This is a genomic window from Cuniculiplasma thermophilum, assembly GCF_052315355.1.
In the GTDB taxonomy this organism is placed as follows: domain Archaea; phylum Thermoplasmatota; class Thermoplasmata; order Thermoplasmatales; family Thermoplasmataceae; genus Cuniculiplasma.
In genome coordinates this window covers 1-42,194 of the sequence record NZ_JBLSDF010000014.1, presented here as the reverse complement: position 1 = coordinate 42,194, position 42,194 = coordinate 1, and the positions used below count along the sequence as shown (strand labels likewise).

At 39.4% G+C, this 42,194-nt stretch carries 39 protein-coding genes, 1 tRNA gene and 2 pseudogenes; 29 read left to right on the top strand and 13 right to left on the bottom strand.

The genetic code is table 11. From position 1 onward, the window contains the following. Positions 1–150: 150 nt before the first annotated feature. A tRNA-Val gene (locus ACNF42_RS03665) sits at positions 151–223 on the bottom strand. A gap of 245 nt (positions 224–468) precedes the next feature. Here ACNF42_RS03665 and ACNF42_RS03660 point away from each other — a divergent pair. The 20 genes from ACNF42_RS03660 (at position 469) to ACNF42_RS03565 (ending at position 18,159) form a co-directional block, all read left to right on the top strand. After that, positions 469–2,100, top strand: coding sequence for an acyl-CoA dehydrogenase family protein (locus tag ACNF42_RS03660; RefSeq protein ID WP_443339109.1), 1,632 nt, complete (start codon positions 469–471; stop codon positions 2,098–2,100). A 176-nt stretch (positions 2,101–2,276) separates the two neighbouring features. Next, entirely contained in the window at positions 2,277–3,422 is a 1,146-nt protein-coding gene (locus tag ACNF42_RS03655) for an acyl-CoA dehydrogenase (RefSeq protein ID WP_443339106.1), read from the top strand. A 2-nt stretch (positions 3,423–3,424) separates the two neighbouring features. After that, positions 3,425–4,189: a DUF72 domain-containing protein gene (locus tag ACNF42_RS03650; RefSeq protein ID WP_443339103.1), complete on the top strand. Its 765-nt coding sequence runs from the start codon at positions 3,425–3,427 to the stop codon at positions 4,187–4,189. A 44-nt stretch (positions 4,190–4,233) separates the two neighbouring features. Beyond that, positions 4,234–5,475, top strand: a complete 1,242-nt coding sequence (gatD, locus tag ACNF42_RS03645; RefSeq protein WP_443339101.1) for a Glu-tRNA(Gln) amidotransferase subunit GatD — start codon at positions 4,234–4,236, stop codon at positions 5,473–5,475. 2 nt (positions 5,476–5,477) lie between these two features. Continuing rightward, positions 5,478–7,277 carry a Glu-tRNA(Gln) amidotransferase subunit GatE gene (gene gatE, locus ACNF42_RS03640; protein WP_443339099.1) on the top strand — a complete coding sequence of 600 codons (1,800 nt, stop codon included), beginning with the start codon at positions 5,478–5,480 and terminating at the stop codon, positions 7,275–7,277. Positions 7,278–7,320: 43 nt separating this feature from the next. Continuing rightward, a complete protein-coding gene (ndhC, locus tag ACNF42_RS03635) occupies positions 7,321–7,761 on the top strand; it encodes an NADH-quinone oxidoreductase subunit A (protein WP_443339097.1) in 441 nt (146 codons plus the stop codon). Then, positions 7,758–8,222, top strand: a complete 465-nt coding sequence (locus ACNF42_RS03630) for an NADH-quinone oxidoreductase subunit B (RefSeq protein WP_443339095.1) — start codon at positions 7,758–7,760, stop codon at positions 8,220–8,222. Before ndhC ends, ACNF42_RS03630 begins: the two co-directional genes overlap by 4 nt. Before the next feature lie 5 nt (positions 8,223–8,227). Next, entirely contained in the window at positions 8,228–8,689 is a 462-nt protein-coding gene (locus ACNF42_RS03625) for an NADH-quinone oxidoreductase subunit C (RefSeq protein WP_443339093.1), read from the top strand. Positions 8,690–8,691: 2 nt separating this feature from the next. Beyond that, entirely contained in the window at positions 8,692–9,810 is a 1,119-nt protein-coding gene (locus ACNF42_RS03620; RefSeq protein WP_443339119.1) for an NADH-quinone oxidoreductase subunit D, read from the top strand. Then, positions 9,807–10,850, top strand: a complete 1,044-nt coding sequence (gene nuoH, locus ACNF42_RS03615; protein ID WP_443339091.1) for an NADH-quinone oxidoreductase subunit NuoH — start codon at positions 9,807–9,809, stop codon at positions 10,848–10,850. The genes ACNF42_RS03620 and nuoH overlap by 4 nt, the downstream gene beginning before the upstream one ends. Further along, positions 10,847–11,287 carry an NADH-quinone oxidoreductase subunit NuoI gene (gene nuoI / locus ACNF42_RS03610; RefSeq protein ID WP_443339089.1) on the top strand — a complete coding sequence of 147 codons (441 nt, stop codon included), beginning with the start codon at positions 10,847–10,849 and terminating at the stop codon, positions 11,285–11,287. Before nuoH ends, nuoI begins: the two co-directional genes overlap by 4 nt. Then, positions 11,284–11,532 carry an NADH-quinone oxidoreductase subunit J gene (locus ACNF42_RS03605; RefSeq protein WP_443339086.1) on the top strand — a complete coding sequence of 83 codons (249 nt, stop codon included), beginning with the start codon at positions 11,284–11,286 and terminating at the stop codon, positions 11,530–11,532. Before nuoI ends, ACNF42_RS03605 begins: the two co-directional genes overlap by 4 nt. After that, the gene (locus tag ACNF42_RS03600) at positions 11,525–11,743 is read left to right on the top strand and encodes a hypothetical protein (protein WP_443339084.1); all 219 of its coding nucleotides are present in this window, start codon (positions 11,525–11,527) and stop codon (positions 11,741–11,743) included. The genes ACNF42_RS03605 and ACNF42_RS03600 overlap by 8 nt, the downstream gene beginning before the upstream one ends. After that, positions 11,743–12,042 (top strand): NADH-quinone oxidoreductase subunit NuoK, encoded by a 300-nt coding sequence (gene nuoK / locus ACNF42_RS03595; RefSeq protein WP_443339082.1) that lies wholly within the window; start codon positions 11,743–11,745, stop codon positions 12,040–12,042. Before ACNF42_RS03600 ends, nuoK begins: the two co-directional genes overlap by 1 nt. After that, entirely contained in the window at positions 12,036–13,937 is a 1,902-nt protein-coding gene (nuoL, locus tag ACNF42_RS03590; protein WP_443339080.1) for an NADH-quinone oxidoreductase subunit L, read from the top strand. The genes nuoK and nuoL overlap by 7 nt, the downstream gene beginning before the upstream one ends. A 1-nt stretch (position 13,938) precedes the next feature. Beyond that, on the top strand, positions 13,939–15,423 hold the full coding sequence (locus tag ACNF42_RS03585) for a complex I subunit 4 family protein (RefSeq protein WP_443339078.1): 1,485 nt from the start codon (positions 13,939–13,941) through the stop codon (positions 15,421–15,423). Beyond that, a complete protein-coding gene (gene nuoN / locus ACNF42_RS03580; RefSeq protein WP_443339075.1) occupies positions 15,424–16,848 on the top strand; it encodes an NADH-quinone oxidoreductase subunit NuoN in 1,425 nt (474 codons plus the stop codon). Then, positions 16,845–17,195 carry a hypothetical protein gene (locus ACNF42_RS03575; RefSeq protein ID WP_443339073.1) on the top strand — a complete coding sequence of 117 codons (351 nt, stop codon included), beginning with the start codon at positions 16,845–16,847 and terminating at the stop codon, positions 17,193–17,195. Before nuoN ends, ACNF42_RS03575 begins: the two co-directional genes overlap by 4 nt. Then, positions 17,192–17,452, top strand: a complete 261-nt coding sequence (locus ACNF42_RS03570; RefSeq protein WP_443339072.1) for a hypothetical protein — start codon at positions 17,192–17,194, stop codon at positions 17,450–17,452. The genes ACNF42_RS03575 and ACNF42_RS03570 overlap by 4 nt, the downstream gene beginning before the upstream one ends. Before the next feature lie 14 nt (positions 17,453–17,466). Continuing rightward, positions 17,467–18,159 carry an enoyl-CoA hydratase-related protein gene (locus ACNF42_RS03565; protein ID WP_443339070.1) on the top strand — a complete coding sequence of 231 codons (693 nt, stop codon included), beginning with the start codon at positions 17,467–17,469 and terminating at the stop codon, positions 18,157–18,159. On the opposite strand, the gene tatC is transcribed toward ACNF42_RS03565, so the two are convergent. Genes tatC through ACNF42_RS03550 form a run of 3 tightly spaced genes read right to left on the bottom strand, consistent with a single transcriptional unit; the run spans position 18,148 to position 19,700 of the window. Next, a complete protein-coding gene (tatC, locus tag ACNF42_RS03560) occupies positions 18,148–18,975 on the bottom strand; it encodes a Sec-independent protein translocase TatC (RefSeq protein ID WP_443339068.1) in 828 nt (275 codons plus the stop codon). The genes ACNF42_RS03565 and tatC overlap by 12 nt on opposite strands. Further along, a complete protein-coding gene (locus tag ACNF42_RS03555; protein ID WP_443339065.1) occupies positions 18,975–19,283 on the bottom strand; it encodes a Sec-independent protein translocase subunit TatA/TatB in 309 nt (102 codons plus the stop codon). The genes tatC and ACNF42_RS03555 overlap by 1 nt, the downstream gene beginning before the upstream one ends. A gap of 51 nt (positions 19,284–19,334) precedes the next feature. Continuing rightward, a complete protein-coding gene (locus ACNF42_RS03550; protein WP_443339062.1) occupies positions 19,335–19,700 on the bottom strand; it encodes a heavy metal-binding domain-containing protein in 366 nt (121 codons plus the stop codon). A gap of 114 nt (positions 19,701–19,814) precedes the next feature. Between ACNF42_RS03550 and ACNF42_RS03545 the strand changes: the two genes are divergently transcribed. Then, positions 19,815–24,062, top strand: a complete 4,248-nt coding sequence (locus ACNF42_RS03545) for a S53 family peptidase (protein WP_443339059.1) — start codon at positions 19,815–19,817, stop codon at positions 24,060–24,062. Positions 24,063–24,237: 175 nt separating this feature from the next. On the opposite strand, the gene ACNF42_RS03540 is transcribed toward ACNF42_RS03545, so the two are convergent. The 9 genes from ACNF42_RS03540 to dnaG form a co-directional block, all read right to left on the bottom strand. Further along, positions 24,238–25,707 (bottom strand): dihydrolipoyl dehydrogenase, encoded by a 1,470-nt coding sequence (locus tag ACNF42_RS03540; RefSeq protein ID WP_443339057.1) that lies wholly within the window; start codon positions 25,705–25,707, stop codon positions 24,238–24,240. Between the two features lie 49 nt (positions 25,708–25,756). After that, positions 25,757–26,569: a DMT family transporter gene (locus ACNF42_RS03535; protein WP_443339116.1), complete on the bottom strand. Its 813-nt coding sequence runs from the start codon at positions 26,567–26,569 to the stop codon at positions 25,757–25,759. Positions 26,570–26,680: 111 nt separating this feature from the next. Then, positions 26,681–27,019, bottom strand: a complete 339-nt coding sequence (locus tag ACNF42_RS03530) for a TA0956 family protein (protein ID WP_443339055.1) — start codon at positions 27,017–27,019, stop codon at positions 26,681–26,683. A 4-nt stretch (positions 27,020–27,023) separates the two neighbouring features. Next, the gene (locus tag ACNF42_RS03525; protein ID WP_443339053.1) at positions 27,024–27,632 is read right to left on the bottom strand and encodes a peroxiredoxin; all 609 of its coding nucleotides are present in this window, start codon (positions 27,630–27,632) and stop codon (positions 27,024–27,026) included. Between the two features lie 85 nt (positions 27,633–27,717). Beyond that, positions 27,718–28,836, bottom strand: coding sequence for a protein kinase domain-containing protein (locus ACNF42_RS03520; protein ID WP_443339050.1), 1,119 nt, complete (start codon positions 28,834–28,836; stop codon positions 27,718–27,720). Next, a complete protein-coding gene (locus ACNF42_RS03515) occupies positions 28,836–29,573 on the bottom strand; it encodes a PP2C family serine/threonine-protein phosphatase (protein ID WP_443339048.1) in 738 nt (245 codons plus the stop codon). Before ACNF42_RS03515 ends, ACNF42_RS03520 begins: the two co-directional genes overlap by 1 nt. Continuing rightward, positions 29,570–30,283, bottom strand: a complete 714-nt coding sequence (locus ACNF42_RS03510; RefSeq protein ID WP_443339046.1) for a vWA domain-containing protein — start codon at positions 30,281–30,283, stop codon at positions 29,570–29,572. The genes ACNF42_RS03515 and ACNF42_RS03510 overlap by 4 nt, the downstream gene beginning before the upstream one ends. A 60-nt stretch (positions 30,284–30,343) precedes the next feature. After that, entirely contained in the window at positions 30,344–31,792 is a 1,449-nt protein-coding gene (locus ACNF42_RS03505) for an ATP-binding protein (protein WP_443339113.1), read from the bottom strand. A 30-nt stretch (positions 31,793–31,822) separates the two neighbouring features. After that, positions 31,823–33,238 (bottom strand): DNA primase DnaG, encoded by a 1,416-nt coding sequence (gene dnaG / locus ACNF42_RS03500; RefSeq protein WP_443339044.1) that lies wholly within the window; start codon positions 33,236–33,238, stop codon positions 31,823–31,825. 398 nt (positions 33,239–33,636) lie between these two features. Here dnaG and ACNF42_RS03495 point away from each other — a divergent pair, with 398 nt between their 5' ends. From ACNF42_RS03495 to ACNF42_RS03460, 8 genes and pseudogenes are all read left to right on the top strand, one after another. Further along, positions 33,637–34,656: a TIM barrel protein gene (locus tag ACNF42_RS03495; RefSeq protein ID WP_443339042.1), complete on the top strand. Its 1,020-nt coding sequence runs from the start codon at positions 33,637–33,639 to the stop codon at positions 34,654–34,656. Continuing rightward, on the top strand, positions 34,653–34,946 hold the full coding sequence (locus tag ACNF42_RS03490; protein ID WP_443339040.1) for a DUF5611 family protein: 294 nt from the start codon (positions 34,653–34,655) through the stop codon (positions 34,944–34,946). The genes ACNF42_RS03495 and ACNF42_RS03490 overlap by 4 nt, the downstream gene beginning before the upstream one ends. Positions 34,947–35,705: 759 nt before the next feature. Further along, entirely contained in the window at positions 35,706–36,104 is a 399-nt protein-coding gene (locus ACNF42_RS03485) for a hypothetical protein (protein ID WP_443339037.1), read from the top strand. Between the two features lie 36 nt (positions 36,105–36,140). Next, positions 36,141–36,371: a hypothetical protein gene (locus tag ACNF42_RS03480; protein ID WP_443339035.1), complete on the top strand. Its 231-nt coding sequence runs from the start codon at positions 36,141–36,143 to the stop codon at positions 36,369–36,371. 12 nt (positions 36,372–36,383) lie between these two features. Further along, the gene (locus tag ACNF42_RS03475; protein ID WP_443339033.1) at positions 36,384–37,058 is read left to right on the top strand and encodes a transposase; all 675 of its coding nucleotides are present in this window, start codon (positions 36,384–36,386) and stop codon (positions 37,056–37,058) included. 65 nt (positions 37,059–37,123) lie between these two features. Then, the gene (locus tag ACNF42_RS03470; RefSeq protein ID WP_443339111.1) at positions 37,124–37,387 is read left to right on the top strand and encodes a winged helix-turn-helix domain-containing protein; all 264 of its coding nucleotides are present in this window, start codon (positions 37,124–37,126) and stop codon (positions 37,385–37,387) included. Between the two features lie 132 nt (positions 37,388–37,519). Next, positions 37,520–38,119 (top strand): annotated as a pseudogene (locus ACNF42_RS03465) (transposase); the annotation flags it as partial. 252 nt (positions 38,120–38,371) lie between these two features. Beyond that, positions 38,372–42,194: pseudogene (locus ACNF42_RS03460) on the top strand (hypothetical protein); the annotation flags it as partial.

The window sequence follows — 42,194 nt, the reverse complement described above, 5'->3', positions numbered from 1 at the left end:
TACCTGAATCTAAAAACCAAGATTGTAAAAATACTCATAGAATTTTACAAGAATTCAAAAAAATTTTAGATAATTAATATTTTTTTATTAATATACTATCTATGAAATTCACAACTTTTTTCGGTCTTATCTATATCCCCCTACACAGTATGGGCCTGGCCGGATTCGAACCGGCGGTCTTCGCTGTGTGAGAGCGACGTCATAACCACTGGACTACAAGCCCCAAATTGTAATTTAGTTCAGGTTAAAAGTCTTTTAGATATGGTCAATATGTGAGGGAGTCTCAGCCACACGTAAAATGACCAGCATAAGAAATGATTCTGATTTCCTATTTCCATTGTTAATATTCACTCATCTCAATTGGATTACAATTAATTTACACCAATCACGATAGCCAATACTTTAATTTTGTTCTTAAAGAAATTTGAATTTGCAAATGGTATTTATCGTAATAGACAATAATTGACTATGAAAGATCAGTTTTGTAGAATATTCCGGGGAAATAACATAAATTACTTTTCGGACGATCTTCCGCTGATTTCATTTCTCAATTATCTTGGCATTGAGGAGAAAAAAGGTCTCAAGGAACTTGGGGCATTTGTGTCATCGGAACTCATAGAAATAATGGATTTTGTAGATCATAAGGGAAAACCTGAATTGATTACATGGGACTTGGATGGAAAGAGGATAGACTATGTTAGGCTCTCGCCTGAACACAGGAGGGCATTGAATAAACTGCAGGAATTAGGCGTTGTAAAGAAGAGTGCAAGCGGAGAGGATGACTGGTTATATCACTATGTAAGTGGTTATGTAATATCAGACTCAGGTATATTCTGTACATTAACATTGACAGCACAGACTGCCTATGGCCTGAGGAAATATGGAGATGATCCAAGACTGAAGGAATTCCTTTCAAAATACCTTGATGAAAAGGAACCATGGTATGGTGCAACATATTACAGCGAGACTAAGGGTGGAAGCGACCTGGGTGCAAACAATACAATTGCAGTTGAAAGAGGAGATAAGTGGTATCTGACTGGAACGGACAAATATTTTGCAAGTGATGCAGGTATTGCCGACGGTGCAATTGTAACGGCAAAATATAAGGAAGGTGGAGTAAGATCCCTTTCTCTATTTTTTGTACCCGCAATTAACTCAAAGGGGGAACTTAATTACAACATCAGAAGGTTAAAGAACAAGATGGGAACCATTGCTGTACCAAGCGGAGAGGTTGAAATGAATAATTCAGAGGCTTATCTTATAGGGGAAAAGGAGAAGGGGATATATTACGCAATGGAGATCCTGACTGTATCCAGAATAGACGATGCACTTGCAGCTGTTGGTATTGCAAGAAAAGCAATATGGGAAGCGTATCTTCATGCAGAGAGAAGATCAGCCTTTGGGAAGAGAATAATTGAGCATCCCTTAATGATAAGGGACCTTACAACCATGGAAGTTAAACTGGAAGGTGCCACTCTCCTATCCGTTTATGCAGCTAAGCTTTTCAGCGATGCATACGATTCAAAACCTCCATATGATGATAACTACAACTATGCAAGATTCATTTCCCATATTGCAAAGAATATGGCTGCCTGGACTTCCGATGAAATAACGCAATATTCTATGGAAATTTTTGGGGGTATAGGTTTCTTCGAAGAGTTCCCCATTGCAAAGTTTCACAGAGACGCCCTTGTGACATCCATATGGGAAGGAACCAGCAATATTCAGTCGCTAGATATGCTGGAGGCAATAATAAAGAAAAATGCTGCATCATTGTTTTTCGAAAAAATGGATGCTATAATGCAAAATATTAAGAGAAATATGGTCAGAGAAAATCTTGAGGTAGCATATGAAAGGACAAGGAAATATCTGGATGAGGCAATAAAGTCTGGTTACGCAGAGTGTCACTCAAAGGAGATTCTAAGAAAACTTGGGGAGTTTTGTGAAATCAGTCTTATGTACGACCTTTATGAAAAGAGTGGAAAGGAGAGAGACCTCCATGTGGCAAATCTATTATTTGCTGAAATTTACAGAAGGGATGAAGTTGTAGAAACATCTCTGTTCAAAATGGACATTGTTGACTGGATGTCCAAAAAATAAGACTTTATCTTCCTTTCAATCATATTATTCATAAGTTCATCTCCTATCAGATTAAAGATAAATGGAAGTGCAGAATGGCATAGTAATTTATCCCAATTTTATTAAAAAATTCTGTGATTTTTATCAGGGTTTAAGTAGTCTGGTGAAAAATATTAACATAGAGGATATTTAGGTATATGGAAGGTTTAAGTCAGGAGGAACTGGATGTATTACAATATGTGAAGAGATTTGCTGAGGAAGAGGTCAAACCATTGGCCAGGGAAATAGATGCAAAAGAGGAGGTCCCTGAGAAAATAATCAATAGAATGAAAGAGCTGGGTCTCTTTGCAAGTTATCTTCCCAAGGAATATGGGGGATACGGAATGAGCTTCTCTTTTCTTATGCATACAATCGAGGAGATATCAAAGGCATGTCCAAGTACATCTCTGGTACTTGATGGCGCCTTAACTCTATTTGCAGAACCAGTTCTGATGTTTGGCAGTGAGGATCTTAAGAAGAGATACCTTACAAGGGTAGTAAATGGTGAAGTAGGTGGTCTTGCCCTTACTGAGCCAGGTGCTGGAAGTGATGCAGCCGCAATTAAAACAACAGCAGTTAAGGAAGGGAATGATTACATAATCAACGGATCAAAGATATTTATATCCAACGGAAGGCTTGCAAAATTCTATGTTGTGGATGTCGTTACGGACCCATCAAAGGGGCACAAGGGCATTTCAACCTTTGTAGTTGATGCTGATACTCCCGGGTTCAGAATTTCCAGAGATATTCACAAAATGGGTATACGTGGCTCATCAACGGTGGAACTCGTTTTTGAAAATGTGAGGGTCCCTGAATCAAATATGGTTGGAAAATTAAATGAAGGCTTCAAGGTAGTCATGGAAACCCTTGATGCAGGAAGAATTGGAATAGCGTGCCAGGCCCTTGGAATTGCAAGAGCGGCCTTTGAAGAGGCAGTTGAATATATTCAACAGAGGAAACAGTTCGGGCAGGTGCTCTCAAACTTCGAGGCGATTCAATTCATGATAGCAGATATGGCAACAGAAATAGAAGCTGCCAGTCTTTTAACATACGATGCGGCCAGGAAATGGGACAAACATGAGCCCTGTGTCAAGCCATCCTCCATGGCAAAGTTGAAAGCATCGGATGTGGCTATGAAAGTAACTACTGAATGCCTGCAACTCTTCGGAGGATATGGATATACAACAGATCTGGATGCAGAAAGGCACATGAGGGATGCAAAAATAACCCAGATATATGAAGGTACAAACCAGATTCAGAGACTGATCATATCAAGGGAAGTATTCAAAGAAATACATCCATGATATTGATTGGATGTTCGGGATGGGCTTACAGTGACTGGAAGGCAAAATTTTACGGGAAGTCTAAGCCATCCCTTCAATATTATTCCCATTTCTTCAACGCTGTTGAGGTTGATTCAACCTATTATAGAATACCCTCAAGGGACGTAGTTAAAAAATGGGTTGAAAAATTCAGCCCGGGGATAAATTTTTCCGTAAAGCTGCCTGGAGACATTAGCCATGGAAAGTCAGAAATCAGTGTAAAGAAGCAGTTTTGGGATGTTTTCAATGAAAATGTAGTGAAACCAATTTCGAAGGCACAGGATTCAGTGATGATTTTGATGACAGTTCCTCCTGGAACGGTAGATATTGAAGGATACCTGAATGATATATCTGAAATAACCTCTGCCTACGCATATCTGTGTATTGAGCCAAGGGTAAAAGATCGGATACAGAATGATCACATAACAGGAATTATAGAGGATAATGGCTTTATACCTGTGAGTGCGGATAACTATTTTATCAACCTGAACAGGATAGGAGGAAACAGGGGAGTGTCCTATGTGAGAATGCATGGCAGAAATCCGGAATTTTTAAAAGCCGTTGGAATGGAAAAATTCAATTATTTTTATTCAAGCGAAGAACTCGAGGACGTGGCTCAAAGGATTAAAGATGCAGAGGGAAAATTTAAGGATATATATGTGTTTTTCAATAATCATCCAAATGGGAATGCGCCGTTAAATGCAATAAGCTTATCCAGAATTCTGGGAATTGAGAAAAAATTTCTATAATACCCATTTGGCAAATATCAAAATACCACAATTAATTATGGAATATGCCCAAAGGTAAAGATCTCCATGAAGGTTCAATAATTGACTTCACCCTTAAGGGAAAAAAACTCAGAGGGGTTGTTCTAGGGGTCAAGGAGAAATATATCAATATCAAGCTTGAAAGTGGATACAATATAATGGTTATACCCGATGAAATAAGTGAAGTTAGTGAAGGAAAGAAGATCAATAAAATAGAACGGGAATATGCAAGAGAATCGGGAGAGGGTACCAATATTTCTGTTATTAGTACCGGAGGAACCATAGTCAGCAAGGTTGATTATTCAACCGGTGCGGTGTTTCCATCACTGGACATAAGTGAAATAACTTCACGTTTCAAATATATGGAAAAATCATACCATGTAAGAAGCATACCATTTTTGAACATACTCAGTGAAAATATGGAGCCTGATCAGTGGTTGCAGCTGGCTGATAAAATAGTGGAGGAATCAAAAAGATCAGAAGGAATTGTAATATCGCACGGGACGGATACAATGACATATACTGCAAGCGCACTCTCATTTCTTCTCAAAGAATTATCAGTACCAGTTATAATGGTCGGGTCACAAAGGAGTTCTGACAGGCCAAGCACAGATTCCTATCTGAACATGGAAGCGGCTATAAATTTTGCCGCTACGGATTTTGGAGAAGTCGGAATAGCAATGCACTCATCAATTTCAGATGACAGTATCGCTCTTCTCCGCGGAGTAAGGGCAAGAAAAATGCACTCATCAAGAAGAGATGCATTCAAGTCAATCGGGGAAAATCCATTGGGATACTTCCAAAATGGTCTGGTAAATATTTCAGGCAAATATAGAAAAAGATCGGAAGAGACATCTGCCTTTAAAAGATTGGAAAAGAGAGCAGGAATACTCTACTTCCATCCTGGAATTGAAACTGATGATCTATCCCAATATCTTGAGAAAAAGCTCGGAGTGGTAATAATGGGGACAGGACTGGGGCACATCTCCACGAAATTCATAGACGTGATTAAGGAATACACAGATTCGGGAAGGCTTGCGGTTATGACGACCCAGTGCATTTATGGTACAACAGATCTTGATGTATATTCCACTGGTAGGCTCCTGGCAAGGGCAGGGGTCACATGGGCTGGAAATATGCTTCCTGAGGCGGCTCTTACAAAAATGATGGTCATAATGGGAAACTATCCTGAATTTGAATGGCAAAAGAGAATGGTAACTGATATGAGGGGAGAAATTCTGCAAAGGGAAGAAATAGGGGTGTTCTGATTATGGAGTTTCCAAAAGATACGAAAATAGGTCTCGAGGTACATCTTCAGGTAAACACGGGAAAGCTTTATTGCAGTTGCGAATCAGAGGGAAAGGAGACCGGTGAATCCTTCATCAGAAATCTACACGCATCATCTGGTGAATCGGGATTATCTGATGTTTCAACTTTGTATGAGGAATCAAGAGAAAGGATTTTCAAATATCTGGCTACCAATAATTCGTGCCTTGTGGAATGCGATGAAGAACCTCCACACAGAATAAATCAAAAAGCCTTAAATACTGCCCTCAGGATGGCATCATCCTTTGGATCTCAGATCCTGGACAGAATAGTGGTGATGAGGAAAGTTGTAATAGATGGTTCCAACACAAGTGGATTCCAGAGAACTGCCCTTATAAGTTTTGGGGGCGAAGTGAAGCGTGGAGATCACAGGTCAAAGATATCCACCATATGTCTTGAAGAGGACGCATGCAGGAAGGTTGAAGAGGATGGAAACACGGTCACATATTCACTGGATCGCCTTGGGATTCCCCTAATTGAAATTTCCACAGAGCCAGATATAACTTCTCCTGAAGGGGCAATTGAAATTGCAAGAGAAATTGGAGAAAGGCTGATATCTATAGGTTTACTGAGAAAGGGTGCAGACAGCATAAGGCAGGATGTTAATTTCTCAATGGGCTACGGAAGGGTTGAGATAAAAGGTGTATCAAAGCTAAATGCCATTGCAGAAATTCTGAGAAATGAAATGAGCAGGCAGACCAATCTATCCAAAGCAGTTGAAATATGGAAATCCAGAGGGGGCACGGAGCCAATTTCCTTTGTAGCAAACAACTCTATCTTTAACGAAACCAATTCCAGAATGATTCTCAACTCCAGAGAGAATGGAAAGGATATTCTTCTTGCAAAATTGAAGAATGGAAAAGGTCTGTTGAAAAACGGGGATTACCGCTTTGGAAAGGAAATAGCAGATGCATTAAAGCAGATTGGGATAAAGGGAATACTGCACTATGATGAACTACCTGCATACGGAATTACAAAGGAAGAGAAGGAGCGGGTATGTGAATTTCTTGATCTTGAAGAGAACGATTCATTCCTGATCCTTCTGGAGGAAGAGGCAAACGCAAAACATGTTGAAGAAGTGATAAATAGGAGGATTGAAAAACTGCTCTCAGGAGATTTTTCAGAGACAAGGGCTGCCATGGAAGACAACACTACAAGATTTATGAGGCCACTTTCAGGTTCAAGCAGAATGTATCCTGAAACGGATATACCTGTAATTGAAATCTCCACGGATATGATGGAAAATGCAAGGAAAAATGCACCACTGCCACTTGAGGATGTGATAAGGGACATGGCATCAAAATATGGAATATCGCAGCAGGATGCTTCAACTCTCATATGGAGCAATAGCAAAGACCTCTTTGAGGAGATGTCTGAAAAGGGAGAACCAAAGATGATATGTCGTATTCTGGTACAGAAATTACCTGAGCTGGAGAGAAAGAAGAATATTAGAATAGATAATGCAACTTTGAGAAAAGTATTTGATTTCTGTCTTTCAAATAATTATGGGAGATACTCAATTGAAAGAGCTCTTGAATTGATATCAGAAGGAAATGATGCTGAAAATATACTGACTCAGGATTTCCTGAAGCCGGTGGACGAAGAAGAATTAATTGATTTATTGAGGGAAATCCAGGAAAAGAAAAACATATCGGCAATAGGAAAGGAGGTAGTGGCCCGAACTGGAAGACCTGTTGACAGTTCCCTGATAGCAAAGGCATTGGAGAAATCAATTAAAAAATGAGCATCTAAACAACACTTAAATATTTTCCACAAATACCCAATCCATGTTATTATACGGATACATACCAGCCATAATCACCCTTATTTTGCTGGTCTTAGCTATGTATTTAGTATTCTCGATTCTTCCCGCCTTAAGTCAGGCTAGAACAAAATCTGACATGAATAAAATATCTCTGAAACCCTCTGAAATATTGAAGGATCTTGCCAAGGAAGCTTCTCCTGTTAAGGGTTCTTCATACACAGCACCCTACGAATCAGGTGAGGTTGCAAGAGGGTCATACAATAATTTTGTTAGAGTTCAATATTATGTTATTGTTCTTCTGTTCATTCTTTTTGACGTGGATATGGCCCTTCTTCTGCCGTGGGCATTCGATTTTAAGGCACTTGGATTCTATGACTTCATGGAAACCATTTTGTTTATCTTAATGCCGATGACAGCGGTATATTATGCGTTCAGGAAAGGTTACATGAGGTGGCTTAAATGAAGACAGGGGATGCTGGTTTTATAACTACAACACTGGAAAAGGCAATGGAATGGAGCAGGAGCAACTCAATATGGCCACTGACATTCGGTCTGGCTTGCTGTGCCATTGAAATGATGGCAGTCCAGGCATCCAGACTGGACGTTTCTAGATTTGGAAGTGAGGTTTTCAGGAATTCACCAAGGCAATCTGACCTTATGATAGTATCTGGAACGGTCACAAAGAAGATGGCACCAAGACTGAGAAGGCTTTATGACGAAATGCCCTATCCAAAATATGTCATTGCAATGGGCGTATGTGTCATACAGGGAGGACCGTACAATCAGGGGTATTCAGTTGTCCTTGGTGTGGACAGGGTTGTTCCCGTTGATGTTTATGTTCCAGGGTGCCCACCAACTCCTGAGGCTCTTACAAATGGAATTATTTTGCTTCAAAAGAAGATTAGAAATGAAGCGGACAGGTGATCAGATTGGCCTATGAAATTAAAGAAGAGACAGGAAAAGATGGAAGAAAAGTATTGAGGATTGACAGGGACCACCTTCTGGATTTAATGAAAGACCTGAAAAAAGAGGGATATGATCACCTTTCCCTTATCTCTTCGGTGGACTTCCGTGACAGAATAGAGGTAATATACCACCTGGAGAAATCCTCAGAAAACTTCTCTATGATAGTTGTTAAAACCGAGACAAGGGATACTCACATACCAAGTGTGACGTCTTTGTGGGAAAGCGCAAATTGGGATGAAAGAGAACAGTACGATATGATGGGTGTCATATTTGACGGACATCCAGACCTCAGAAGAATACTCCTTCCAGAGGGGTGGAACGGTTATCCACTGAGGAAAGACTATGATATGAGCAAGGTGCAGTTTGTTAATATGGATGAGGAAGGAAACGATTATGTTAGCTTTGATCCAGGGGATGGGTGGTAATAATGGAGTCTGGTCTTAAGAATAGGTATATTGAACTTAACATGGGTCCCCAGCATCCATCCACACACGGTGTATTAAGGTTAAAGCTGACTCTTGACGGGGAGACGGTTAAGAAAGTTGAACCGATAATAGGATATTTGCACAGAAATGCTGAAAAAATATGCGAACTTGATTTCTACTGTGACGCACTCATTTACTTTGACAGGATGGACTATGTGGGTGCAATGAATATGGAGCTTGGATATTTGGAAGCAGCTGAAAAACTCCTAAATATTGAGCCTCCTGAAAGGGTCAAATGGATTCGTGTCATAATGGCAGAATTAAACAGAATTGCCTCACATCTTGTATGGGCAGGCGCATTCGGTTTAGATCTTGGGATGCTCACACCATTTTTCTATGTTTTCGAAGAGAGGGAAAAAATACTGAACCTATTCACGGAAATCTCTGGTTCCAGACAGGAAACAAACTACATGAGTATAGGGGGAGTTTATCAGGATTTCAACGATAAGATCATTTACAGGATTAAGGAATTTCTTGATGAATTTCCAAAGAAACTGGAAGAGATCTACAATCTCTTTGTTAAAAATGATATTTTCATTTCAAGGACAAAAAACATTGGGATACTGGAACCGGAGGTTGCCTTATCCTACGGAGTGACAGGCCCAATGCTCAGGGCATCGGGGATTCCCTATGATGTAAGAAAGGATGAGCCCTATCTTGTTTACGATAAGATAAATTTCACAGTTCCAATATCAAAGAAAAAGGATGTTCTCGCAAGATTCATAGTCAGATTTGAGGAGATGCGCCAGTCTGTAAAGATTGTGAAGCAGGCTCTTGAAAAACTTCCAGACGGGCCTTATTTCAATCCAAAGGCAAAGAAGTCATTGATGATAAGATTGAGAGGAGAAGGGGACGTTTACGCAAGAACCGAATCAACAAAGGGAGAATTTGGCGTCTATATTGTAGGAGACGGGAGTGTAAAACCATACAGAGTTCACGTTAGAAGCCCTGCATTCAAGAATCTATCTGTGTTACCATACCTTTCGAAGGATGTGCTCATAGCAGATATGGTGGCCATATCTGGATCTATTGATCTTGTTTTCGGTGAGGTGGACAGATGAATCTGCTTACAAGAATTGCCACAATTTTGAGTTTTCTTGGCCATTATCCTGCATATATTCTGGCCTATATTATTGAGACTCTGATTGTTATTATATTTGCAACTGTGGTTGTCGCAGGAATGGTGTATTTCTTCAGAAAATACATGGCAAGGGTCCAGATGAGAATAGGTCCAAATAGGGTTGGAAAATTTGGGGTACTACAGGTTATGGCAGATGGATTGAAATTGATCCAAAAAGAATCAATTATGCCACAGGGGAGAGACGATCTGCCATACAAAGTGGCACCTCTGATTATATTCATCGCCCTCATAATGGGATTTATATTTATCCCTTACGGTCCTCTAGCTTGGCTGGGCACACTAACAGTGACCCACTCAGATGTGAGTCTTGTCATAATGTTTGCCTTAATTGCAATTATGCCTATAGGAGAACTCCTGTCTGGTATAGTTTCAAATAACAAATACGCAGTTCTTGGTTCATTGAGGGGCGTTGCAAAGGATATATCCTTCGAAGTCCCAATGATGCTTTCAGTGCTCGCCATTGTGATGATGGCATCTGCCACAAAAGGAATATCACCACTGGATCTGAATGGGGTTGTGCAGGCTCAAAATATACCATTTGCAATCCTTGAGCCTCTAGGCTTCTTCGTATTTTTGATCTCAATGGCTGCAAGAGCTTCATACTCACCATTTGATATGGGGGAAAGTGACAGTGAACTTGTAACTGGAAATACAACGGAATATAGTGGTCTGAGATTTGGTATGTTCTATCTGGGTCTGTTTGGTACAATATTTCTGGGTTCAATGATTTTGAGCACGCTCTATCTTGGTGGATATAATGGGCCATTTGTCAATTATGTTGGTTTTATATGGCTTCTTATCAAAACCCTTGTAATAGTTGTAATATCTCTTACCATATGGCTCTCAATGCCAAGGGTGAGGATAGACAAGTTTGTATCATTTGGTTGGAAGTACCTTCTTCCAATTTCATTCATAAATCTATTAATTACAGGGTTTTTAGTATTGGGGGGAATTTCATGATTGAAGTAAAAGAGGTTGAAGAGCCAAAGAGAATACCAATTCTTGGCTCAATAGGTGGAATGTACACAGTGTTCAAGCATCTTTTCCAGAAGCCTGTTACGGTCCAATACCCGGAAGAAAAGGAAAATCAGGGAGATAGGTTCAGGTTCAGGATATATCTGAGTACGGATGACTGTGTGGGCTGCACTCTGTGTGAACAGGTGTGCCCAAATCTAACAATAACCATGGTAAATCTGGATAAGGAAAATCCAAGGAACAAGAGAAAAATATACCCATCTGTTAATTTCGGAACATGCACTGTCTGCAGAAATTGCGAGGAGATATGCCCAACCGATGCAATTTATCTTAAAGACGTATTTGAAACTGCAAGGACTAAAAACTCGTTCTTCTACAGTCCAACGGATCTGGAGAAAAACGAGGATGAGGTGAGGAGATGATCTTCACAATAATAGAAATAATCATTGGCATAGTGCTTCTTGCAATGGCAATAATATCGGTGGGTCAGAAGGATATTCTAAGAAGTATCGTTTTTCTAATGTTTTTCCTATTTGTCCTTTCAATTAACTTCATCTATTTAGGAGCAACTCTTATTGGGGCAATCGAGCTTCTGGTCTATGTTGGTGCCATATCAGCGCTTATGGTATTCACAGTTATGATCACAGGAGGTAAGGAATTTGAATAAGGCCACCGCATTCATTGCATCTATACTTTTCTTTCTGGTTATTGCCTTTGCGGAAGTCACAATACCAGGTTCATACACACCATTTCAGCAGAATATCGCAGGAATTTCCTCTCTATTATTTTCAACATATATAATTCCATTTGAGCTTCTTTCAGTTGTTCTTGTAGGCGGCATAATAGGAATGTTCCATACAGCGGAGGATGAGGAATAATGGACGAAAATATGATTCAATTATTTGCCCTTGCAATTTTCAGTGTGGGGCTTTATGGTGTTATGACATCCAAACTGGGAATTAAGATGCTGATTTCAGTGGAAGTAATGTTAAATTCTGCAATATTTAGCCTTGTCTCTGCTGGAATGGCTTCAGGTCATCTATCGCCTCTCGTAATGGCACTCTTTACAATTGCCATAGCAGCCGTTGAATCGGCTGTTGGAATCAGCTTGCTAGTTTCCATATACAGAAAGTTCGGGAAAATCGATATTTCTCTTCTACAGGAGATCAGGTGGTAACATTGTTAAATTATGCATGGTTCATATTTTTGACGCCAATTATTGCTGCACCAATAGCAGCTCTTGCAGGAAGAAAAACCAAGGTTCTTGGTGGGATAATCGCATCCATAGCCATTACGATTTCTCTTATTCTTTCAATTCTTGTATATTTGAGTCTTAGGCTTACCAATGTACCCATTTATCAGACATACAACTGGTTTGGGAACATCAACGCAGGAATTTATGTTGATCATCTTGCCCTTGTAATGGTTCTGATGGTTTCCTTTGTATCATTGATGATACATTTGTTTGCCATTTACTATATGAAGGATGACCCGAGACAGAATACATACTTTGGGGAAACTGCGCTCTTTACAGGAGGAATGCTTGGTCTGATTCTTTCATCAAATCTTTTGGAATTCTTCCTCTTCTGGGAGCTTGTGGGATTATGTTCCTATCTGCTAATAGGTTTCTGGTTTTTCAAGCCAAATGCAGCATCTGCAGCTAAGAAAGCCTTCATTGTAACAAGGGTAGGAGACCTTCTCTTCATTATTGGTCTGGCAATCCTTTACTCTCTCCTGACTGTGAGAAATGTCTCATCTCCATTGAGTATACCATACCTGATAAATAATGCAGGTTTAATTGCCAGTGAAGTTGGACCACAAAACTTAACAATCATAGGTCTCCTCTTCCTGGGTGGAGCCGCAGGAAAATCGGCTCAGTTTCCGCTGCACGTCTGGATTCCAGACGCAATGGAGGGTCCAACCACGGTTTCTGCACTGATACATGCAGCAACCATGGTTACTGCTGGTGTTTATCTCATAGCAAGAGTATTGCCACTTTATGAGAATGCAACATATGTGGCACAGGATTCTGTTCTTTTCATAGGAGCATTTACTGCCATGTTCGCGGGAACTATGGGTATAGTAATGAATGACCTGAAAAGAATATTGGCCTATTCAACAATTTCACAGATTGGATATATGATGGCCTCTTTGGGTATGGTATCAGTTATTGGAACCAGCGTGATTGGCTTCTCCATATATCACCTTGTAGTACATGCTGTGTTCAAGGCCCTACTTTTCATGACCGCAGGAGCGATTCTAATAGCCCTGATGGAACTGAGAGACGTGAGAAAGATGGGAGGTCTCTGGAAGAAGATGCCAGTGACAATCACCCTGATGTTTATTGGGTCAATAACTCTGGCTGCCATTCCACCAACTGCGGCTTACTTTTCAAAGGATACAATCATTGATGCAGCCTATATGTATTACACCAGAAGTGGTGGAAATATATATTCTATCCTCCCCTGGATATTTTTAGTAATAGGTGCATTGATGACCTCTCTCTATACATTCAGAATGTTCTATCTTGTGGCTATGGGCAAGCCAAGATCAAAGCTTGCCGAAGAGGCAAGGGATCCACCTATCATAGCCCTTATACCTCTTATGATACTGGCATTCCTTTCCCTTACACTGGGAATAATACAATACAGATTCTATGATTTCATCTATCCAGCAACCATTCACGTGTCAGTGCCATTCATTGTTGAGTATACCCCTCTTACCATGGTGATCATTGGAATCATTGTAATTGCAGCGGTATATGGAACCGGCATGTGGAAGAACATGGATCTTTCAAAGAACAGAATCTACAAGATTGTTAAGGCCAAGTATTATCTTGATTATCTTTTCACAAGAATCATAGCAGAAAGAACCATTCTGCCACTATCTTCCGGATTTTCAAGAATAGAATCTGGTTTTTCAAGGGACATAGAGGCCACGGGTTCAGGTGCAATGGGTTTTGGGTCCATTTTAAGAAGAATTCAAAATGGTATCGTGGAATATTACTTCGTATTCCTGGTTATTGGAGTTGCAGTTCTTATGCTAATTCTGGAAATAGTGGGAGGTATCTAAAATGTTTATATTGATAATATTCTTGTTACTTTTGCTTTTTGCTCTTTTATCTTTCTTTATTAAGGAGAGTTCATGGAAAATCGCCACACTGGAATCCTTCCTCATTCTTCTTTTAACAGGAATATACGCAGTCCTTAGATTCCCATCATATAACGGTGGTTTCCTTTCCTTATCATCATATCCAATAGATGTATCCATAGGTATATCATTCTCCATAGGCGTTAGTGCGCTCTCCATGGCACTCCTGTTTCTTTCATCTGTCGTTATGTTTATTGCCATATATGTATCTAACAGGGAAAAGTTTGACAGGAGTTTTTATGGTCTTATGCTAACAACAGAACTCGGATTGTATGGTCTCCTGATCTCTAGAAATTTTCTCTTTTTCTATGTATTCTGGGAAGTCATCATAATACCCGTATTCCTGTTAATAAGCATGTATGGGGGAAATGGAAGGGAAAAGGCTGCCCTCAAGTTCTTCGTTTATACTCAACTTGGATCCGTTTTTCTGCTCCTTTCCATACTGACTCTATTCTCCTTCTATGGAACATCATATCATGTGTTCACATTAAATATGGGAAAACTCCTGAACAGTTCATTCATAACAAACCACATAACAAAACCCAATTCTTTCTGGACAGATTTCCTTCTCTTCGGTTTCTTCTTCTCTTTCCTGGTAAAAATGCCCTCATTTCCGCTTCACTCATGGCTTCCTGATGCATATACGACTGCGCCATATCCAGTTTCAATAGTTCTGGCAGGGGCAATTTCTCTGATGGGAGGTTACGGTTTCTTTGCAGTCCTGTTACCAATAGTGGCTGTAATAAGTAGTGCAATTGCGTGGACTATAATAATTCTGGGTATCTTCAGTCTGATCTATTTTGCTTTGGTTGCAATGTTCCAGACTGATATGAAGAGAATGATGGCATATGCAAGTGCAGCCTCCATGGGTTTCCTGAGCATATCTCTTGGAATCGGGATACTTTCCACAGGAAATATTGCATACCTAGCACTTTCCGGTGGAATATTTCAGATACTGGCACACGGTCTCATAATGGCGCTTGTATTTGCGTCACTGTACATAATCAAAGATACAACTGGAAGCCAGTCCAATATGACCATTTCCGGTCTATTCAGAGAGATGCCTCTCATATCCACATTCTTCCTCGCAGGAGTCATGGCCTCTCTGGGACTTCCGGGACTAGCAGGATTTATAGCGGAGGCATCCATTGTCCTGGCCTCCTATCAGGTAATAGGTGTGATCATCTTCTTCATAATATTCGGAATGATCATCACTGCATCATATCACGTGTGGATGGTGCAGAAGTCATTAAACGGTCCATACAACGAAAATCTGGGGAAGCTTAAGGATGGTACAAGGATGGAGATACTTGTTCTTTCATTCCTTTTCATAATTATACTAATTCTGGGCATATACCCCTCATTGTTCTATCATATGATATTTGCTTATGTAAAGGGGGTCTTCTGAATGAACGATATATTTCTAAATACTTATCTGACAGTAATGTATCCCGAAATTTTTCTGGGTATTGTAGCCTTCGGAATGCTTTTACTTGGTCGAAAATTCCGTAACTGGAAGCTGTACACAGGTATCACCATGGTTTCTCTTTTGATTGCCATGATCCTTCTTCTGTTGCTCGATTCAGGTAATTATTCCCTATATGGAGGAGCTTTCCAGATCAATAATTTTGGTCTTTACTTTGCTCTCATAATGATTGTGTCCTCTCTCTACGTTGCCTTTTCAGCAGGAACCCTCCTAAAAGATAACCCTGAGATATTCTTTTCAACCTTCCTATTTGTAAATATAGGCATGATAGTGGCAGCCTTCAGTCTCAATCTCATATTCATATTCATAGCATTTGAAGGGGTAAGCGTGGGCACATACATACTGTCCGCATACGGAAAGAGTAAGAGGAATCTTGAGGCATCTGCTAAGTATTTCTTCACGGGTATTATTGCAACGGGATTCATTGTTCTCGGATCATCCTATTATTACACAGCCACAGGTACATTCAATCTCATTTCAGGGGTTCCGGTGAAGGGGGCCATGCTCATAGCCCTCATACTTCTGTTTGTTGGTTTTGGCTTCAAGCTTGCACTGGTTCCAATGCAGCAGTGGGCCGTAGATGCCTATGACGGAACATCCAATCCAGTATCTGCATTTCTTTCATCAGGCACAAAGGTTCTGGCATTCTTCATACTTCTCAGGGTATTCCTTGTGGGCTTTGTCCATTTTTACACAGATGTCTTCTATCTATTCGTAATCGTTTCCATAATTACAATGACATACGGCAATTTTGCTGCGCTTTCAGAGAATAATCTCAAGAGAATGCTTGCATATTCAAGCATTGCACAGGCGGGTTATCTCATACTTGTACTTGCAGTGGTTTCAGGCTCATCATCTGAATTCGCATTTACTGTGGCTATCTTCGCTGCGATGTATTATTCCCTTGTTTACATATTCATGAAAGGTGGATCATTCCTTTCTGTCAGTGCAGTTGCCAAGGATAAGGTAGACATTAAGGATCTGGAAGGTATAGGAAAACAATCTCCACTCTTTGCCATTTCCCTCACCATACTGATGCTTTCCCTGGCTGGAATTCCACCAACGGCAGGTTTCTTTGCAAAATATTACCTGTTTCTCTCCCTGATAAGCGGAAACCTTTGGTGGCTTGCAGTCATAGGTATCTTAAACAGTGCAATATCTGTTTTCTACTACCTGAGAATTATAATTATAATGTTCAGGAAGAATGAAAATAACAGGTTCAATCTGGGAAGTTCTGTAATGCTTCCACTTGTTCTTGCAGCAGTGTTGACCATCGGTCTTTCTCTTACGATCTTTGTTTACCCACAGTTGAGCGCAATCGTTGGAGGTTTGGGGGTGGCTAAATGAATCCTGATTATGATATTGAAGTGATAAGATCTTCCCTATATTCAGGGGAAATTGACGACACTGTAAATTTTATCAAGAAAAGTTTAATAAAATATGAGAGGGTCTACAAGATTGAAAAGAACGAGAATTTTAAGAAACATATAAATGTACTGAATGGGATGATGTCTGTACTCGAAGGGAAAAGCACTACGGTTCAGTTGAAAAATATAATGAAGGAAAACTATATTTATGGAGAAGAGGACGCAGATAAATTTCTGGATAGCCTTATCTACATATTTGATTTCTGCATTGACAGATACAACATCAGGTGGCCATCCTTTGACGGAAAGAGGTGTGATGATCTATGAATATAATGGACCTGGAAAAAATTGAAGAGCCGAAGGAACTGGCCGAGGAGATACATCTTCTGAAAAAGGTTGGCGAGCAATTCTTTTTCTCTGAAAAGGCGGGAAGGCTGATCTGTGGCAGAGAGTATCCCCTGATAGAAAATGGTAAGGAATCACCGTATGAGAAGGTTATGGAACATGTTTCCAAGGTTCTCGGCATTAAGGACAGAAAAACTTACGAGGAGGCTGACCTCAGATACAACCTGACGATGTACTGAAAAAGAAATTCAGTATGGAGGAGTTTGAAAAGTATTATGAAATCTCCATATTCAACCCTCCTGAATTTTCCATAGACGTGGAAATACTTCAACTAATGCTTCAAAATTTATCAGAAATTTCCGGAAGCGGAAAATCAATTTTGATCAGGTCAAAAGGAAATTTCTTTTCACTGGGTTACGATTCATCATGCAAGCTTATAAGAGACAGTGAATTTGTCGGCAATATAGTTTCATTAGGTACAGCCATAATGCAGCTTATAAAGAATCATAATGCACCCGTAATAACGCACGCCTCAGGGCACGCATGGGGAGCTGCACTTGAACTTGGAATCATATCTGACGGTTTCATTTCAACAGAAGGATGTGACTTCGCATATCCAGATGCCAGTTTTCATCTGCCACCAATATTTATGGATCCTGTAACGCTAAGGGAGTCCCTGGGTGAAAAGGTATTTTCAAGGCTAATTTCAGGCGGAAAATTATCCTCTTCGGAGGCTTTAGGATATGGAATTCTATCAGGAATAGGGGATATAAATTATGCAATGGAAGAATCCATAAGGATGAATAATGAAACATTTATTGATGCCAAGGAGGGTTTTTCGGTGGACCAGGCCAGAATAAGGAATCACATCAGGAATGTGCGTACGTCCGACACTGGAAAAATCGATCTCAAAGGGCTGGAAGAATACAGAAAGTCACACGTGTGAATCCATATTCGTAACAGCTTCTCGGAGTTCTTTCTTTTTCTGCACTCTCTTTGACGCAGCAATTCCCAAAAAATAAAGCACAATAATTGGAATTGCAAGAAGCATCATTGTAAATCCTGTCACTCCCGGGGAGAATATAACTCCAAATATCAGGGCACCTACAACGGCATATCTCCAGTTATTGCTCCAGAATTGTGCATTAACGACGCCCATATAGGTGAGCCCCACCATTATAACCGGGGTTTCAAAGGACAAACCAAAGGCAATCACATAAATTAAAAAAAAAGAAACGAAACTTGTAATGCTCATTGTGGGTTGTGCCCCAACACCTATATCGAACTGGTAAAGAATATCAAAGAGAAGAGGAGCAATGAAGTATATGCCAATAAATGCTCCTGTTAAAAAAAGGGCAAGGGCTGGCATCAAGGTTATTCTTATCAATTCCTTTTCATTTGCCTTCAATGCAGGGCCTATGAACTTTGATATCTGATAATAAAAATTAGGAGATCCCACAATCACAGAAAGAAAAAGGCATGAGTAAAAATCGGCTACTACTCCATCAGTAGGTTTAATTGCAAGAAGCTGGAATTTTTCAGTCACAACATGAGTTATTAAGAGTTTGAGAAACTGCGATCCCATATTCTCGTAGGGATCGGGATAAATCATGGGAATGGATCTGCCCAGGAAGGTCACGTACCTTGCGTCAAACATTAAAAATATTACAAAGAAAACCAGTACAGGAATTCCAGACCTAATTACGGCAACACGCAAATCCTCAATATTGTCCAGAATGACCTTTAATGGGCCATCTTCCATCAGTTATCACTTTTAAGCTTTTCAGCAAGCTCCTTTTTGATATCTGACACACTGCGGTTGTCAGTCTGAATACCCATACTTTTGGCAAGGTTAATTGTCTGTTCATCCTTAATCTTCTGATCATCCGCCTTCAGTGGCTCTCCGGCCATTGTCTTTCTTATTTCTTCCTGAATTTCGGCCTGTCCCTTTCTGAATTCACCAGTTGCACGTCCTAGATTTCTTGCAAAGTCAGGGATCTTTTTCGTACTTCCAAATAAAACAAGAACTACAACCCCAACAATAACCCATTCCCATAATGCATCTATCATATTTGTACATTGAAAGGTAATATTTATAATTTTAACCTTACTGTTTGCTCATCATGAGAGGCTTACAGGCTCAGTCTTTTCTGTAATTTGCTCAATTTTTACAGCAGTACCATAGGCAACTATTTCGGTCATAACCTGTGCAAAGTCTGATGAATCGAATTTTACATCCAAAACTGCATTGGCTCCAAGGGTTTTTGCCTCTTCCTTAAGTCTGTCAAGAGCTATGGTTCTTGCCTCGTTCAGAAGCTGAATATATTCTTTTATTTCTCCACCCTTCAGAGCCCTGAGGCCAGCCATCACATTTCCACCGATACCTCTGCTTCTTACGGTTATCCCCCATATTGTTCCATAAACCTTTGTTATCTTATATCCTGATATGTAGTTTGTTGATACAACAATTATTTCATCGTCTGCCATAGATCATCATTTATTAGTAATATAAAATCTTGTCGCTTTATTTAAAATATGTATCTATATTAAAATCACATTTAGGAGGAAACCTTTTAATTGTACTTATAGTATACCCCCCAAATGAAAAAACCTGTTTTTAAAAGAAGTATGGTGATTAATGCACTGGTATTTATGATTGTAACGGTGATGATTTTCTCATCTTTTTCCATAGTTGATCAAAATTTAGGCAGTACTAAAAGTTCAGTAGTTTTAAGGGATGAGACCCCTGCAAAACAGTTGAGTTCACAGTCTTATGGAATGATTAAAGTGCCATTTGCCCCTGGGAGTTTAATGGAAAAAGGTGGTATGAGTTATACAGGAAAAACGGAGATCATGGTATCCTTCAGTTTCAACAATCAGAGCGCACTTAACAGTTATTTATCTAACATTTCAAACATTAAGAGTCCATATTATCATAAGTATCTGACAAAAAATCAATTTGATCAGAGATTCTCCACACCAGAATATGTTTACAATCAAGCTGTTAACTACTTCTCTTCATTTTCCGGATTGAAGGTCAGGGAATTCTCTGATCGAATATCAATTCTTATAGAAGGTAATGCATCTTCCCTGGAAAGGGCGATTAACACAACTTTCGTGACAAGTTCAAAGAATGCAAAGACATATTTTGCAACATCGGCCCCGGAGTTGCCTTCATATATTGCACATTATGTTTCCGAAATTTCAGGATTGACAAATAGTCCGTTCAAATACAATCTAAATTTAGGAATTTCTCCAACTACAATTTCAGATAATAAATATTTGAAGAACGGGTACATACAGCCCTACAATGATAGCGGAGTTCAATTGATTTATGGCTCAGATCTTCAAAAGGCATACGATGAAGTGGGTCTTCTAAATATAACATATCCAACCAACGAGGTTGTGGCAACCGTACTTTGGTCAGGAAATAATTCCTCGGGAAAAGACGTGGCTCCATTTGTAAAGTCAAATGTGTGTGATTACTTTAACAAAACTCTACCTTCCTACGAACCCCATCCCCATGTGTATGGAGCTCCAATAAATGGAGCACCATATCCCGGGCCATCAGCCCAGTACGATCACACAGGTGCTAATTATGAAAACACCCTGGATCTTGAAATGGTTGGAAGCATGGCCCCAGGTGCTACAATATATAATGTCTATGGGCCATCTCCTACACTGGTGAACCTTTTATCAGCCTATGCTTTCATTCTGAATCCCAACTCAACTGCTGAAGCCCTCAAGAATGTATCTGTGATCACAAATTCCTGGGGATCTTCAGCCATGCAAAACACCTCCATGAAACAGTATCTCGAAGAAGCTCAGGCAAGAGGAATAACTGTACTTGCAAGCAGTGGTGATTCTGGAGATAACCCCAAGAGTTCAAAGTATGTAGGAACAATAAACTCTTTCCCGGCTATGTGCAGTTACAATGATTTCGGTGTGACATCAGTGGGGGGTACAACACTTACATTGAATAGTAATCTTGGCATAGAAAAGCAAATTGCATGGAATATATCCTCTGCAGATACAGCAGATAGCGGACCAGCTGGAAGTGCTGGAGGAATTTGCATTAACGTCTCCGAGCCATCATGGGAAAACAACACTATGGCAAATAGTGTGATTCAGGGAAAAGGTCTTGGCATTCCCGATCTGTCTGCAATAGGAAATAATACACTAATTTGCATTTCTTCAGATGGGACAACAGGGGAAGCTGCGGTGTGGGGGACAAGTATTGCATCGCCTGTTACAGCGGGAATGATTGCTGAAATGAACGCAGTCTTAAATATGTATAACAATTCAAATGTAGGATTCTTAAATCCGTCTCTGTTCAGAATTGCAAATGAGCAGCTGCAAAAGGCCACTTACCATTCAGATAATGGAGCAATCGATACTGGTTCATACAACTCAACCCTACCTATGCAGGTAGTCTATAATGTGGATACCGGGAATAACTATCTCTACAAGGCAGGGTATGGATACAACCTTGTCACAGGATGGGGGTCGCTTAACGATTACAACTTCACAGTTTTCCTTCTGAACAGGAGTTTTAATGGTAAGATATTTGCAATGGACGGTGTCAGGGCATATATGAATCTTTCTGGTCTCAATGTGACCTCATATCTATTCAATTCTACAAGTAACAAATATACCATAAACAGTTTCTATAATGCCTCCATTCAGGAAAATTTATTCCTTGCAAATTCCCTTGGGGCACCCATATACTGGATACAGAATGTGATATACATCAGTGGATCGCAAAAGACAGGATGGATTGTTAACTACACGGGCTGGAAAATTGCACCTTTCTACGGTCTTTATCCAGATTGCGCAGTTTATTCGTACGACTTCCCGGCCGGAAAGTTAATACACTTCCCTCACGATTTTGAGATAACTACATGGCTGGAAAATTATACTAGCGAACTCGGTTCCATAATATATTTCTCAGTAAATAATCAAACTCTCTCCCTGCCTGTTCCAGGTGCAAAATATGTGATTGGTTCATATAATTACAGTTATGAGTGGAATGGTAACCACTATTACAATGGCCCATATCCTGACAACAATGCTTCTGGTGGCCTAGATCCCCAGATAGGCCTTGTTGGTGGCCCGTCCTTAGGAATAGGCAACTTTACACTTCCCACTGGAGGTACCCTGAAGTTTCTGGAGAAGCCCATGGGTATGAACGATTATAAAATTGGCTCCACAAAGCCCTTTTCACTTAACGTGGATGAGACAGGAGAAAGTTCAAAGAATCTTGTTTATACAGAAGGTCAAAACGGCCAATATAATTTGTCTATAAGGAACGGATCAACGGAGCAGGGTTTACTCACATATCAGGTTCCAGGTTGCATGGTTACTTTCAGTGAGACGGGGCTTGGTAAGAATATACCATGGTATGTAAATATCACCGGGGAAAATAGTTCCGGACCAATAATGAAAAATCAGTATGTAACTCACCTTTCCAATGGCACATACACTGTAAAAGTTCAATCTCAGGGAAATCTTTATAGCGCAACATACAACAGATCATTTACCATAAAAGGGAATCCACTATCACTGGATGTAATCTTTTCTCCATATTATACAAAAGTTACTTTCAATGAAACCCATCTCCCAAATAACACAGAATGGTTTGTAAATCTTAGCAATGGAAACAACAGTTCATCCTCAACGGGAAACATTACATTTTCTCTCCTTAACGGTTCCTATTCCTATACAGTATCTTCCCTTGATAAAAACCTAAGGGCCAATTCTTCTTCCTTCAACGTTCAGGGTGTATCTCTTAATATAAAGGTATCTTTCATTCCTGTTCTGTGCGATGTCAATTTCACTGAGAATGGACTTCCCTATGGTGCTATATGGTACGTAAATGTATCCGGTCAATCAGGTTCAGGTCCAATAGAGGCAGGTTTCTTCAATATGGAATTAGAAAATGGCTCCTATACAGCAAAAATTCAGACCGGTGATAAGATGTATCATCCAGTCTATGTCTCAGGTTTCACTGTTAATGGTTCAAAAAGGATTCAGGTACAGTTCTTGCCCACAACATACAGGATCACGTTTGCCGAACATGGAATTCCAAATAATACTGAATGGTACCTAAATCTCACAGGGACAAGCGACGAAACTCAGACCAATCATTCTGAGATAAATATGTCATTAACAAATGGCACCTATGATTTCATAGGTTCCGCATATGAAAATGCAAGGTTTTCAGCCAACGGGACCTTCACGGTTAATGGTTCAAATCTTACAGTTCCAGTAAACTTCTCCAAAGCATTTCTTGTCTTATTCCAGGAAGATGGTCTAAAATCTGGTTTATACTGGTCAGTTCATATATCCAACGGTTTAGGAAACACTACCAAAGCAGGACAGAGCATATCATTTTACCTGACAAACGGATCATACAGTTACACTGCCATGGCATCTGAAATTTCTTATCACGCAAAATACAACAGCAATTTCAGAGTCTCAGGCTTACCTGTAACTTTAAATGTTACATTTGTTCAGGTCAAGTACAGAGTCACATTTACAGAAACAGGAATACCAAATGGAACAGTGTGGTATGTGAATATAAATTCAATAAATGTGTCATCAAGTTCCTCCTCATTCATATGGGGTAATCTAACGAACGGTACATATTCATTCTCTCTCTATTCCAAAGGATACGTAAGCAATTCTACATCTAGCTTCACTGTAAATGGGAGCAATGTGGTAATCCATGTTACATTCAATAGGAATAAGGTAAACTCAGGATTTTCTGTTTTGCTAATAATACTCCCGGTCATTGCTGCATTAATAATAGTGCTTTTCTATTTCGCTTTCAGGAAAAGGAAGTGGTAGATTGATTATTTAGAATTACCCCTATTTTTCAAAAGAAACTTCCTTTGAATTATTTTTTAACACTTATTGAATCATCCTGGTAGAGATTAGATTGGTTTTCGGGCATTATATTCCTCATCCCATTAATCTCAATATTTCTCTCTTTGTAAGATAATTTATGAATTTTTCTTCTTTCCTAAGCCAGTTTTCTTGCTGCCTTTGAAATGCCTTCATTTGTCGTGGGGTGCTGGTCTGGGAATTTTGCAACATCATTTACTGTAAGGGAGTTAAAGACAGCTGTTCCTATCTCATTTATCAGTTCAGGTGCATTTATGCCCACAACCCAACCTCCTACAATCCTTCCTGAGGACCTTTCAACAAACAGTCTGATTTCCCCATCCTGCTCTTCGTACATTTGAGCACGGGAATCTTCTGAGAGAGCATAGGAAATTTCCACAATATCCATTCCCATTCTCTTTGCCTCATTTCTCAGTATGCCCACATAGGAAATTGGAGGGAAGGTAAAGATGGATACTGGAACATCTGTGAAGTTCATCTTATCCTCATTTCTTCCAATTATATTGTTTGCAGCTACAATGGATTCTCGTACGGCTGCGTGGAAATATGGGGTTTTTCCTGTAATATCTCCTGTTGCGAATATGTGTGGAACACTGGTTCTCATTGTTTCAGATACCTCGATTATCCCTCTCGGATCATATTTTATTCCCGTAAGTTCAATTCCTTCCGGAATCACTCCCTTTCTTCCTACGGCCAGCAGAACTTCATCCGCTTCCATGTCAAGGTCGACTCCATTTTCTGTATAGTTAATTCTTAAATTCCCCCTCTTTCCACTAACACTCTTGATTGTAGTGTTCAAATGAACACGAAAGGGCGTAATGAGTGGATATGAATATTTCACCAGATCTCGATCCACATTTCTTAAAACAGTTTCAGTTCTCACGAACAGATGGATCTCTGTGCCAAGATTGTGGAACATACTGGCAACTTCCAGTGCAATATAACCTCCACCTACAATCACCATTTTCTTTGGGATATACCTGAAATCAGTGGCAAACCTGAAAACATCATCACTTGTTATGCACTGATCAGACCCAGGAAAGGAAATTCTTGAAACAACAGTCCCAGTGGCAATTATGCAGAAGTCAAATTCCACATCTATCTGGCCGCCTTCTGATGTAATTAGAGCACTTTTCTCTCCGGTAAATTTTACCGTACCTTTTATAAAAGTAAGATTTTTGAATGCAGACATCTCCCTTTTGTGCTGTTCAAATCTGACCTGTTGCACCTTATCCTTATGTTCCTGCAGGGATCTGAAATCTACACTATGATTAAAATTAAGCAGTCTCTTACCCCTTGACTTTATCTCAATCAGTTCCCTCAGTGTCTTTGAAGGAATGCAACCCAGGTAAAGACAATTACCTCCCAGTACCCCTTTTGGATCTGCCATCAAGACACTTTTACCTGATTCAGCAAGCTTAAATCCGCCGGGATATGCTCCACCACCCCCGCCTATAATGAGTACGTCAACTTTTATGTTTATCCATTTCCTTATAGTATTTATATGCTGAAACTTATATGTGATAACCCACCTGTAAATTCCCTCAATCAGTCTCACTATGGATATATAATGAAGATTGGTACTCATATTAAATGAATCTCAATTTTCCCATACTTATTCCAATTTAATTGTCTTCTCAGCTTTTTAATGATAAGGATGTGGTGAATGCACCACTGATTATGAGGAGTGTACCTCCAATAATTGTGTATATATCAGGTACCTGCTCCAAAAGAACAAGTGCAAATATTATGGCGAATACTGGATCAAGATAACTTAGGATTGAAACAAGCTGTATGCTTAACTTTTTCATGGAATCATACCATAAAAAGAGTGCAGCGACTGTTTGTATGAGACCTGAAAATACGGCAATGAACAGATCGATCCATGTAAATGAGAACTTTACGAGAAAGAGAAAGGGGAAGAGGATTATTGTTGACAGGAATACCTGAATGAAAACAAGATTCAAAGGCTTAACAAACTGAGTTGAATGCTTGCTTACAATTGAAAGCAGGCCGTAAGTGATACCTGAGAGAATTGCGAATAGGACTCCAAGAATATTAATATCCAGATTTCCGGTGGACATGATTATTATGCCAGAAAACGAAATAAATATTCCGAGAGCGCCACTCTTTGTTATTTTTTCCTTCACCAGGGGAGAAAGAAGTACAGTTATAACGGGACCTGAATAATAGAATATGATTGCCTCAGATATGGGAATGATATTAACCGCATAGAATAAAAAAACCCAGTTGGCTGCCAAGAGTATGCCGGATAAGACAACATAAGCATTAAACAGAGCGCTCAGGTCCCCTCTTATGTCCTTTTTCATTAAGGAGTAGAGAACAATGGTGGAAACAAAAACCCTGAAAAAAACAAAGACCGGTGAAGGAAGGGCAGACCATACAGAAAATATGGGTATTGAACCCCATATTACTGTTGAAAGCAATATTTCCGTAAGCCCAAGCTGTTTTTTATCGAAATCGATCGAACCATCCTTTTAGAGGTCTATAATAAAAATAATAAATAGTTTGTTACCTGTCTAAGATTGCCGAGGGAATTTCTATTCGATGTCAAGTTCAACTTCATATCCAAGGCTTTTAAAATCAGAGGATTTAGATGTAAGGAACTTTTTTACATCCTCACTTATTCTGCTGAATGCAAGCGTCATATTTTTCTTATTCACATTCACAACAACAAAACCCAGGGTTTTATCTTCCGGCATTATTTCATCCGTTCTTGCAAAATCCCTGATAAAATCGTCCATATATTCGTCAATATAATCAGATCCTAACATCTCATAAAGAAAATTAAGAGAATCCTTGAATTTTGACATTTCAACACAAATGGTTGATGGATGACCCCCACTGAGGGTCATATTATACATGGCACACTCAGTCATCTGATCATTTCACTCTTTTAAGGTACCATCTCTCTGCGCCATCTTTTTCTCTGTTATAGCTCTCTTCAAGCGTTGCTGGTGCTCCCATTACTCCTGCCTCTCCCTCCTGCCAGTTCACAGGCGTTGCCAATTTCCTTTCCCAGTTGAACTTAAGAGCCTTTATTACTCTTAATATTTCGCTTATATTCCTTCCAACCTCTGCTGGATAATAGGCAATCCACCTTACTCTCTGGTTTGGATCAATAATGAAGACGCCTCTCACAGTAAGGCCGTCCTCGGGATTTATAACATTGAACTCAGAGGCCACTTCTTTGTTTATATCTGCTATTATGGGGAATGGAATTTCAACCCCATACTTTTCCTTTATATCTCTCATCCATGCAATGTGGCTGTATACACTATCAATACTCAATCCTATTAGATTTACATCAAGCTTCTGGAAATCTGCATATCTTTCTGTAAATCCCAAAAACTCTGTTGTGCATACAGGGGTAAAATCTGCTGGGTGCGAGAACAGTAATACCCATTTTCCCTTAAAGGAAGATAGAGTCAGAGGGCCTTTCGTTGTGTTTACGGTAAAATCCGGTGCTTTTTCACCTAGTGCTATCGGCATTTTTGTCACCAGTAGCATTATATTATTAACTTTATTAACCACATTCATAAGTTGCAAAAAATGCATTTATCAACTCATTTTAATACTACTTTACGCGACTGTCTCCTGTAACCTTGATGTCACGCCCATCAGGAAATGGGTCCTCAATATTCCATTCCTCCATCATCAAGCACCAGGGGCATAAATTCATATTATTTTCATAGTATATGTGAGTATTAGAATTATGGCATATATGGAAATCTTCATGTCTCAGCTCATATATTTTTTGAAGTGCCTTTCTCCATTCCGTAAAATCTGGTCTAACCATTGGGCTTTTCAGTCCATAGACAAAGGCCCTTATGAACAGGGGCTTGATGGGATCAGGAATGGTAAATTCAGAGGGTGAGCCAAACTGCCTTGTTCCATTTCCTCCAAAATAGGGCGAGTTCCCTTTCTTTATGTTATCTGTTTCAGTGTATTCCGGATTATCCTTGAAGATTCCCCTGAAGGGATGGTATCCCAGCATCAGAATCCTAAATATGAGTACCGCAAAGGAGAACCTCCATGATACATCATCCACATTTCCCATTTTATTCATGGATAGTCTCTCCGGTGCGGTATACTCTGGGTTACCTACAATTCTACCAAAATCATTTTCTCCCCTTATAATAAAGGAATCACAATCAATCAGGGCAACTCTCATATCCCTGTCCACTAAAATATTTGATGGACTCAGATCCGGAATGATATATCCCTTCTTCCAGATATCTTCCATTATGATACTCAAATTGAGGGCAATCATGAAGAGACTACTCCACAACCTGAGGCCGATCCAACCACTTTCCATTATGAGTTCAGTCCTTGTCTCTGTTGTGTATACATTTTCAAGCATCTGCATATCCTCAAATCTCTTCATGGTAAATCCAACAAAATTTTCAGGTTCGGGATGGCCTTCATAAAGTATGGATTCAGGCCATGCAAGTCCATCCATTCTTTCAGGAGGTTTGATAATCATCTTTCTTATCTTTTCCATTCTCAGTTTTCTTAATCTTTTATTTTCAAGGCTTCCATCCGCATATATTTTTGCAAATTTTTCAGGCTGGCCTATTACTTCGTATATTTCCCCTTCCCCGCCGGAGTGTATCTTCTCTCCAAGTCTTATAAAATTTGAAATCTCCCGTCCGTCTGGAAGGATTTTCCGAATGGTAAGCCTTCTTGCCTGCATCAATTTCCCTCACTGTAAAACATTATACCAAGTGTCTTGTCATCAGAGGAAACATTTCTGAATCTCTGGCTTTCAAGCATATCCTTAATATCGGCTGACATCTCCTCAGGTGATATATTTTCCTCTGTAAAGGAGGCCATAGTTTCAAAGAAATCCCTGAAAGGGTAAAATTTCGAATTTTTCTTTTCCATAATCGCATTCTGTATTCCGTCTGTGAAGGCGAATAACATATCATAATTTCTGAAGGTTCCAGTTCTTAAAAATTTCATATAGGAAGATGAGGTCAAAAAGACGGTTTCATTTGCATATTCGGTCACCAATGGTTCAGACAGAGTATAAAAATTATCTCCCCTCCTTCCCACAACTCCCCCATCGCCGATCTGGGCAATCCTTATCCTGTTTCCGTAGGATATAAGAACTATAAGCGTTGTGGCATAATCCCTGAATTCATATCCATCAAGTATTGCATAATGGGCTATGCTGTTTCTGGCATAGTTTACCATATTAATCAGGTTTACCCTCTCTGGAAATCTCCTTTCCCTTAGATATTCCATCACGGATCTTACTGCAACCCTGGAACCTGCGCCACCTCTCACCGCGCTGCCGGCACCATCCCCAAGCGCCATAATGGCACAATTATCAGTACTCATAAAGGATATGTAATCCTGGCATTCTGTATTGGAAGCGATATGGGAAGGTCCCCGAACACTTGATCCAGCAAGAATAAATTTTTTCATTTTGGAACTCTCTTCCCCCAGCTATCCGTTGGATCAAGTTTAATCTGTTCTGAAGTACTACTTCTCGATGTTGAGGCGATGCTTTTACTTAACCAGTCAAACATTTCACTAAATTTTTGTTCCTCCATCCTTATTGGTGGCTCCACAGATATTTCACCAAGCAGTTCCATGTCCGCATCATCTATTCCCACGGCGAAGAATAGAAACTTTCCATTTTTAACACCTTCGTGAACCTTATCCAATACAACCTTCCATTCCGTTTTCATCTGTTCATTCCCTTCTGGATGCATATCTGTTGGTGATCCATCAGTCATGAGCCAAATCCATGGCCTGAAATACTGAATTCCATTCTTACTGTATTCCAGTTTTCTCTCCTCTATTTTTGAAATCGCATAGAGGATGGCCTCACCCATTGAGGTCTTTCCCTTTGGTTCCATAATCAAGGCATTCTCGTCAACTATGTCAACCGTGGAGAATGGTAAAATCTGTTTAACATCATCATTGAAGGAAACCACAGAAATTTCAACTCTTTTTCTTGCAAGATCATCCTTTCTCAGGTCCTTCAAAAATTTTTTAAGCCCTTTCTTCAGCTCCATTGAAGGCTCTCCCTCCATAGACCCTGAATTATCCAGCACCAGTACGACAGGGCATTTTGGTTCTGAAGGATATCTTAAAGGAATCGCTGAGGATTCCAGTTTTTTCCTGAACATGTTATGATAAATTTAAAAGTGTATAATAATGTTTTTAGATATTTTTGGCAAGAAAATTCATCATCTATAGCCGTCTGCATATGGGAAAGAAGGTCCTCCATAATAACCAGACATTTTTTGTGAGGCTGTTGCTTCGCTGGATATGGCATTACCCATATTCCCATACACCTTTGCAATTTTTTCTTCGACTGGCATATATATTTTCAGGGCCTCTATTACATCTTCCTTTTCTATTAATTTGTGTTCCATGGAAACTGCAATATCTCCGGCTGCCCTTACAAGGCCTCCAAGTTCCCTCAGCCTTAAAGTAAGTGCGTTCTCCTTTCCATCCACAATCATAGCCCTTCTCTTTCCCTCCTCTATGATCAGGGAAGCTCCCTCAACCGTCATATGAGGTATCTTTCCATCGCTGTTAATTTCCTGAGATATGAACTGCAAATACCTGTAGGCATTTTTATCATTATAGGGCATGGTCACCTCCATTAAGACTTCATATCCGTTACCTGATATCCTTGATCTAAGTGGGCTCAATATCTGAGGAAGGTCCTGTATATTGCATGCAGCTACGAGAATAAAATCGGTTGGCACATTATCCACTCTAACGCTGGCTCCTGCACTTTGAGGGTTTCTTCCTGTAATTGGGAACTTCTTTTCCTGCATTGCCGTTAGTATTGATCTCTGAAGATCACCCAGATGTGTGATTTCGTCAATAAACAATACACCTTCGTGGGCTTCGTGAACTGCACCTGCAATAACCCTTTCATAGGGGCTGGTTCCGAGCTGCGGGTGACCACCATAGGGATCGTGCCTTACATCTCCAAGGAGTTCTGTTTCACTTGCACCTGTAGCTAGAATAAATGTATTCCTGTTTATGGGCACAATTACCTTGCTTGGGCTTTTCCGATCCATTTTCCTCTTTCTTTCAAGTGTACGTTCATCAAGCACTCTTATGAATTCATTGGCTCTTTCGTACTCAATTACCTCTTCCTTTTCCCCAACTTTTCTGGTTGTAGTTACTCTTTCAGAGTTATTCTGAACGCCAAGTGCCTGTCCAAGTACGTTAAACATATCGCCAAAGGGTCCCTGGTTTACATTTTGAACCTTGGATTGCCCACATCTTGGACATGTTGTTTCAGTATAATTGGAAATAAATCCGCATCGTGTGCATCTATAGCCAAGACGTTCTGACACATCTGGTGGTACTTCTTCAGGGCTCACAAGATACCCTTCCGCTGCGTTCATGTCTTCTTCCTCTTGTTCCACCTGAGCTCTGCTCTTTATTTCCACAAAAGGTCTCTCAGGGTATCGTGGATTATGTATTACTCTGACTTCGTGCTCAGGCTTTTGAATTAGGAAGGACATAGCCTGTGCAATCATGGATTTTCCAACTCCGGGTGGTCCAACCAAAAGAAGATTCCTTCTCTGTTTGGCTGCAACCATAGCTATTCTCACAGCCTCATCCTGACCTATGACCCTCTCAAGAGGATCAGAAGGTATTTTTACGTCCATTGTGGTTCTTATATTTTCAAATTTCAATTCTTACGCCTCTTCAAGTGGTACTACTTTCATGTCCTCTGGTTTTTTAGTAATATTTCCCTTCCTTATTCCGTATATCACTCTTGCCCCTTTTTTGTGACATATATCAACGAGTCTCTGGGAAATTACTCCACCTGTAAGAACATAGGAAATCTTATCCATATTTTCGATCTTCTCAGGTGCATCCGCAAGTGGAAAAGATCCTGCAGTTTTTCCGGTATCGTCAAAAACTTCAGTTTCTTTTGAATTCAGGAGATAATTCAGTTTTCTTCTTACGCTATCTGGATCCTCTAAGGAAAATTCCTTCTTTTTACTTTCCTGTTCTGTTTTAGCCTCATTTTTCAAAGGTTCCTCAACATCTCTTCTGGAGTTATCCTCTCTATTTTCCTCCACATGAGTGTCTTTTTGTGGAACCTTTTGATACTCCTTCTTTTCTCCATGTTCTTCCCTTGGATGCTGCTGTTCCCTCTGATGTTCGTGATGTTCTCTCTTTTCGTGATTTTCGTGGTTCTCTTCCTTCACTGAATCCTGCTTCTCTTTTTCAGTGGATTTATCGTTTCTTTCCTGATAATTCTTCAGGTCTTCATTCATACCTTTCATTGCCAGATACTGTTCTGTGGGTGTCTTATATCTCAAGGCTTTTACTATCTGTTTGTACGTTAATTCTTCCACTTCTGTTCCTGGTGGGGCTCTTGCAACGAAGTCAACTTCTGCAACCTGAAGCATCTCCTTCAGTATCAGGTCTCCTCCTCTGTCCCCATCTAAAAACACCGTTGTGGTCCTTTCCTTTGAAAGTTTTTGAACGGTTTTTGGAATATTAGTACCCTGTACCGCTATTGTATTTTTTATTCCATACTTCAAAAGGTTAAGAACATCATTCCTACCCTCAACAACTATCACGGCGTCAGAATCCTTTATGGCAGGTCCCGCCGGAAGTTTATCCTCTCCATAGGATATTATTTCCCCTCTTTCCACCTCTTCTCTTACAGATGCAATTATACTTTCGCTGACGGTTTTTCCAGACTCGGACATCTTCTTATAAAGTTGCTCAGCTCTTTCAATAACCTTCTTTCTTTTCTCCTGCCTCACATCTTCAACTTCTTCCACGTCGACCTTGGCTTTACACGGTCCTATTCTGTCTATAGTCTCCAAAGATGCGGCAAGAATTGAGGATTCAACCTGATCAAGACCTGATGGAATAAGTACAGTACCTTCTGTCCTGCCCTTCTTGCTATCTATCTCAACCTCTATCCTCCCTATCTTTCCACTCTTTTGAAGGTCTCTCAGATCGAGCTCTTCACCAAGAAGACCCTCAGTCTGACCAAAAATTGCGCCTACAACGTCTGGTTTTTCAACCACCCCATCTGCAATTATCTTTACCTTTATCAAATACTTCGTGATATTTGGATCTACATTCATTTATTTCACCTCTTGTTACTATGGGTCGAATTTTCATACCTTTCCAACTAACCCATTTTCCAAGCATCAAATATTAATTGCTTGTTCGTATTTAACTTTTTGAAAATTACGCCATATATTTTGCATAATGTCTTATATCCTGAACTCTCGAATCATTACCACCATTAATCTCTAATTTGTGGTTTTATCACTGGTTCATGGGCCGATGGAAAACATACTTGTATGAACGTGTACCATACTACGATCCAAAGATACGGAACACCAGCTACCATTACAGGTATGTGGGAAGGAAGGAAGACGGCAAGGCTAGGAAGGTAAAGAGTCTCATATGCATGTCGAAAACTTAAGTTTCATGGAAAAGTAATAAATGGTTGTTGAATATATCAGTCTGCTTAGTTATGATAAGGTATGGTATAGCTGGTATTCCTCTAACCGGAAAGGGGAGAACCTTCATAGATTCCGTTGAGGAGGCTTACAAACTAGGATTAAGTGCTCTCGAAGTTCAGCTGTTAAGGGTCAATTTCCAGCAAAATCCAGGCCTTGAATATTCTGGTATGAGACCAAGAGACAATGAAAACTCAATCATAATAGATGTTCTCAGACCCAATGAAGATGGCGACTATTCTAGCATAGGCACCGAGACAGTGATTCAGGACGAAGACATAGTTAAGGAACTTTTCTGGAACATGGCAAAGAATTATGATGAACTTGAGCTGGGCGGGGAATTAGCAAATGAGCTGGATATTCTCCTATCAATTCATAGCCCTTATTACATGGATATGCTGAACGGAGGAGAAATTGCTGAAAAATCAATAGATCACCTTAAGTGGGCTCTTATCATCGGTAAGGCCATGGGAGCAAAAAGGGCAATAAATCACACAGGTTTCTACGGAAAGACAAAAAAAGGAAGTTTAAAGGATGCAATGGAGGTATATCAGGCGATCAGCAGTGAAATGGGTCACGAAAAAGGTTTCCCCTACATAGGTGTGGAAACTTCAGGCAAACCTGAGATATTTGGTACAGCTGATGAAGTAATAGCACTTGCAAAGAAGAATAGTAACATAGAACCTATCTTAAATATGCCACATTATCATTCACTGACAGATGGAAGTCTACTCAATGCTAAGGATTTTGTTGACATCACTGAGCAGTTCAGGTTGTATGCAAAGGGGGATCTGTACGTTGAATTTTCCGGTGTGGAGCATGAAGGCAATGTAGAGACCAAATTAACAGCAATCAAGCATGGTGATCTCAAGTTTGAGACCTTTGCAGAAACACTTCTGGATTATCAAGATGATATAACAATCATCTCCTGTTCTCCACTTCTTGAACATGACGCTCAGTATATGGAAGCGATATTTGATAGAAACTTCATAAGGCGCCAGCAAAGAAAAAAAGAGAGAGGTAAGGAAAATTGAGAAACTATCCTGTTAAAAAAGGTTTTAAAACAGATACTGGAACAATATCAGCAAAGATTGAAAAGTATACAAGGGAAATGAATGTAAATGGAAATACGATTGTGTTTTCACTTCCAGGAATACCTAAAATCCTTATTGAGTGTGGAAGGAAAACGCTTGATGTTGAGACCGAAACTGACACATCATACAGTGATCCAATGAGTTCCCTGAAGACCTATAATAATCTAATAACCGAATTAACTGGTTATGACTCTAAGGAAAGAAAGAAGAGAATGTCAAAAATTGATTGATCTTCTCAGGTTTTCAAATTTAAAAATAGATTGTAAAAACCAATAAATTAAATGATATCCATTCACTGGAAAAAATTCATTCCCTGTTGGAAGTTTTCTAAAATCTATTTGATCTTTTATTTTCTCTTCAACTTTTTAGGATAATCTATAACTTATGATTGACTGAAGAACTATTCTGTTCTATCAGAAAAGGAAAGTTAGCGTCTACCATCTTTAAATATCTCGATATGTATACCCATCACGCGTGGCGTTTTAGGATCTCACACTAGTGCACATGAGACTGACATAAACAGGAGAGTATACAATAGCTATGCTTTATTATCAGATCGGAGAATGACGCCTAAAGGTAAGTCTTCAATACGATCGAAAATATGACAATAGATTCGGCAAGAATTAGGTATGAGCGATATTAGCCGAGGAAGATCATACTTACTGTCTTCTCCGAAAACACCTAGGTATTCATCATATTCAGTGATAATTTCCGAATAGTTAGGATGAGGGTATTACTGCTATTTGGATTGATTAATGCCTATAATGGCTGATATTCTATAATAATATTCATATACCATGTTTTCATAGGATACTTCTGGTTGCCGGAAAGCCCAGACACGGCTCTAGTGATAAATTCGAAATTCGGGAATGGAAAAAGAGACAGGGGTTTGAAACTTAAACTAAGAGCTTATTTAGGGATCAATCGATCTATTTTTCCGTAATAACCGTAAGGTCTTTTTTCGTTTGTGTGTTCCCTATAATCCGAACATGACAAGGAAGATCAATACAATCAACGGTAAAGAATACGAATATGATGTGTCAATGGTCTGGGATCCTGACCATAGAAAGAGGCACAAGGTCTCAAGGTATATTGGAAAGATTGTGAATGGAAAACCAGTTAGGGTCAGGGAGTTCGTCTCATTGAAGGGCATATATGAGATCGGTCACCTGGAGCTGGCATGGTCTCTCATGTCAGATGTGATCAGAACCCTCAGGAAAACATTCCCCGATGATCACATGAAGATCCTTGCACTGGCTTTCAACAGGGTCATATATCCAATGCCCCTGAACTCGGTGAAGTCATGGGTTGAGAAGACATATCTTGCCAAGATTGTGACAGAGATTTCGCCAAGGTCACTTTCATCCATGCTGAGGAGGATAGGTTAGGAAAGTGAAAAGCAGAAATCCATCTTCCGATCGCTCATGAATAAGAACGAGATCATAGAATACGATACATCATTACTCTTTTCATATTCTCCGGGAATAAGCATGGCTGAATTCGGCCACAACAACAGCTACGTGACGCTTCCAATGATCAAGGTGATCCTTGGCTTTTCGCGATCGAGAAACGAGCCATGCTACATCCGTTCTGATCCCGGATCTGTCCCGGATATCAATACACTGAGATCATCACAGAATGATGTCCCGCCTTGAACACTGTTTGTCATGGATAGAGGTTTCATTGACTATGACAATTTTGACACCATGGATACCGGCGGGATTTACTTCATCACACCAATGAAAAGGAACTCATGGATCATGGATTATTCCTGTGAAATGAAGGATTTCTTCATGTTCAGGAATCGTGCCATAAGAGATTCCGTAAAGAAAACCGGTAAATACGATCTGCATCTCTTTGAGGATCTCCTCATGAAGGCGTATAGGGAGAACGATTACTATGCAAGGATTTCAGAGGGTAAACGGATCGATTTCCTTCCGGAGAGGGCAGGGAAGATCGCAATACTCAACAATGCAGGCGAGAAGTCACAGAAAGTCTTTGAACTGTACAAGTTCAGGAATGATGTCGAAGAATCAATCGATGCGTTCAAGAATCTTCTCCGAACAGACACACCATACCTGAGGGATGATGATACCCTGCGAGGGTATCTCTTCGTTTCATTCATATCTCTCATTGCATACTACCGCATCCTGAGCCTGCTGAAGAAAAAGGGTATTAATGATCGGATAAGCGTGAAGGATGTGGTCCTTCAGCTGTCAAAGATCCATCTGACTGATGTGGGAAACAGATCAATATTGGCGGAGATACCAAAGAAGGCTCGTGAACTTGCAGAACTGCTAGGCATGGAACCAGATCTGTTCCCTGAAAGTGTTCTGAGTTAAGTTTGAAATGCTAAAGAAGAGTATGAAGAAACCCGTTATATCAGAGAAACTCGGGGTGAACCGCAATACTGTGTACAAACTGGTCAGTTAAACTGGAACAGAGTGGTGACTGGCATGACAGGAAGCAGCCAGGTTCAAAAAGTAAGCTGACAAGGGATCAGAAGGAGAAGCTGAAGAGAATAATAGACAGCGGCCCCAGGTCATATGGCTATGATACCGATCTGTGGACACTGAAGAGAATATCTGAAGTTATATCAAGAGAGTATAATGTTGATTACAACACTACACACATCTGGCGTGTGCTGAAAAACCTCGGTTATTCGGCATAGATTCCTCTTGCAACAGCCATGGAGAAGAATACCGAATACGTGAAGGAATGGCTTGAAAGGAATTACCAAAAATATGTGAAGGAGGCAAAGGAGAAGAATGCGACCATTCTGTTCTAGAATGAATCCGGCGTTCAAAGCAGGCCCAATGTAAGGAGGGTATGGTCACGGAAGGGAAAGAGACCAGTCATGAGGGTGAGGGATAAGATATCCATATCCTCTGTCGTATCTGTGGATGGCGATCTATATTTTGCCATAAAGGAGGGGGGCATGAACGAGGATGACATCCTCTCATTTCTGGATAAGCTTTGCTCCGAAATAGCGGGATTTCTTTACATATGCTGGGACACCATCATGATACACAGGAGCGGTAAGGTCAAGGAATACCTCGGCACGCACAATGATCAGCTAATTACAAGGTGCATACCTGCATATTCTCCTGAGATGAATCCCGATGAACTGGTATGGAATGCCTTGAAATATCAGGAGCTTCCAAATTTCTGCCCTGAAAGCATGGATGATCTGAAGAATGTTGTGACATCCACCATGAACAAACTGAAGAGCAACTCGGAAAGGCTAAAAAATATAATCAGAGGCTCAAGCCTTCCCTTACCACCCTTAAAAGGAAAAATCAAACGAAATAAGAATAAGAGGCAAGGTCCAGAAGTTCATCAACGATTCAGTTCCATACTTAAGTTAACACTTCAAAAAATAACTCTCAATGTCGTTTTCTAATATAATATAACAACGGTGCACTTGATATTCCAGAAGAGGAAACATCGAAATTAGACGTTTGATTTTGCAAGTGAATTCTGCATAACCTGATCAATCTGAACGGATAGACTACTTTTGTCTAAAAGTGCATCCCGAAAAAATCATTTTAATGAACAAATGCTGAGGAATTTATTAGGTTTTATTATGAAAGTTTTTTAGTTCGCATATTCCGATTAACAGAAGGTTTCATATATTAGGAAATGTTTTTTAGATATGTTTAAGATAAATAATCAGGTTCTAGTCGTTCTTATATTGATACTTTTCCTAGGAGCATCTTTTGCAGGTTTTGCATGGAGCAAATCAGTATCTACCACCCAAAATCCTAAAAATACATATGGGGGGTTAAAAAATTTTCCAGTAAATGTTGGACAGCAAACTAAACTTGGTATTAAAAATGTAAACATTTTGCATAATAGATTAGGCAAAGTTCCGATAAGAAATAATAAATTTATTATGGACAATCAAGGAAATAACTTTAATTCAAGAGTGTTTACAAATCTCAGCTCCTATTATGAGAAAAATTTCAACAGAACTATTTTGGGTATTGAATATATAATCTCAAACGACTCAAGTATATTATATGTTCCGGAGTTAGAAAATAGTAGTTATTCGTTTGTTTCCATATTTAATGGGAGTATTATTCATACTTTTTACATTAGGAATAACTTCATAAACAACATATTTAGTTTAAATAATGGATATCTCATAGCGGCCGAAAATTTTACAACAAATAATGTAGGAGTAAATGAATTTTATATCATAAATTTTAATGGTTATCAAAAAATCGCCCTAAAATCAATTAATGCGTCATTGGCATCCCCAATATCAACAATAGGTAATATAATATATATGGACTATAACTACAAAAACGATACTTATCTTTTGGCTTTCTATGAAAATGGTACATTAGATTGTAACCTCACAAAGATCGCAAAAATTCCAACTTATTTTGGGGTAAATGCTATAAGAATGAACGAGGGTATTCTATTCTTAGGCGGCTCCATTTATGAAAATGGAAGTATGTACTATGCCTTTGGATCAATTAACCTTTCAACAAATTCATTCACCTTGATCAAAAAATGGGATAGCTTCAGTAAACCAGATAACGAGTACCGGGAGGGAATTTGCCAAATGTTTCAATATGGTGGTAAAGTTTTCTTGATTGGAGACCGATTTTATTATTACACCACCGATAATGGCACAAATGCTTCATTTGCTTCTTTGGGTTATACCATGGGTGTTTTTAATACGACTTCGGGTAACTTTAGCTTTTATTCACCTCCGGTGCCAAATAGCTCATTATTTGGATATATTAGTAGTGATGGCAATCCACTCGTTGATAATTCCATTTTTTTGTATATGGAAGATTATAATCAAAATTATACTGAGATGAGTGAGTCATACAATTATGTGTATGAAATTCTATTAAATGTTAATACACTGAAATTTGAAAATATAACGAACAGATTCTCGCAGAATTTCCCATTAAGTGATGTTACATCATGGAAAGGAAATTTCTATATCTCGGCTTATTACGCAGGTATTTTAGGAAATCCAACTTTAGTTGAATATAACTTAACAACTGGAATGAAAAATATACCATCATTCATACTGTCTACAGGTTGTATGGATTATCCAAGTTACTGGAACTCACAAAGCATTCAGGGTGATGGAGGAATAATGACAGTTGGAGGGAACGGTTTTGCTTTTTACAATAAAACAGGTATTTACACAAATGGTGCCATCGAGAATAGCGGTTTCCTGATAAGTGTGGCATTTCAGAAAAATGAATTTTTGATGGTCGGACAAGATTATTTCCCCAAGGAAGGTATAATTGCCTATCTTTATTTTCCATCAAATAACACTGTTGATAATGTTACTTCCCTATTTTCCAAAGGTCTCTCAGAAAATGATACGCTATTTTCAGTCTCGCCAGCAAATGGTGGATTTATAGTTGAAGGAATAATGGAAACTACAACTAAAGATTTACCACTTTTATATTACTATAACATTACTTATAATAAAGTAACAAATCTTAGCTATGATTTTTCTCCTTGGCTTTCCGGCATTAACGGTGGTCAGACGGCATATTCTAATGGATACACATATATAGCATACAGATACCAGGGAGGGATTTGGGTTTCTTATTATCGCAATAATAGTATGAATATAAAAGGTGTTAATGTCACAGGGAATTTTAATCCACTTCAAGGTCAGTATTCTCCTTTCCGCCTCGATTTTATGGTGGCAAATGGAAGTAATTTATATATGTTCGGCTATACCGGCACAGATGATGATCAATTAGAAGAAATTGGATATAACGCATCTAATAATCTTATAATCACAGGGGGCACAATTACTAAAAATAATGGTATGAATTACCAGTACGCCATTCTTTATGATGGTAATGCTCTCATCTTGGGCTATGAATCAACATCCGGTGACACATTTGCAATCGAATATAAATCATACAATTCTAATTTTTCATTAACCTATTCAATGGTAGATAGTCATTTTGGGTCAATATTTAGCGCATCTGAATTCAACGGTAGTGTATTCATTAGTGCAGGCTCTTTCTCTGATCTATTATTTGGAATATGGGATTTAAATTTAAGTAATTTCAGTGTCAGAAATTATGTGGTCACATTCGAAGAAAAGGGATTACCTGTCGGCACATCATGGTCGGTTATTCTTAACGGCATTAATGAATCTTCAACATCCAGCACCATAACATTCACAGAACCAAATGGAACATACACATATAAAATTTCAACATCCAATCAAGAATATGTTCCTTCTGTATGTTCAGGATCGGTTGAGGTTAATGGTTCATCAGTTTCAAATCCCATCGATTTTGTAATAAAGAAATACGAAGTTTTTTTTAATGAAAGCGGTCTACCATCTGGTGTAATATGGTATGTCTATATTTCGGGCGGGGCTTCAGTCTATAACCCTGCTCCTGAAAATTTGAGCATATGCCTACCTGACGGAACATACACTTATACAGTATCTTCACAGGACAGTCAATATGTCCCAAATGCTAAATCCTCATCATTTACAGTAAATGGAAAGAGCATTTCAATATCACTTTATTTTGGTAAACCTTATACTGCAACATTCAAAGAGACAGGATTACCCTCAGGAACAACATGGTATGTGAATCTATCAAGTGGAATGGATTCAGGAGCAATAACAGGAACATCCTATTCATTATCACTTCCAAATGGAACATATCAATATAACATATTTTCAGCTGACCCTCAATATATCCCAAATATCACTTCATCATCATTCGCAGTAAATGGAACATGCATTTCAATATCACTGTATTTTGGTAAACCTTATACTGTAACATTCACAGAGACAGGATTACCAGGGAACTCAACATGGTATGTGAATCTATCCAGTGGAGAAATATTCTCATCATCAACAAACACAATAAAATTCACAGAACCCAACGGAACATACTCATACACAGTATTAAAATACGATCAATATTCCCCAAGCTTATATTCAGGATCAGTAACAGTCTCAGGTAAGTCTGTATCTGAATCCATTACATTCTCATTGGTAACATATACAGTAACATTCACAGAATCTAATCTACCATCAGGAACAAGATGGTATGTGAATCTATCCAGTGGAATGGATTCAGGTCCAATAACAGGATCATCCTATTCCATATCTTTACCAAATGGAACATACACATACACAATAGCAACATCAGATCATGAATATGCTCCTGTTTCATATTCAGGATCAGTAACAGTCTCAGGTAATTCTGCATCTGAATCAATTACATTCTCACAGGTAACATATACAGTGACATTCACAGAGAATGGATTGCCTTCTGGTGTTAGATGGTACATCAATGTTACTGGTTTATATCCATCTAACAATCCAGCACCTGAGGGTATAGAACTGTATTTACCAAATGGAACCTATCACTATACTGTATCTACAGCTGATCCTCAATATATCCCAAATATAGCTTCATCATCATTCACCCTAGATGGAAATAACATTTCAATATCAG

Excerpts from the sequence above, each read along its gene's own strand:
- ACNF42_RS03530 (WP_443339055.1), bottom strand. The coding sequence starts at position 27,019 with ATGACTGAGTGTGCCATGTATAATATGACCCTCAGTGGGGGTCATCCA.
- ACNF42_RS03495 (WP_443339042.1), top strand. The coding sequence starts at position 33,637 with ATGATAAGGTATGGTATAGCTGGTATTCCTCTAACCGGAAAGGGGAGA.
- dnaG (WP_443339044.1), bottom strand. The coding sequence starts at position 33,238 with ATGAATGTAGATCCAAATATCACGAAGTATTTGATAAAGGTAAAGATA.
- nuoN (WP_443339075.1), top strand. The coding sequence starts at position 15,424 with ATGAACGATATATTTCTAAATACTTATCTGACAGTAATGTATCCCGAA.
- ACNF42_RS03545 (WP_443339059.1), top strand. The coding sequence starts at position 19,815 with ATGAAAAAACCTGTTTTTAAAAGAAGTATGGTGATTAATGCACTGGTA.
- ACNF42_RS03480 (WP_443339035.1), top strand. The coding sequence starts at position 36,141 with ATGAATAAGAACGAGATCATAGAATACGATACATCATTACTCTTTTCA.
- ACNF42_RS03660 (WP_443339109.1), top strand. The coding sequence starts at position 469 with ATGAAAGATCAGTTTTGTAGAATATTCCGGGGAAATAACATAAATTAC.
- gatE (WP_443339099.1), top strand. The coding sequence starts at position 5,478 with ATGGAGTTTCCAAAAGATACGAAAATAGGTCTCGAGGTACATCTTCAG.
- ACNF42_RS03575 (WP_443339073.1), top strand. The coding sequence starts at position 16,845 with ATGAATCCTGATTATGATATTGAAGTGATAAGATCTTCCCTATATTCA.
- ndhC (WP_443339097.1), top strand. The coding sequence starts at position 7,321 with ATGTTATTATACGGATACATACCAGCCATAATCACCCTTATTTTGCTG.
- tatC (WP_443339068.1), bottom strand. The coding sequence starts at position 18,975 with ATGGAAGATGGCCCATTAAAGGTCATTCTGGACAATATTGAGGATTTG.
- ACNF42_RS03655 (WP_443339106.1), top strand. The coding sequence starts at position 2,277 with ATGGAAGGTTTAAGTCAGGAGGAACTGGATGTATTACAATATGTGAAG.
- ACNF42_RS03555 (WP_443339065.1), bottom strand. The coding sequence starts at position 19,283 with ATGATAGATGCATTATGGGAATGGGTTATTGTTGGGGTTGTAGTTCTT.
- ACNF42_RS03550 (WP_443339062.1), bottom strand. The coding sequence starts at position 19,700 with ATGGCAGACGATGAAATAATTGTTGTATCAACAAACTACATATCAGGA.
- ACNF42_RS03520 (WP_443339050.1), bottom strand. The coding sequence starts at position 28,836 with ATGCAGGCAAGAAGGCTTACCATTCGGAAAATCCTTCCAGACGGACGG.
- ACNF42_RS03570 (WP_443339072.1), top strand. The coding sequence starts at position 17,192 with ATGAATATAATGGACCTGGAAAAAATTGAAGAGCCGAAGGAACTGGCC.
- ACNF42_RS03525 (WP_443339053.1), bottom strand. The coding sequence starts at position 27,632 with ATGCCGATAGCACTAGGTGAAAAAGCACCGGATTTTACCGTAAACACA.
- ACNF42_RS03565 (WP_443339070.1), top strand. The coding sequence starts at position 17,467 with ATGGAGGAGTTTGAAAAGTATTATGAAATCTCCATATTCAACCCTCCT.
- ACNF42_RS03485 (WP_443339037.1), top strand. The coding sequence starts at position 35,706 with ATGACAAGGAAGATCAATACAATCAACGGTAAAGAATACGAATATGAT.
- ACNF42_RS03505 (WP_443339113.1), bottom strand. The coding sequence starts at position 31,792 with ATGGACGTAAAAATACCTTCTGATCCTCTTGAGAGGGTCATAGGTCAG.
- ACNF42_RS03620 (WP_443339119.1), top strand. The coding sequence starts at position 8,692 with ATGGAGTCTGGTCTTAAGAATAGGTATATTGAACTTAACATGGGTCCC.
- ACNF42_RS03630 (WP_443339095.1), top strand. The coding sequence starts at position 7,758 with ATGAAGACAGGGGATGCTGGTTTTATAACTACAACACTGGAAAAGGCA.
- nuoI (WP_443339089.1), top strand. The coding sequence starts at position 10,847 with ATGATTGAAGTAAAAGAGGTTGAAGAGCCAAAGAGAATACCAATTCTT.
- ACNF42_RS03515 (WP_443339048.1), bottom strand. The coding sequence starts at position 29,573 with ATGAAAAAATTTATTCTTGCTGGATCAAGTGTTCGGGGACCTTCCCAT.
- nuoH (WP_443339091.1), top strand. The coding sequence starts at position 9,807 with ATGAATCTGCTTACAAGAATTGCCACAATTTTGAGTTTTCTTGGCCAT.
- ACNF42_RS03510 (WP_443339046.1), bottom strand. The coding sequence starts at position 30,283 with ATGTTCAGGAAAAAACTGGAATCCTCAGCGATTCCTTTAAGATATCCT.
- ACNF42_RS03540 (WP_443339057.1), bottom strand. The coding sequence starts at position 25,707 with ATGAGTACCAATCTTCATTATATATCCATAGTGAGACTGATTGAGGGA.
- ACNF42_RS03585 (WP_443339078.1), top strand. The coding sequence starts at position 13,939 with ATGTTTATATTGATAATATTCTTGTTACTTTTGCTTTTTGCTCTTTTA.
- ACNF42_RS03475 (WP_443339033.1), top strand. The coding sequence starts at position 36,384 with ATGGATAGAGGTTTCATTGACTATGACAATTTTGACACCATGGATACC.
- nuoK (WP_443339082.1), top strand. The coding sequence starts at position 11,743 with ATGGACGAAAATATGATTCAATTATTTGCCCTTGCAATTTTCAGTGTG.
- ACNF42_RS03605 (WP_443339086.1), top strand. The coding sequence starts at position 11,284 with ATGATCTTCACAATAATAGAAATAATCATTGGCATAGTGCTTCTTGCA.
- gatD (WP_443339101.1), top strand. The coding sequence starts at position 4,234 with ATGCCCAAAGGTAAAGATCTCCATGAAGGTTCAATAATTGACTTCACC.